Consider the following 50,290-nt stretch of genomic DNA (forward strand, 5'->3'; position numbering starts at 1 on the left):
GGTAATGCTGGGATAGGGCCGCTTTACCTCATCCGACTTGATCTCGACATGCAGCTGCTTGCCTTCGGATTGCGCCAGAATGGCCAGCACTTCGGTCAGTGTCGGCACGCAGTCGGCCGTCCCTTCCAGATGCGCCTGCACCCGCATCTCCGGCGTGAGCGCGCGAACGAGACCGGTTCTGTCGGTGGTGCGCTCAAGCGTCGCGTCATGGATGACGACGAGTTCGCCGGCATCGGTCAGATGCACGTCGAATTCGATCGCATCGACGCCGAGCGCCAGCACGTTGCGAAAGCCGGTCAGCGAGTTTTCCGGCCACAGATTGCGGGCGCCACGATGGCCGGTGATGTTCGTCTTGGTCATGGACTATACCTTTTGGGACAAATCGAATTAGCGAAGCGTCGGGTCGAGCTTGTCGCGCAGCCAGTCGCCGACCAGCGAGATGGAAAGCGTCGTCATCATGATCACGAAGGCCGGGGCCAGCATGATCCACGGTGCGCGCGTCAGATACTCGCGGCCGAAACCGACCATGTTGCCAAGGCTGGTTTCCGGCGGCTGCACGCCGAGACCGAGGAAGGACAACCCGCTTTCCATCAAGATGATTTCCGGAAAGGTCAGCGTCATCGACACGATCAGTGTCGCGGCGACATTGGGCAGGATGTGATGCAGGTAGACGCGGGCCGGCGTTGCACCGAGCTGCACGACGGCCGCGGCATATCCTTGCGCGCTGGCTGAAATCGCCAGACCGCGGGCGATACGGGCATAACGTTCCCAGCCGTAGAACCCCATCAGCCCGATCAGAAGCGGCATCGACGAGCCGAAAAAGGCAAGCACCGCCAGCGACATGATGAGAAACGGAAGTGCCGCCTGGAAATCGGCCAGAACCAGAACGAGATGTTCGATGACCCCGCGAAACTTCGCCGCAGCAAAACCGAGCGCCGTGCCGAACACAGCCGAAATGATCGTCGCCCCGAAAGCGATCGCCAGCGATACCCGGATCGACTGCAGCAGACGCGAAAGCACGTCGCGGCCCAGTTCGTCGGTGCCCAGCAGATGCGCCGGATTGCCCGGCAGAGAAAGGCGGGCGCGCAGGTCCATGGCGGTAATGCCATACGGCCGGATCGTATCGGCAAAAAAGGCGACGAAGACCATGGCCGCAAGCCAGGCGATCCCGAAGGCAACCGAAAACGGCACCTTGCGCACCTGCCTGATCAGGCGAGTGAGGATCGGCGTCTCGGACGATGGCTGGCGGGATGTATCGACGATTGTCATATCCGCACTCCTCAATGGGCACTTTGGGCGCGAAGCCGGGGATCGAGCCAGCCGTAGAGCAGGTCGACGATCAGGTTCGACACGACCATGGTCGCGGCGATCATCAGCAGGATGCATTGGACGACGGCGAGATCCCGGTTGGTGACGGAAACGACCAGAAGGCGGCCGATGCCGGGCCAGGAAAAGATCGATTCCACCACGACGGCACCGGCAATCAGCGAACCGACCATGAAGCCGACAATGGTAACGATCGGCACCGCCGCATTCGGCAGCGCATGGCGCCACACGACGTCCTGCCACGCCATGCCCTTGGCGGATGCCGTGCGGATATAGGGTTGGTTCATCACCTCGATCATCGCGCTGCGCGAAAAGCGGGCAAGAATGCCGATACCGCCAATGCTCATCGTCAAGGTCGGCAGGATGCCGTGCTGCCAAGTATCCTGGCCGCCGGAGGGAAGCAGGCCGAGCGTGATCGAGAAGATCAGCACTAGCAACAGGCCCATAACGAAGGAGGGAATGGTGAAGCCGAAGATCGCCGCCAGAATGACGCCGCGATCGACCGCGCTTTGGCGATGCAGCGCCGCATAGACACCGGCCGGAATGCCGATCACCACTTTGAGAAACAGCGCCGGGATCGTCAGCTGCAGGGTCGCCGGGATACGGTCGATCACCAGCTGCATGGCCGAGGCCTTGTCGCGCATGGAGACGCCGAAATCGCCGCTGAAGATCGATCTGATATAGGCGAGATACTGGATCCACAGCGGCTGATCGAGCCCCCAGGCCTTGCGGAACGCATCGACCGCTTCCTGAGGAACATCCGGACCGAGCATGACCTGCGCCGGATCGCCCGACATGCGCAGCACGACGAAAGCGAAGGTCAAAACTGCGAGAATGGTGATGAGAGCGCGTAAAAAGCGGATGGAAACGAAACGAAGCATGGTCTGGCGCTCCTATGCGGCAACGGGCTGGTCGGCGCCGTCCACGAGATGGCAGGCGGCCGTGCGGCCTTCGGCGACGGGGCGCAGTGAAGGTATGCTGGTGCGGCAGATATCCGTCGCCAGCGGGCAGCGCGGATGAAAGGCGCAGCCGGACGGACGATTGGCCGGGTTCGGCGGCTCGCCCTGCAGGATCATGCGGCCCTTGAGCGGCTTGCCCGGAACCGGCACGCTGGAGACCAGCGCCTTGGTATAGGGATGCAGCGGCGACGCGAAGATGACGTCGGACGACGCCTCCTCGACGATCCGCCCGAGATACATGACGGCCACCCGGTCTGCCATATTGCGCACCACCTTCAGGTCGTGGCTGATGAACACCATGGCGATGCCGTTCTTTTCCTGCAGGTCGCGCAGCATGTTGACGACCTGCGCCTGGATCGACACGTCGAGCGCCGAGACGGGTTCGTCGCAGACAAGAAGCTTGGGCCGCGAGGCAAGCGCGCGGGCAATCACCGCGCGCTGCCTTTGGCCGCCTGAAAGCTCGTGCGGATAGCGGTCCGCCTGATCGGGCCGCAGACCCACCGAGACCATCAGTTCCGCCACGCGCGTCGCCCGATGTTCCTTCGGCACCAGCTTGTGGATGGCGAGCGGTTCGCCGATCTGTTCGGCAATCGTCAAACGCCGGTCGAGCGCCGCCAGCGGATCCTGATAAACGAGCTGCATCCGGGCGCGCAGCGCCCGCCATTCCGGCGTACCGAGCTTCGGCATCGGTACGCCGTCAAAGAAGGTCTCACCCTCCTGCGGCGGATCGATGCCGAGCAGCATACGTCCGAGCGTCGATTTTCCGGACCCGGATTCCCCGACCACGCCAAGCGTCTCGCCCGGCATGACGGTGAGGTCGATACCATCGACGGCGCGAACATGCGTCACCTTGCCGAACATGCCCTGGCGAACCTCATAAGTCCGAACCAAATCTTTCGCCTCAATCAGCGGAGCATTGGCGACAGGCGCGCTCACGATACGACCTCCACAACGCGGCTTGGGGAGCCATGCACTGCCTCGACGGTTTCACCGACCGGGTGGAAACAGGACAGCAGGCGGCCATCGTCCATCTCGGAAAGATTGGGCCGGCGGCTGCGACAGTCCGGCCCCGCATGCGAACAGCGTGGCGAAAATGCGCAGCCTTCCGGCAGGTCGCGCGGATGCGGAACCGTGCCGGGAATGGGGATCAGCCTTTCGCGCGGACCGTCGAGCCGCGGAATGGCATCGAATAGGCCGCGCGTATAGGGATGGCGCGGATTGTCGAACAAAGCCTCGATCGTGCCCTGCTCGACGATGCGGCCGGCATACATGACGCAGGCGCGCTCGCAGACCTGGGAAACGGCACCGAGATCGTGGCTGATGAAGATCGTCGCCATGCCGGTCTCGCGGCGAAGATCGATCAATAGATCGAGGATCTGCGCCTGGATCGTCGCATCGAGCGCCGTGGTCGGTTCGTCGGCGACAAGCAGGTCCGGTTCGCCGGCAAGCGCCATGGCAATCATCAGGCGCTGGCACTGGCCGCCGGAAAACTCATGCGGAAAATGGTCGAAACGCCGACGCGCACCGGGAATGCCGACCAGGTCCATCAGGCGCAGGGCTTCCGCCTTTGCCGTCTGGCCGCTCAATGCGCGGTGGATCACAAGCGCCTCGGTAATCTGCCGACCGATGCTGAGCACCGGATTGAGCGAACTGGACGGATCCTGGAAGATCATCGCGATACGCTTGCCGCGCACGCCTTCGAGAACGGTGCGCGGTCCGCCGAGAATTTCCTGTCCATCAACGAGCACCGAGCCGGCAACCGTCGCCTTGCCTGGCAAAAGCCCAAGGGCCGCAAGCCATGTGACCGACTTGCCGCAACCGGATTCACCGACAAGGCCGATCGCCTCGCCACGGCCAACCTTCAGATCGATGCCATGCAGAACCTGGACACCATCGAAAGCGACCGTCAGGCCGCGCAATTCCACGAGGTTGTTGGAAACCATCGGAGCGCATCTCCATTTCAAAAAATAGAAGACGCCGGCCGCGAGAGGCGGCCGGCGCGGGAGTGTCTAAGGTCAGGCGTTCCAGTTGCCGTTGCGGAAGTCCATGGCAAAGGCCGGAGCAGCCTTCCACTTCAGCGACTTCTTCATGCCGGTAAACACGGCATTCTGATGCAGGACCTGATAGGCCGGGTCTTCGCGCTCGGCGATTTCCAGCATGCGGGTGACGGCCTTCTTGCGCAGGTCACGATCGGTGGAGGTTTCCATGATCACGGAAAGCTTGTTCAGCTCCTCGTTGCTCCAGTCCTTCTTCTGCTGGGCTTCGCCGTTCGGGCCGAACTGCACGACGAGAGGCGTGATCGGGTCGTTGATCGTGTTGGAGGCCGACCAGTCGCGCACGCCCTTGACGCCTGCCGGATCGTGGATCTGCGCCCAGTTTTCCTTCATCTGGATCTCGACATTGAGACCGACCTGCTTCCACATCTCGACCATGATCTGCGCATTGGCAGTCTGGTTGGTGTAATAGTTGTTGAGCAGGCGATACGGGATCGCGTCACCCTTGTAATTGGCTTCCTTGAGCAGCTTCTTGGCGAGATCCGGATTGAATTCCGGAGCGGCCCAGCCCTCGACGAACATGTTCGAGGTCTTGAAGGATTCAAACTGCAGACCGGCCGGAACAGCCGTCTGGCCGGCCCAGAGCGCCTCGACGATCGCCTGGCGATCGATCGAATGGGTCATGGCACGGCGAACCAGCGGATTGGCAAGGATCGGGTTCTGCGTGTTGAAGGTCGAGATGCGGTGGTTCCAGATCGTCGAGCTCTGCACTTCGAGCCCGGGAGCTGCCTTGACGGCAGAAATCTGGTCCGGCGGCAGGTCGCAGGCGAAATCATATTCGCCCGACAGAAGGCCGTTGACGCGAGATGCGACTTCCGGAACCTCGACGAAGCGGATCTGCTGCAGCGGCGGGCGGCCGCCCCAATATTCATCGAAGGCAACCAGCGTCAGCGACACGTCCGGCTTGTATTCGCCGACCATGTAGGGGCCGGTGGTGATCGGCTTGCGGGCCCAATCGGTATAGCTTGCGGCGGCATCCCAGGCGCGGCGGCTGGTGATCTGGCTGCCGAAGGAATAGAGGCGGCCTTCAAGCGTCACGTCCGGCGTCGTGTTGTGGAAACGGACGGTATATTTGTCGACCACTTCGACACCGGCCAGGGCCGGCCACAGGCGGCGGGCAACGCCCGGCACGATCGCCGGCAGTTCCTTGGCGGTGGCCGGCTTGTTGTCGGCCTCGAAAATCGTCTTGCCGCCCTTCGGTTCGGTATTGCCGAACAGACGTTCCTTGGAGAAGGAGAAGGCCACGTCTTCGGCCGTCAGCTCGTCGCCATTGTGGAACTTGACGCCCTGGCGCAGCTTCAGTTCCAGCGTCTTGTCGTCGATCCGCTTCCATTCGGTGGCAAGGCTGGCCACCGGGCCCTGATCGCCCATCCAGTTGCGATCGATCAGGCCTTCCCACAGGTTCGGGAAGAACACCCGCTCGCCAACATTCGACTGCTCGTTCCAGACGTCGAGCGTGTTGTTATTGGTGATCTTCTGAACGGCGATGGTCACCGATGGGCGCGCACCCTGGCTGAATGACATGCGCGGCAGAATGATGCTGCCGGCAGCGGCCGACATCAGCCCCAGTGCGTGGCGGCGGTTCAAAGAAAGCATGAATCTCTCCTGTTGGAACGATGAACGATACGGGCACGCGACAGCCTTCGCCGGGCGCAAGGGGCCTTGGCGTCGGGCGTCGCAGGAAATCGACAAACAAATTTTGGTCGGCAGATCGGGAGTGATGAAAGCCGCTTTACCGCCTCACCGACTTCGCGTAGGTCTAGGTTACAAATGTTACGTCGATGTGACATTTGCGCAGGAGGGGTCTTGTCGAACCAGCAGCTTATGGTGCGAGCCTCATGGCTCTATCACGTGGAAGGCCTGACCCAGGCGCAGATTGCCGAGCGCATGCTTCTGACGCGGCGCAAGGTCAACGAACTTCTGGCGGCGGCCCTCGACCAGGGGGTAGTCAGGATCAGCTTTGCCTCACCGCTGGCGGAAAATGTCGAGCTTGAGGCGCAGCTGCGCCAGCTTTACGGCCTTCGCGATGCCGTGGTCGTTCCGACGCCGACGGACAATGACCACATGCCGGTCGCACTTGGCCGGGCAACGGCAATGCTTCTCGACCGCCTCATCACGACAAGCGAACCGGCATCGATCGGGGTGGGCTGGGGAGCAACCCTTGCCCAGACCGCGCATCACATGAGTTCCGCCAGCGCGCAATCGATCAAGATCCGCTCGATGATGGGTGGTCTGACACGCGGGTCCGAAATCAACACGTTCGAGATCGTCCGGCGGTTCGCACGGGTACTGAACGCCCAGTGTCACTATTTCGCAGCCCCGATCTATGCCGATGACCCGGCCTCGCGCGAGACGATCGTGTCGCAAACGGTCTTCCGAAATCTTCTTCGCGATGCAGCGACGGTCGATATCTCGGTGCTAAGCGTCGGCGACATCTCGCCCCGCTCGCTCCAGGTACGATACGGCCTGCCAACCGGAACCGACATCGGTGATCTGGTTGCAGCCGGCGCGGTTGGCGACCTGCTCGGCCGCTATCTCGATCGACAGGGCAGCGAGATCGACCATCCGCTCAACCGGCAGGTCATTTCTCCGTCGCTTGACGAGTATTGCCGCATTCCGATGCGGATCATCGCTTCGGGCGGACCTCACAAATACCAGATCCTGCGCGCGACACTTGCCGCAGGCCTGGCGTCCGTCCTGATCACCGACGCTGAAAGCGCTCGCTGGCTGATCGACAATCCCGTGGCCGGACGAGCTCGACCCGCACTGGACTCAGCAATGTGAGCTGTACGCGTCAGCCGATCGTCCAGCTCTCGTGCCCATTTGCGAATAAGGAAGCCGACCACGCTTACCTCGAGAGTAACCGCCCTCAAGATCGGAGCGGACGAATTCACGCCCCTGAACCGACACTAGGGCAAGATCAGATCGATCTGTTATCGCCGCTCGACAGAAGCGAACTGCCTTCCGACTCGTCTTCAGACGTTGCAAGGCAATCCAGAAGCTGCTCGCGCAAATCGTAGAGGGCATCGGAGAAGATATCCCCGCCGTTACGATAGGAGGTGGCGAGATCGGCCACCTCGCTATAGGCGGCAGCTTCCGCCACGCATTGCGCCACTGCAAAAACGCCATCCGCACCGATACGGGGAGCACTTTGCCCAGCCGCCATGGCGGCAATTGGAAAAGCACCAAAGCCGAGCGCAATTGCCGGCAGGATGAAGAAAGCGACGGTCATCCGCATCAGGTCATCTCCTTTGATGATTGCCGATCACTCCATGACGAAGTGACCGGCGTCCACATCAGTTGTCGCGCTTGGCCATCAGATCGGCGATGGTCGCCGAGCATTGCGGAGACAGCTTGTCCTTCTGCTGTTTGATACAGGCCATCAGTTTCCCGTCACCCGGTTTTATGCCGGGGCAAAGCTGCTGGATGTCCTGCTTGCAATTGTCCCGCAAGGCGAGCTTGTCCGACATCGACAGCTGCTGGGCAGAGACGACACTTGCGCTCGCGAGAAAGGCAACAGCGAGATATTTGAACATGATCTTTTCCTTCAAGGTCTATCGTAAAACGGTGTCGGGCCGGAGCGGCCTGACGGCAGGGACAGGAACCTCGATTTGGCTATCCGTTCCCGAGACGGGTTTTCGCATCGCCACGTGGCATGTTGATTTCCGGATTATTTCCGTTCGTTGCAGGCCGACGGACTTGCGCGGGAACCGATGTTTTCGGCAAGCGGCAGCGACACGACGACCTTCAGGCCGGACCGATCGCCAAGGTTGGAAAGCTCGATCATGCCACCCTGGGCATCGATAATCTGCTTCACGATCGAAAGACCGAGACCTGTTCCCCCATGCGCGCGGTTGCGGGACGGCTCGCCCCGGAAAAAGGGTTCGAAGACCAGCCCGAGATCCTCGTCGCGAACGCCCGGCCCGTCATCCTCGATGACCAGGACTGCCGTTTCGCCGTCCCGCGTCGTTGTGATACGGGCATGCTCTCCATAGCGATCGGCATTGGAAAGGAGGTTGTCGATAACTCTGCTGAGAGCGGTCGGCGGCACTCTGACGGGCAGCGTGGCCGCGGAGGCCATGAACTCGGTCCATCGACCATCCGGGTCCATGTCGGCGACGCAGCGCATAACGGCTTCGTTGAGGTCCACGACTTCTGCCTCGGAATTCACCGAGGATTCGCTTGCGAACAGCAGCACGTCGCCGAGCAGGCGCTCCATCGCCTCCACATCGCCGATCGCCTTGTCCCTGTGGCCACTGGCCGGCATCAGCTCGAGCCGCAGGCGAAAGCGCGTCAGATAGGTCTTGAGGTCATGGGATATCGCACCGAGAAACAGGGTCCTGTTGTTGAGAAGCCCGAGTATCCTGCCCTGCATGTTGTTGATCGCCCTGATCAGGCTACGCAGTTCGCGCGCCCCCCTCTCCTTCACCTCGACCGGCTCGACACTATTGCCAAGTTCATCGATGCTTTGCGCCAACTGGGCAAGCGGCCGCGTTTCGCGCGCCACAGCCAGGATTGCCAGCAGCGCCACGGCGATGCCGAAGAAACCCGCGATGAAGCCGATCGGCATGCTCCACACCCGCAGCGTCGTGGCATCCGATACGTTGAAGACGATGAATTCGCCGGTTTTCAGTTCGGCGACAAAGGTGATGATCATGAATCCCGGCTTGTCGCCACCGCCCTCGATCGTACCGACCCGAACGGTGCTGCCCGGCCTGTAGTCGTCGAGCATTGCCTGGGCCAGCACGCGCATACGGGTAAAGTTGAGCCCGTCGACAAAGCCACCGGGAACAGCCGGCACAATTTCCGCATTAAAACCGCTGACGTCAGACACCGCGAGCGCACGGGCCCGGAGGTCTTCTGGTGTGTCGTCGAGCAGGCGCACGACATTCACGATGCGATCGGCGATGGCATAGGGAGGAAGAGGCGAGCGATCCGCCTGCCACATATAGGATGCGACGACGGCGATCTGGCCGAGAAACAGCGCCGCGGTGACGATCAGTGCTATCCGGGCGACGATACCGAGCTGGCTCATGATGTCTCAGCCATTGGTGATCCTCGGATTGAAGAGATAACCGGCATTGCGCACGGTGGTGATGATCTGCACGTCTGCCGGCAGGCAGGCGGCAAGCTTGGTCCGCAATCGTGAGATCGTCACGTCGATCGTCCGGTCATAGGCGTCGGTGGTCGAACCACGCGTGTAATCCAGCAGTTGGTCGCGGGAAAGCACGCGCCGGGGCCTTTCGAGGAAACAGGCAAGAAGATCGAATTCCGCCGTGGTCAACGGTACCGAAGAACCATCCTCCATGGTGATGCTGCGCGCCTCGGGATCGACGACAAGGCCCGCGAACCGTTTGATGCCGCTGCCACCCGCCGGCTGGGCCACGGCATTGGTTCGCCGCAGCACTGCGCGGATACGGGCAAGCAGCTCGCGTGGATTGAATGGCTTGCCGATATAGTCGTCGGCGCCGAATTCAAGCCCGACGATCCGGTCGATCTCGGCGGACTTCGCCGTCAGCATGATGATCGGGACCTGCGATCGTGCCCGGATGCGCCGGCAGAAGGACAGGCCGTCCTCGCGCGGCATCATCAGGTCGAGAATGACCAGATCGGCCCACCTGCGTTCGATCAGTCTATCTGCAGATGCAGGACCGTCCGCGGTATGGACCAGATAACCCTCACCGGTCAGGAACTCGTCGAGAAGATCCCGGATTTCGGGATCGTCCTCGACGACCAGAATTTTCAACGTCTCGTCCATCTTCATTGCTCCCTTTTTCCGGGCCGCGACCATGTCGCAACATTCCGTCACACGGACGGCATCATCGCGCAAACTTGAATGCCGACAGTCATTGCGACCTATCCATTTCGGAACGCATCATGACCGTGCAGACTAGCGACCCCGCCCACTCTCGCCCGATCGCCCTGCTGAAACGACGTCAGGGCAATCTCCTTGTTGCAGGCATCCTGTTTGCAGCAGCAGGCTTCATGTTCTTCTGCAACATCGTCGCGGTGTCGGGCATATCCTGGCCGATGATCGGTCTGATGTTATTGGCCACCGGATTGCTGCAACTCTATGCCGCCTGCCAGATCAGGGAACATGTCGCGTTTGTCATGTGGGTTCTCGCCGTCGGTTTCTACATCCTCTTTGGTTTCATCGCATTGACCAGTCCGAGCAGCCGCTTCGCGGCTCTGAGCTTGATATTCTTCATCGGCCTGATCATCATCGGTGTCATGCGCTGCCATTGCGGCTACGTGTTTCGCTTTGCCGGTCGCGGATGGCGGTGGCTGTCGGCGACGGCCATGGTGACGATACTAGGCGGCAGCTTTCTTATCGCCGGCTGGCCGTCCAACGATCTGTCGCTCGCCGCCCAGTTGCTGGCCGTTGACCTTGCCGCCTACGGTCTGGGCTTGATCGGCTTCTCCGTTGAACTTGGTCGTCCTGTCGCTCCCATGGATGGCGGAAGAAAATAAACGAACCAACATCACCATTGCCTCGCTTCACGTTGCCGCCTTCGACGTCATCAGCGATTTCAACGATGCCGCCGTTGTCGATGCCCCGCGGTCGATGCCGGCCTTTGCCGCATCGAGCGGCAGGATGCTCGCCGTAATATTCAGCGCATTCGGATATTGCCGCGTGACAAAGGCATAGACCAGCCTGCCGTCGACGGAATTGAACAGCTCGACCGCATAGATCACCGAGCCGTTGAAATTGCCTTCCTTGTCCGCCGCAACCCGGACACCGCTGAGCGCAAATCCGACAGGCGTGACCTTCGTCGCGGTGCTCAGAACCGGCACGCTCTTGTCGGCACCGGTAATCGTCACCCGCATGCGAAGGACATTGCTGCCGCCGGCATTTGCCAGCAACTGACGCCGTAGCAGTTCTTGCCGAAATTTCAGCTCTGCATGACGCGCCAGTTGCCACTTTTGATCTTCGACGAGATTGCCGAACTGGTGATCACGGCCGCGATAGACCTGTACCGGCTCAAGCAGGATCGCCGAATATGATTTGAGCGCGACGGGATCGAGATCCGTATTGAAAACGACGCGCCGGTCGCCACCAGCGGTGCTGGCATGAAGTTCAGCCGCAGAAGTCAGATCCTGATAATGCGCCGGACGCGTGGCACACGACGTGCAGACAACGGCCGCGCCAATGAGCAGCGCCCCCCGCAATGCCGTGACCGCCGTCAGTTGAACCATGATAGCCGGCCTCCCTTGATCGCCATCGCCAGAATTGCGCCCGAATGGCTTGCTCATGGCGGCCTGCTATAAGCGGACACGCGATTTTCGGGCGAATTTCAGAAATGTTACGATTTGTTGCAGCCAGGCCGGCGGCACGCCCTGCAAACTTCTGTATCAAATCTGAAACAGGCTATCAAAACCGGCCATGGATCATCCGGCATCTTCAACAAGAGGAGCCGAAAAGCCCATGGTCCTTCATCATTCCCAGGCAGACGCCGCGACACGGCGCCTGCTTCACATCTTGCCTTCCGTCGCGCAGATTGGCAGGCCGGTTGCAGCCTTCCTGCTCGCGCTTTCCATGATCCTGTCTTTCGGCGGGCTGAGCCAGGCCTCGGCCGCCGTCGGCGGTGTTGCCATGACCAGCGTCAATCTGCGCGCCGGGCCGAGCACCGGCTATCCGGTCGTACTCACCATGCCGCAAAGTGCTTCGCTGGCGGTTTATGGGTGCATAGCCGACAAATCCTGGTGCGATGTCAGCTGGAGCGGCAGCCGTGGCTGGGTCGCGGCCGGCTATATCCAGGTCTATTACAACGGCCGCCCCACCGTTCTCACGGCGGCAATCGTGCCCGCAGTCGGTATCGCCACCGTCGCCTTCAGCGTTGCCTATTGGGATAGCCATTACCATTCGCAGCCATGGTACGGGCATTGGAACCGCTATTATGTTGGCGGCGGATCGAGAACGGTTGTGGGTGGTTGCGGTGATCACGGCTGCGGTGGTGCGGCGGTAACCCGCGGTCCTTATGGCGGTGGCCGGGCAGCAGCCGGTGGATGCCATGACGGCAATTGCGGCGGCGCGGCGGTGACCCGCGGCCCGAATGGCGGCGGCCGCGCATCGGTCGGCGGCTGCAACGACGAACGTTGCGGTGGCGCCTCCGTCACCCGCAGACCGAACGGCAACACCGTCATCCGTCATGGTGGCTTCGATCGCCCCTGATCCTTGACTGGATCCTTGCCATTTCTTTTAACCGAAAGATGTCCCGCCGCCGGTTCGGCCGCGGGACAAGTGGCAATGTCCTTGCCGGCTCAGTCGGCCTCGAATCCATCCAGCACGACCTTGCCCCTGGTCTTTCCGCTTTCAATCGCCACGTGCGCCTTTATGAGGTTGGCGGCGTTGATCGGCGACAGCGTCTCGGTAACGGTCGTGCGGATCACGCCCTCGTCGATCAGCTGCGATACCTCGTTGAGCAGCTTTCCCTGTTCGGCAATATCTGCGGTCTCGAAGATAGAGCGGGTAAACATCAGCTCCCAATGAATGGACACGGCCTTGCGTTTGAAGCCGACGACATCAAGACTGTCCGGATCGTCGATCAACCCGAACCGACCCTGCGGCGCGATCAGTTCGATAATCTCCTTCAGATGCCCATGGGTTTCCGTGGTGGAAAAGACGAAGGCCGGCGCACCGATGCCAAGAGCCGCCACCTGCGCTGCAATCGGCTTGGAATGATCAATCACGTGATGGGCACCGAGCGTCTTTACCCAGTCCTGCGTTTCCGGCCGCGAGGCAGTGGCGATGACCGTGACATCGGTCAGAGCGCGCGCCAGCTGGATGGCGATCGATCCGACACCGCCTGCACCGCCGATGATGACGATCGCATTGGCGGCACCGGGTACGGGCTTGGCGATGTTGAGCCGATCGAACAGCATTTCCCATGCCGTGATCGTTGTCAGCGGCAAGGCTGCAGCCTCGGCATTCGACAGCGTCTTCGGCTTCTTTCCGACGATACGCTCATCCACCAGATGGAATTGGCTGTTGGCACCGGGACGGATCAGTGAGCCGGCATAAAAGACCTCGTCACCGACCTTGAAATCGTTCACCTCGGGTCCGGTCTCGGCCACTTTGCCCACGGCATCCCAGCCGAGGATTTTCCATTGGCCCGCTTCGGGGCTGGCGCCCTTCCTGATCTTGACATCGACCGGGTTGACCGAGATCGCCCCAACCTCGACGAGAATGTCCCGGCCCGACGGTACCGGCCGCGCAAGCTCGATATCCTGGAGGGCGTCTTGGCGCTCGATCGCGCCGGCTGTCTTGTAACCGATGGCTTTCATGGTTTGCTCCCTGCATGAATGACTGGGCATTGGATATGGAGCTAAATTGGCCTATATTCGCTTGAGTGCAATACGCACAAAAACAGCATGTAGTATCAAAAAGGATACTGTGATGGCCAAGGCTCGCCACACGCGTTTCGACTGCTCGCCCGGCTGCTCGGTCGAGGCCGCAATCGGTCTGATCGACGGCAAGTGGAAATCGGTGGTGCTTTATCACCTGATGTCGGGAACGCTGCGCTTCAACGAAATCCGCAAGCATATAGCCAATGTCACGCCGCGCATGCTGACCAACCAGCTGCGCGAACTGGAGGATGACGGCCTGATCCAACGCAAGGTTTATGCGCAGGTCCCGCCCAAGGTCGAATACAGCCTTTCCGAACTCGGCCGCAGCATGGAGCCGATCCTGCTCGCGCTGAAATATTGGGGCGACGCCAATATCAGCCTTTACGGCAAGCCCCTCGGCATCGATCCGCGGGAGGCCGCAGCCGACGCTGTGACCGGCAAACGGGCACAGATAGACACCTGAGGCACTCCGCTGATTGGCTCGGTCATCGAGTTCCGCCTCCGAAACCGATCCTAGCCGTCATGCTCGCGGATGACATCGAGAAAGGCATCGCCATAACGCTCCAGTTTCGCCTGCCCGACGCCGGAAATATCGAGTAGCGCGTCATGGCTTGTCGGGCGCTGGGTCGCGAAGGCGACGAGCGTCGTATCGGCAAACACGACATAGGGCGGAATGGACAATTCCTTGGCGATCGCCATACGCGTTCTGCGCAGGGCTTCGAACAGGACGGCATCCGCCTCGTCCAGTTGGGACCTGGCGTTTTTCGAACTCGCAGACAGGTTTTTGTCCGCCTTGCGGCCAGCAGGCCGGTCCTTGCGAAAGCGGACCTCCCTTTCGTGCCTGAACACCGCCCGTGCCTCCGGTTCCAGCTTCAGCGCCCCGAAAGCGTCGTGATCGACCTTCACCATGCCGGCAGCGAGAAGCTGGCGGTAAACCGATTGCCATGTTTTGGACGGCAGATCGCTACCGGCACCGAAGACGGGCATCTCCGTATGCCCGAAACGACGTGTCTTTTCATTGTCGGTGCCGAGCAGCACATCGATCAGATGGCCGGTGCCGAAACGTTCGCCGGTCCGATAGATGGCTGCAAGGGCCTTGATCGCCGCCTCCGTGCCATCCCATGTGTCGACGGGCTTGAGGCAGGTATCGCAATTGCCGCAATGCCCCGCATGCGCCTCGCCGAAATGGGCAAGGATCGCCTGGCGGCGGCAACCCGCAGTCTCGCAGATGCCGAGCAGCGCATTCAGCTTCGCACGTTCGACCCGCTTCACGTCATCGGCGGAATTGCCGCTGTCTATCATCCGGCCGCGCTGGATGACATCGGCCATGCCGTAAGCCATCCAGACCTCGGAAGGCAGGCCATCGCGCCCGGCACGGCCCGTCTCCTGATAATAGGCCTCGACCGACCCCGGCAGATCGAGATGGGCGACATAACGGACATTGGGTTTGTCGATCCCCATGCCGAAAGCGACGGTAGCGACGAGGCAGAGCTCGTCCTCCTTGAGAAACGCATCCTGGTTGGCATCGCGAATATGCCGCTCCATGCCGGCATGGTAGGGCAGTGACCGGATACCCTGGGTCTCGAGCCATTCGGCCGTCTCCTCCACCTTTGCCCGTGACAGGCAATAAACGATCCCGCTCGATCCCTTGTGACGCGACAGGAAATGCAGAAGCTGCTGGCGCGGCTGGTTCCGTTCGACGATCTCATAGGCGATATTGGGACGATCGAACGACGAGGTGAACACCCGGGCACCGTCAAGCCCCAGCCTCTCGATAATGTCGTCACGCGTATGGGGATCGGCCGTTGCGGTCAGCGCCATTCTAGGCACGCCCGGATAGAGACTGGCCAATTCGCCGAGCTGGCGGTATTCGGGCCGGAAATCATGCCCCCATTGAGAAACGCAATGGGCCTCGTCGATGGCGAACACGGCAATCCTTGCATCTCCGAGGACGCTCCGGAACCCCGGTGTAGTGATGCGCTCCGGCGTTACATAGAGCAGGTCGAGATTGCCCGCAGCCAGATCCCGCCGCACATCCTCGAACCCTTCGTGCGACAGGGACGAATTCAGTGCCGCCGCCCGCACACCCACCTGTTTCAGCGCTTCCACCTGGTCGCGCATCAGCGCGATAAGAGGCGACACGACGATGCCGACGCCGTCGCGGCAGAGTGCCGGGATCTGGAAACACAGGGATTTTCCGGCCCCGGTCGGAAACAGTACGACCGCATCGCCACCCGAGATGACATGATCGATCACACTGCCCTGTTGCCCGCGAAACGATGAATAGCCGTAGACCTTCTGCAGCACCTTTGCCGGATCTTTCGCCTCATCCCTGCCCGAGGGTGCAACTGAACTGTTTGGTTTTCCGTACATGGACATCCCCGCCGATCAATGCCGGGACTATGGCACAGGAAGCACCTCGACCGCGAGTGCCTGTCGCCTCCGCAGACCGGAGAAGGCACTCGACACGACGGACTATTTCTTGAATAGCCGACTAATCAGGCGCACCGGGTCGCCGGCCATCGTCAGTTTCCTGTTACCGCCTGCCCAGCATGAACATCAGGAAAGGCGCACCGAGAAGAGCCGACACCAGCCCCGCCGGTATCTGATACGGCGATACGATCGTACGGCCGATAAAATCTGCCGCCACCATCATCCCACCACCGATGAGGGCTGCACCGATCATCTGCGGCAGCGCGCGGGTCAGGCCGGCCTCACGCGCGAGATGGGGTCCCATCAGGCCGACAAATGACAGCGGACCGACCGTAAGTGTTGCTACCGCAGTCATAAATCCGGCAAGCCCGAACAGCGCCAGTCTCGATCTTCCAAGCGGTATGCCGACGGCTGCCGAAGCAGCGGGCCCGAGCGGCAGGATGTCCAGCCACCGGCGCGCTGCAAGTGCTGTCGAAATCAGCACGACCGCCATCGCCACTTCCACGATCGCCGTCGTTCCATCCACCAGATAGGTCGAGCCGCTCATCCAGCGCATTAGCAGAAATGCTCTCGGATCCCCTGACGAACTCAACACGCCGACGACCGCATCGACCATGGCGCTGAGCGCGATACCGGCAAGCAGAACCCTCTCCGGCGCAAAGCTTGCGCGGCGCGAACTGAGCAGGATCACCGCCAGAACTGCGATTGCGCCGATAACCGCAAAGGCGAACTGTCCGGAAAATCCCGGAGCAATGGCAAAAAGGGCAATTGCAACGCCGAATGTCGCACCGGCGCTGATCCCGAGAACCTCAGGGCTTGCCATATGGTTTCCGGTCAGCTTCTGGAGGATCGAACCCGCAACGGCGAGCATCGCACCGGATGCCAGAACCGCAAACACCTTCGGTGCACGGATCGCAAGGATATCGCCGGAGAATTCGCCGTTAAGCACAGCCCAGCCGCCGCCGGGCCCACGTCCGACAAGAATGCTGAGAGCCAGCACAAGCAGCAGACTGCCAAGAACGATGACAACGGGACGTTTTGCATCCCACCGGCGCGACTTCTGTCGCGCCACCGCCTGCTCGATCCGGTGACGGATCTTCAGCCGCGGCAGAAGCGCAAGCAGCAGCGGCGAGCCGAAAATCGCGGTCACGGCACCGGTCGGCAGAAAGTCACCGAGACCACCGGCAACGAGCTGCAGCACGGAATCGGCAAGAAACAGCAGTCCGGCGCCGATAAGCGGAGACCAGAAGATCAATTGAGCAGGCCGACGCGCGCCGCAGAGCCGGGCAAGCGTCGGTGCGACCAACCCGATGAAACCGATGACGCCGACGGCACTGGTGACGAAGGCAGAAAGCGCAACGGCGCAGGCAATGATCACGACACGCAGGCGAGCCAGCTTAACTCCAAGCGCCGCCGAGCCGCTATCGCCCAGATCAAGCAGCGCAAGCGGCCTGATCGTCAGGGCGCAGACAATCGCGACGATCGCCATTTTCCACAGCAGCGACAACGGAATGACCCAACTCTGCTGTGCCAGCGAACCCGCGCCCCAGATGAACAGGCTCGCGAGATAACGCTGGTTCAGATAGGTCAGTATGGCCGCAAGCCCGCCGCACCAGAGACTGAGGACAAGGCCGGAAAGAACCAGCGAATAGGGCGAGAAACCGCGTCGGGCACCAAGTCCGACGACGATCGCGGCGGCGACCGCACTCCCTGACATGGCAACGACGTCACGGCCGGCGCCAAGCAGGTCGGGCAGGAACAGCGATACGATCACGATCGCAAGGTTTGCTCCGGCCGAAACGCCGAGCGTCGTCGGATCTGCAAGCGGATTTCGCAGGACCTGTTGGAACAGCGCGCCTGACAAGGCGAGCGCTGCACCGGCAAGCAGTGCCGTTGCCAGCCGAGGCAGGGTCGAATAATAAACGACCATGCGCTGGATATCGTATTGCGCACCCGCCGGTCCGGACAGGACAGGCGCAACCAGAAGCCATGAGGCCGCGCAGCCTGCGCCGATCAGCAAAAGAACGGCGAGCGCCGGCCCGAGATTGTCACGTCGGGCTAGGGTCATACATCTTGTTCCAGGAGATCGGTCACCAGGCCGGCGAACCGCATTGCCTCGTTGACCATGCCGAACATCAGCGCCGGCGCAACGACGGAAAGATGGCCCGGTCGCGCGAACGGCAGCCGCTGCCATAAAGGGCTGTCTGCCAGTTTGGGCAGCACATCCGGCGGGATCGGATCGAATGCGATCAACCGCGCGTCCGGATCGGTGATCCTGGAGAGGTCCTCGATACCGATCGTCTCGAAACCCCAATAGTTCGATTTTTGCGTCCAGGCATTGCGCACGCCGATCCGTTCGAGCGCATTGTGAAACAGACCCGGTGCCGAATAGATGCGGGCATGGCGCGCATCCATGAACGTCACCAGCGCGACCGGCGCAATGGCCTTGCCGGCCAGACGCGCACGGCATGTGTCGAAAAATCCATCGGATTGTGCCAGAAACTGCTCCGCCGCCGTTTCACGTCCGAGTTCGGCGGCGAGCTTGCGCGTCGCGGCGATGGCGGAAGGCAGAACCGGGCCGGAATCGGGCGTAAAAATCTCCATCCGCAGAACTTTGGCGATCGGCTTGAGCCTCGGCATAAGGTCGTCGAGATAAGGTGTCGTCAGGATGATGTCGGGCTTCAGCTGGATAAGGATCTCGAAGTCGACCTCGTAGGAACTGCCAATATCGATGACGGACGGCGGCATGGCCGGCTCGACCACCCATTTGCCCCAGTCGGCGAGATCAGAAATTCCGACGGGCGCAACTCCGAGCGACAGAAGCGTAGAGGCCAGCCCATAGTCGAGGCTGACGATCCTTTGTCCATCGACCTCGGCCAGCAAGGGTTTGGGAATGGAAACGGCTGCCGCTGCAGCGGTTTGGAGAAATGAGCGTCGTGACATCTTCATCGCAGCCGAACCTCAGCAAGCATAGGCAAGCGGATGCGAAAGGCTCGGAACAGAAATCACCTCCATGTCGATCCCGTAGATGGCACGAAGCGTCGCGGGGGCCAGAATTTCGCCCGGCACTCCGCTGGCGACAACCCGCCCGCCCTTCAGAGCATGGATCCGATCGCAAAAACGCGCCGCCATGTTGATGTCGTGGAGAACGATGACGACACTTCTGCCGCCCTCATGGGCCAGTCGCCGCACGAGAGACAGGACTTCGACCTGATGAGAGATATCCAGCGCAGCCGTCGGTTCGTCGAGCAAAAGGCACCGTGCATCCTGCGCGATCAGCATCGCGATCCAGGCACGTTGCCGCTCTCCCCCGGAAAGCGTCCCGACCACGCGATCGGCAAATGGCCTTATATGCGTCGCGTCTATGGCAGACTCGACCCTTTCCCGATCGACATCGGAGAAGCGACCCAATGCCCCGTGCCATGGGTAACGACCGCAGCCGACGAGTTCGCGGATCGTCATGTCCGATCCGGTGCTCAGATCCTGCGGCAGATAGGCGACCGAGCGGGCAAAGTCGCGGCCGTGATAGTGTTTGAGGTCGCGATCACCGTAACGGACAGATCCGGTTGTCGGAAAATGTTGCCGCGCCAGGATTTTAAGGAGGCTGGATTTGCCGGAACCGTTATGTCCGACAAGAGCAACGACCTCTCCTGCCGGAAAGTCGAGACTGACATCCGACAGGATCGCATTTCCATCGATAGAGAGGCCGACCTTGTCTGCCGCGAAGGCTTTCGTTGTATCTGGCGCATCCTGCGCAAGCTGAACCGAGGCCACGCTACCTCCTATGCTGAGACTGAATTCCGGTGTCTGACCCGCAAGTGTTACCACTTGTATTTCAGCGAACCCAGCACCGTGCGGCCCTGGCCGAAATAGCAATAACCGCCATTGCAGACCTGTTCCTCGAGATTGGCGAGATTGGTTGCACTGACCGCCAGCGAAAGCCCCTTCAGGTCAGGCGACTTTGCACCGAAATCATAGGAAATCGAAGCGTCGAAATAGACCACGCCTGCATTCCTGGCCGTATTGTAGTCGTCGGTAAACGACTTGCTCGTCGCACGGACACCGCCGCCAATGCTGAGACCGCCAATCGCCATATCCTCGGGCGCATCGTAATTGACCCACAGTGACGCGACATGCCGGGGCGTCGTTGTCGGTGTATTGCCGATGATGGACGTATCGAGATTGCCGGTGATTTCGCCATGCGCATAGGTATAGGCAGCAATCAGGCTGATGCCGTTGTCGAAAGTTTTGCGACCCTCGATCTCGAAGCCGGTGAACGTGTTCTCGCCGGAATTCTCATAGATATAAACCGGGCCGGCCGCACCTGCGTATTGCGGCTTTCCGGTTTCCACAAGCCGGTAGACGGCCGTGCTCAACGAGAGATTCTCGCCTTCAGGCTGATATTTGATACCGGCCTCGATCTGGCGTCCTTTCGTCGGGTCGAGCACTGCAAGCGAGGCCGAACGTTCGGTCGAAGGCACGAACGAAGTTCCGTAACTCACGTAAGGGGCAAGGCCGTTGTCGAAAAGATAGAGAAGGCCGACCTGCCCCGACAACGCGCCCTCATTCTTCTCGGCGCCGGTACCGGCAACCTTGTCGGCGGTCTCCTGATGCAGCCAGTCGTAACGCAAGCCGCCGACGAAACGCCAGTTGCCGATTTCCGCCTGTTCCTGAGCATAAAGCCCTGTCTGGCGGAGGTCGTTGCTGGTGAAGCCCGTAAGTTCCGGGCTAGGTGCGCTGCGGATATCGCCAGGCAAAGTGGATCCATACCCGTCGGCAAAATCGGAATTGACGCCGGTATAGTCCAGCCCGACAAGGAAGGTATGGGAGACAGCGCCGGTATCGAATTTGGCCTGGAGCTGGTTGTCGATCTGATAGGCACGCATTTTATCCGTAACCGCTGCGGTTCCCCAGGCCGCGGTCGGATCGCTGAACATTGTCGTGCGATCGACATAACGTGCCTTGAGGTGCAGGTCGCTGACGCGGGCGTTTTGCCGGAAGGTCAGGCCGTTGTCGAATTCGTGCTCGAACTGGTAGCCCAACTGGTACTGCCGAATTCTCTGATAGTCGTAATCGGGGTCGCTGACACGATAGATCTGGCCGTCGTTTTTGAACGTCCAGGCGCTCGAATCGGTTTCCGTGTTCTGTGCCAGACCGTAGACCGTGAGCTTGGTGCTATCGTCGGGCTTCCATGTGAACGAGGGTTGCAGCAGGTAGCGGTCGTCTGCGATGTCGTAATTGGTCTCACCCTGCCGCACGAGGCCGACGACACGGTAGAAAAGATCGTCGCTCTCACCCACCGGCCCGCCGAAATCGAATGCAGCCTGCTTGCGCCCGATTGTGCCATATTGAAGTTCGACCTCGTGGTGAGCCTCTTCCTGTGGCAGCTTGGAGATCCGGTTGACGATGCCGGCAGCACTTGCTGCGCCGTACATGACGGATACGGGCCCCTTCAACACTTCCACGCGGTCGAGCGTGTAGACTTCGGTCGTAAACGCACCATAGGTCATAACCGGCTGGCGCAGGCCATCGCGAAAATCGCCGCCCATGGTCGTCTCGATGCCACGGATATATATCTGGTCGAATCGCGGGTCGTATCCGAAGCCACCGGTTCCGATGCCGGAGCTATAGCGGGCTGCCTGGATCATGTCGCTGGCACCACGCTGCTCCATTTCCTTGCGGGTAATGACGGCGACCGAGCGCGGTGTCTCGACGAGTGGCGTGTCGGTCTTCAAGGCAGAAATAGCGCGCTCGGGAACGATCGTATCATTGTCTTCGCTGATCGTTTTGGCTCCGGACCCGCTGATAACGATCGGTGCAAGCTGCGTCGCATCACCAGTTGCATCCTGCGCAAATGCCGTCATGGGCATCAATGCTGCGGCCATCGCACCAACCATTATAGTCGAGCTGAGCAGGTGGCGGTGCGCAGGGAACTGATTGAAAGATAACGTCATTGCCCGATCCTTTTCGGCAAGCGGCAAACTGCGATGAATGATCCGGAGAGATCATGAATGTGAGGAAGCGGCGAGAGAATGCCGGGCGAGGTGGCTCACCGAGCGCAGCTATAAGTGCTAAACTTATGGCGATCAATAAAATATGATTTTTGTTGTCATATTTAGGCGGGAAATTGTCATATTTGCCACGCCACCCCGGCAAAACGTGTCCTGCCAATTGGCCGCCCAATCGCCGCCATCTGCCAGATCGTCAGTGCAAAACAGCGCCGAAGCCGCCGCTTGATGGCAACAGGCCTGTAAGCAGCCATTGATGAAACGGCCGGCAGAAGCGTAACGGGATGCCGTGGCGATTGCGGCGGAAGACTTAAGCTCAGGACCTGACCGCGAAGGCGACGGCAATCGCTCGGTTGACGGCTGGCCCGAGTACCGACATGTGGGTCTCACCGGCGAAAAGCTCGAATTCGGTGCGAATGCCGTCCGCAGAACCGTTCAGTCGCACCGCCATCTCCTCCGCCAGGGCAACTGTGCGTTCCATCTTTCTTTTCTCCAGGCGCGATGCGGCATCCTCGTTGCGATACTGGAAGGGTGCAAGCTCGTCCCCCTCATATTCGCCGGCCGACAGATGTAGAAACGGCGCGTTGCCCGGTGCGCGCGCGCGACGCGCCTCATTGTTCAGGATTTCGCTGCCTTCCCAATAGATTGTCGGGCTGGCCGCGATCCAGTTGCGGAACAGGCCGGGTCGCTCGAACAAAGCATAAAGGGCAAACAGGCCACCGAAGGAATGCCCGAAAAGCGATCGCCGCGCCGGATCAATCCGCACCATGTCGGAAAGTTGCGGAATGAGTTGCGTCTCGATGAAGGCAAGCAGTTCGCCGGTTCCGCCGATCATAACGGGAGGACCGCCCTCGAAATAAGGCGGATAGGATTTGACCGGCGGCGGCCCCAGATCCCAGGCCCTGCGCTGTGCATTATAGGGTTCGTCGGACGGATAACCGATCGCCGCGACCACACCCCAGCCGACATTGGTTGCTGTCGGGTAAGGTGCCTGCGTCACAAGGCTTGCAGCGGCAAAAGGAAAGGTGGCATTGCCGTCGGTCATCACCAGCAGCGGCCAACCCGCAGCAGGCGGCTCCCCGACAGGTATCGAAAGAAAGATGCGATAAGGCTCGCCACCCGCAGCCGGTGCCAGATCGAAAAATACCATTCCCGGCATCGTGTAAGGCTTTTGGCTCGTCATTCCCGCGCATCCCCGACAGAGTGAAACACGGTGCTAGGCGACAATGACGCACCTCGCAATCGGATGAGCTCGTATTTTTCAAAAATCGGATCACCACGACCTTGAGCGGATAAAATCAGGTGACCGGATGTCGCAATAGATCCGATCCCCGCGTCGCTTTTGAACATAACGAGATTGTTCTATCGCTCCCGCTTCGCGATATTTTGCCACCGTATATATCGATCAATTTCAGATCCTTGACGTCAGATCGACACAGGAAGCCGGCTTTCGAGTGCGCTTCCGCTTGACGCGATCCTCTATCTGGTTGACAACTCTCATCAGCAAGACAGACCGGTCTTGCTTCTGTCATATGATCGAAGCCCGTCGATCATGCCATGTTGAAACGACCAGTTCGAAGCGATCCAATGAGAGAATCCATACCAGACCAGATCCTCACCGCAGCCGGAGCACTGTTTTATCGCGAGGGCATAAGGGCCGTCGGCATCGACCGCATCATCGAAGAGGCAGATGTGGCCAAGGCAACCCTCTACCGGCATTTTCCATCGAAGGACCATCTCGTCGCTGCCTATCTGCAGACCCGGCATGAACGGGTGATCCGCGCGTTGCAGGAGGTCGTGGATGCGGCAATGGCGCCGAGGGAGCAGATCGAGCTGATTTTCGAGCGCCTGTATGAAAAGGCCGACAGCCCCGAATTCCGCGGCTGCGCTTTTGCCCTGGCGGTCGCCGAGCATGGCGATTCCGAACGGGTCGTATCCGTCGCGCGCACCCACAAGGCGATGGTTCGCGACATCTTCGCTGCCATTATTGCAAAAGACGGCAGCCATGCAGAACAGGCGGCCGCGCATCTTTCCCTTCTCTATGAGGGTGCGCTGGCAACGGTCGCCGTCGGACGCGATCCGAAAACGGTCCTCGTCGCTCGCGACTGTGCCCTGTCCGTCTTCGACATGACGGCCCGCAACAAGCCCACCTGAAAGCATCAGACAATGACAAAGACCATCGATTATTTCTTCAGCATCGGCTCGCCCTGGGCCTATATCGGCCTGGGGCCTTTCGCGGCGCTGGCGAGCGAGCACAATGCCACGATCCGCCCGCATGTCATTCCGCTGATCGAGGACAATGGCGGCATCTATTCGCGCAACCGGCCGGAGCCGCGCCGGGCCTATTGGACCAGAGACCTGAAGCGCTGGGCCGCGTTGCGGGGCAAGCCGCTCAGTTTCGAAAACCGCGCCGCCCTTTCCGATCCCGCGCCGGCAGGCCTGATGGTCACCGCCGCAATCGAAGCGGGCGAAGACTGGCTGACGCTGACGAGCGCGCTTCAGGATGCTTTCTGGGGTCGTGGCGAAGACATCGGCAAAACCGAGATCCGCCATGCGATCGCGAATGCCGCAGGCTTCGATGGCGCGGCACTGGACGAGCGGGGCGGAAGCGATGCCGTACAGGCGATCCGCAAATCAAGCTACGAGACGGCAAAGGCAGCCGGCGTCTTCGGCCTCCCGACCTTCCGCTACGAAGATGAACTCTATTGGGGGCAGGACAGCCTGCCCTTCCTCGAACGCCATCTCAAGGGCGAAAAGCTGGTCGCCTGATTTCATTGCCAGCGTTCAGACTTGCGCCGCATCCAAACGCCGGGGCGGGACAAGTCAGAGCGTGAAAGATATATTTCCGGAGTTTTCCATGTCCCTTTCCCTTCCCGGTTCCCTCGTTTCCACCGAATGGCTGGCCGCGCATCTTGGCGATGCGGATCTCGTCATCCTCGACGGCTCCTTCAAGCTGCCAGGCGTCAAGCCCATCGCTGCCGAGGACTTTGCCACACGCCACATCACGGGTGCGCGTTTCTTCGATATCGACACGATCGCCGATCACGACACATCCTTGCCGCATATGCTGCCCTCGCCTGAAGCCTTCGAGGGCTATGCGGCCGATCTCGGCGTCTCGAACGACAGCACCGTCGTCGTCTATGACACACCCGGCCTGATGTCGGCCGGCAGGGTCTGGTGGACCTTGCGGATCTTCGGCCACGACAAGGTCGCGGTACTCGATGGCGGTCTTCGTAAATGGCTGGCGGAAGAACGCCCGGTGACGGATGCACTGCCCTCCGTTGCCAAGGGAAATTTTGTCGCAAACTTCGATCCTTCCGCCGTCCGCTCCAAGGCAGAGGTTCTCGGCAATATCGGCACTTGCGCCGAACAGGTCATCGATGCACGTTCCGCCGCACGATTTGCCGCCGACGAGAAGGAAGCGCGCCCGGGCCTGCGCTCCGGCCATATTCCGGGCAGCCTCAACCTTCCCTTCAACGCGCTCACCAATCCCGAGACCGGGGAAATTCTCGATACGGCGAAAATCCGAAAGGCGTTCGAGACGGCAGGCCTCGATTTCTCCAGGCCCGTCATCGCAAGCTGCGGTTCCGGCGTCACGGCCGCAGCGCTCGCCTTCGGCCTGCATCTCGCCGGCAAGGATGACGTCGCCATCTATGACGGCGCCTGGACCGAATGGGGCCAGCCGGGTGACACGCCCGTGGACACAGGGCCGGCCCTCAAGGGAGAGAGCAAATGAGCGAGCTGTCGACCGCGCTAGCCGAAACCCTGAAAACCCGGTTCGAGGAGAGGTTTTCGACATCCCAAGCGCTCCGTGAGCAGCATGGCCGCGGTGAATCCCATCACACGCCGGCAATCCCCGATGCCGTCATCTTCGCCGAGACGACCGAGGACGTCGCCGAGATCGTCCGCCTCTGCGCCGCGGAAAGCGTTCCCGTCATCGCCTTCGGCGCCGGTACCTCTCTCGAGGGCCATCTGACCGCCGTGCGCGGTGGCGTCTCGATCGATCTGTCCCGCATGTCAAAGATCACCCGCATTAGCGCCGAGGATCTCGACTGCACGGTGGAAGCCGGCGTCACGCGCGAGCAGTTGAACACGCATCTGCGCGACCTCGGCCTGTTCTTCCCGATCGATCCGGGTGCCAATGCCTCGCTTGGCGGCATGGCGGCCACCCGTGCATCCGGTACCAACGCGGTTCGCTACGGTACCATGCGCGAAAACGTGCTGGGCCTGACAGTGGTGTTGCCGAACGGAAATATCATCCGCACCGGCGGCCGGGCGCGCAAATCCTCGGCGGGTTATGATCTCACCCGGCTTTTCGTCGGCTCGGAAGGCACACTTGGCATCATCACCGAAGTGACGCTGAGGCTCTACGGCATTCCGGAGACGATCTCGGCGGCGCTCTGCTCGTTTGAAAGTGTCGAACAGGCGGTTGCCGCGGCAATCCAGGTCGTCCAGCTCGGCATTCCGGTCGCCCGCATGGAGCTAATGGACCGCGGCCTGATCAAGGCGGTGAACGCCTATTCCGGACTGTCGCTGAAGATTGAGGACACGCTCGCCTTCGAATTTCACGGCTCGCCCGCCGGCGTGCAGGAGCAGGTGGAGATGGTGGCGGCAATCGTCGAGGAAAACGGCGGCAAGGATTTCGAATGGGCGAATGCAGCGGAGGAACGCAACAGGCTATGGAAGGCGCGCCACAACGCTTTTTACGCCGTCGTCTCGCAGCGTGAAAACGCCAAGGGCTGGTCGTCCGATGTCTGCGTGCCGGTCTCGCAGCTGAGCGGCTGCATTTTGAAGACGCGTGAATTTCTGGCAGGCTGCAGCGTGCCGGCAGCCATTCTCGGGCATGTCGGCGACGGCAATTATCATGTCGTCTTCGCCGTCGATCCGGCCAATCAGGCCGAACTCGATGAAGTCGCGGCAATCAACAAGAAGATGGTGCAATATGCGATCTCGGTCGGCGGTACGTCGACGGGCGAGCACGGCGTCGGCACCGGCAAGATCGCCTATCTGCGGGCCGAACATGGCGACGCCGTGGATCTGATGGCGGTCATCAAGAACGCTATAGATCCCGCCGGCATCATGAACCCGGGCAAGGTCTTGCCAAACTAGACCTTGCCCGCAGAAAACGACATGGATTGCCGAGGATCGATTGCGATGAATTCACTCAAGCCGCACAGCTCCCACTGGGGTGCCTTTTCCGGCCGTTATGAAAACGGCAAGCTTGAAATAGTCCCGCATCCCGATGATCCGCATCCGTCACCCTTGCTCGGCAACATCCCGGCGATCGCCGATAGCACCGCGCGCATCAAGCGGCCGGCGATCCGGCGTGGCTGGCTCGAAGGCGCGCCCGGCAATGCCGGCAGGCGCGGCGCAGACGACTATGTCGAAGTCAGCTGGCAGGAAGCGATAGAAAGGGTCGGTGGTGAACTGCAGCGCCTATATGCCCAACATGGCCCGACAGCCGTGTTCGGCGGGTCGTACGGCTGGTCGAGCGCCGGCCGTTTCCATCATGCGCAGAGCCAGATCCATCGTTTTCTGAACGTGCTGGGCGGTTATGTCCGATCGGTCAACACCTACAGTTCCGGCGCCGCCTCGGTGATCATCCCGCATGTTCTCGGGCCGTATGACACGTTCGACCGCAAGAGCGTCACCTGGGATGCGATCGAGCGAAGCACCGAGCTTGTTGTTGCCTTCGGCGGCATGGCGATCAAGAACGCCGATGTGCATGGCGGCGGCATCGGCGCGCATATCGTGCGGCCGAAGCTTTCGGGTGCCCGCGCCCGTGGTGCCCGGTTCATTTCCGTCAGCCCGCTGAAAGATGATTTTCCCGCTGAGGTGAATTCGGAGTGGCAGCCGGTCATTCCCGGCACCGATGTGGCGCTGATGCTCGGCCTTGCCCATCTTCTGGTAACCGAAGGCATGCATGACCGCGCTTTCCTCGATCGCTACACGGTCGGTTACCAGCGTTTCGAGGATTATCTGCTCGGCCGCACCGACGGAGTGCCGAAAACCGCCGAATGGGCCGCGGATATCTGCGGCATCGATGCCGCGACCATCAAGGATCTGGCACGTGCCATGGCGCGCTCCAGAACCCTGATCACCGTCAGCCATTCGCTGCAGCGGGCCGATTATGGCGAACAGCCTGTATGGATGGGCATCGTGCTTGCTGCCATGCTTGGCCAGATGGGGCTCGATGGCGGCGGTTATTCCTATTCGCTCGGCGCGCTTGGCAATATCGGCAAGCGCCAGCTGGCCGTGCCGCTGCCGACGCTCAACCAGTTCAGGAACCCCGTGACGGACTTCATCCCCGTTGCCCGGATCGCCGACCTGCTGCTTAATCCGGGTGGCGAATGCCATTACAACGGCAAGGCCCTGCGATATCCCGACGTCCGCCTCGTCTATTGGGCGGGCGGAAACCCGTTTCACCATCATCAGGATCTCAATCGCCTGCGAGCCGCCTTCAGGCGTCCCGAAACGATCATCGTCCACGAAACTGCCTGGACCTCGACCGCCCGCCACGCCGATATCGTTCTGCCGGCAACGACGACGCTCGAGCGCGACGATATTGGTGCCGCCGACCGCGACGACCTGATGGTTGCAATGAAAAAGCTGATCGAGCCGGTCGGCGAGGCGCGCGACGATTACGAGATATTTTCCGAAATCGCCCGGCATCTCGGCAAGTTCGACGCCTTCACCGAGAACCGGACATCCGGAGAATGGCTTTCCTTCCTGTTCGAGACCACCCGCAAGGCGCTCGAAGCCGGTGGCCACGATGCCCCGGATTTCGAAACATTCTGGGCGCGGGGCGAATTGCGGCTGCCTTTGCGGTCCGACGAAGGCGGGCCGGCAACTGCCTTCCGCAACGACCCGTCCACCTCGCCGTTGCAGACACCATCCGGCAAGATCGAGATCTTTTCGCAGACGATCGAGGGTTTCGGTTATGACGACTGCCGCGGCCATCCGCACTGGTATCCTGCCAGGTCGGCAGCAGAGCCTGAACACGAAGACTATCCGCTGCATCTGGTCTGCAATCAGCCGCACCAGCGCCTGCATAGCCAGCTCGACTATGGCGATTTCAGCCGTTCGACAAAGATCAGGGACCGGGAGCCGGTCCGCATCAATCCGGCCGATGCGGCGGCACGCGGCATAAAGGATGGCGAGATCGTTCGACTGTTCAATATCCGCGGCAGCTGCCTTGCAGCCGCCGTGTTGAGCGAGGATGTGCGGCAAGGCGTGATGCAGCTTTCGACCGGCGCATGGTTCGAGCCACACGATCGCCAGGCGGAAAATGCCACCTGCATCCATGGCAATCCGAATATCCTTACCCGTGATATCGGAACCTCGAAGCTGGCGCAGGGTTGCACCGGGCAGATTACCAGAGTGGACGTCGAGCGCTTTTCGGGTGACCTGCCGCCGGTGCGGATTTTCGACGAGATGGTGTTTGCCGAATTGCGATAATCGGTTCGGCGGCTCCCGCTGAGCCGCCGAAGACGATCAAAAGCCCGGTGAAACACGAAACCCCGCCAAGCCAACAATTGCGACAAAATAATCCATAAAATCGATAGAAAAAGAATAGTCAGTCTTTCTCATTCGAGCCGCCCTGCTAGGCTGAGTGTCATGACATTCATCAAAAGCAAGAGGGACGCGACATGACCGGAAAGTGTACAAGCCAGCGCGCTCCACGCTCGAAACGGCCGTCTCTGGCTGTTCGATAACGGCCGAGCCGCAAGTGCTTCCCGCCACTGAGGCGCTCTGAGAAAAGCATCTTTCATCATCAGGCAGCTGCTCCGCCCACCCGGCGAAACCGTCGGGCGGAAACGGCGAGTCGTGTCCTTTTTCCCATTCTCCGCGGCAAGCGAAACAGCACCGGCCCGGAACCAACACAACCCCAATCATCAGGATCACCCCATGACCGAACGTTCCTCCCTGCTTTCCCTCTCCCGACGGCGCCTGCTCATCACCACCTCCGTGGCGGCCGCAGCAGCACTTGTCGCTCCATTGGGGTTCACCCCGGCACAGGCCGCGGAAAATCCGCGCGATGGCGGCGACATCACTTTCCTGATCGATTCCCTCGGTGACACCTGGATCCCCAATAACAGCGCCATTTCCAGTTTTCAGGGCCATATCTGGGGTCATGTGACCGACAAGCTTCTTTATGTCGATGCCGACGGCAAGGTCAGCCCCTGGCTTGCCGAACGCTGGGAACAGAACGACAAGGCGACCGAATTTACACTTCATCTTAAAAGCGGCGTGACCTTCTCGGATGGGGTGCCGCTCGATGCGGCCGCGGTCGTTGCCAATCTCGACATCTGGTATGCCGGCCGCAAGAACGAGGGCATCAACCCGATCGGGCTTTTCCCGAAAACCTACGAGCGCGCCGAGGCTATCGATGCCTCGACCGTCAAGGTCTTCTTCAAGAAGCCGACACTCGGTTTCCTGCCGACGCTGGGCTACCACGGCTCCATCCTTGTTTCCCCCAGGAGCATTGCGCAACCGGCCTCGCAGCAAGCCGATCTCAGCAAGACCGCCGGCAGCGGGCCTTACGTGGTCGATAGTTGGAAGGAGGGCGATTTCGTCAAGCTGGTCAAACGCAAGGACTATAACTGGGGGCCTGCGGCCGTCGGCCATACCGGCCCTGCATTCCTGGATTCGATCACCTACAAGCTGGTTTCCGAACCCTCGCTCCGGGTCGCATCGGTGCAGTCCGGCCAGGCCGATATCGCCTACAATGCCTCCCCTCAGGAGTTGAAATCCCTGAAGGAGGAAGGTTTCAGCATCTCGACGCCGCGTTATCTCGGTTTCGTCAATGGCTGGGCGGTCAATACCAAGCTTGCACCCTATGACGATGTGAAGGTCCGTCAGGCACTCCAGGCCGGCATCAATCGCCAGGAAATCATCGACACCGTCTATACGCCGGACTGGCAGCTCGCGACGTCGTTCATCCAGAGCAATGTCCCCGGCGCCACCGATCAGAGCGCGCTTCTTGCCTACAATCCGGAAAGGGCGGAAAAGCTGCTTGACGAAGCAGGCTGGGTAAAGGGTGCGAACGGCCTCCGCACCAAGGACGGCAAGCCGCTTGCGATCACGCTTCATTCCAATCCCTATCTCGCTACCTCCAAGTCGGTTGACGAACTGATTGCCCAGCAACTGGGTAAACTCGGCTGGAAAGTGGATATCCGGGCGTATGACGTCGTCACCTATGGCGAAAAGGTCAAATATGCGGCTCCGAATGTCCCGACCTATGAGGTCACCCGAAGCTTCATCGACGCGGGAACCGTTGCCGGCATCCTGACCAATGCCAACAACGGCGAGAACTGGTTCGGGCTTGGAGAAAGCGATGCGAAGCTCAACGATCTGCGCGACAGGATCGCAGGCGCCGGCTCTTTCGAAGAGCGCAGCCCGCTTCTCAACGATCTTCAGCATTATGTCCTCGACCAGGGGTATTTCATCCCGCGTACGCAGATCGTCCAACGCATCTACGTGCAGTCGCCGACGCTGAAGGGCGAAGTCTATAACGGCGTCGCCTATGCCAGCTATTACACGGCCTTCCTTGCCGACTGATCCCGAAACAAACCGAGCAATGCAAGGAGGGAACGGCATGAGCAATGCCTACCTAAACTACGCAGCAAAGCGGCTCGGCCAGGCGGTTATCGTCATTCTTCTGGCCTATGTCTTCACCTTCGTGGTTGTCAGCATCCTGCCTGGCGACCCGATCACCAGCGTGCTGCGCAACCCGCAGAACGGCTTTTCCGAAGAAGAGATTGCCGAGATCATCGCCGCGCAGGGACTCGACAAGCCGATCGTCGTGCAGCTGTGGAACGCTTTGTCCGGCTTCCTCACCGGCGATCTCGGCATGTCGATGCGATCCACTCGTCCCGTCTCGACCCTGATTGCCGAGGTTCTTCCCTCGACGCTGATCCTCGCATCGGCAGGCCTGGCCGTCGCGCTGATCCTTGCGTTCGCGGTCGCCTATGGCACCCGCTTCGTTCCCAAGCGCTACGGTCAAGGGCTGCTGCGAGGGTTTCCGTCGCTGTTCCTCTCGGTACCCAATTTCGTCATTGGCCTGGTGCTGATCCATCTCTTCGGTTTCCAGCTGGGGCTCTTCCGCGTCATCAACCCGGACAGTTTCTGGGCAACCCTGTTTGCAGCGATCGCGCTCGGCATCCCGGTTTCCGCCCAGATCGCCGAAGTCCTGATCGCCAATCTCGACCGGGAAGCCGAGCAGGAATATGCCGCGGTCGCCCGCAGCCGTGGGATCGGACAGGCCAGGCTTTTCGTCAAACACCTGTTGAAGCCTGCCTCGCTGCCCGTCGTCACGGTCGTGGCACTCACGATCGGCGAACTTCTCGGCGGTTCGCTGATCACCGAGACCGTCTTCGGCAGAACGGGTGTCGGCAGCCTCGTGCAGCGCTCCGTCAGCACCCAGGACCTGCCGGTTCTGCAGGCGGTTGTTTCGCTCGGCGCCGTGGTCTTCGTGCTCGTCAACCTGATCGCCGACCTTCTCTACCCGTTGCTCGACCCGCGCGTAAAAATCCTCGGCGGTGTGAAGCGCCGGCCAACCACTGCGGACGAACCTTCGATCGGTGCGACCAAGGCGGTGACCCCATGACCTTTACCTTCAGCTCGGCCCCATCCGCGACGACCCCGATAAACTGGCTTGCCAGCCTTCGCATGCCGCCGATCGTTGCAGTCTCCTTTGCTGTGGTCGCGATCGTGATTGCCTGGTCGGTTGCCCCCGGCCTCTTCACCAGCCACAACCCGGCCATCGGCGTGCCCACCGACAAGCTGCTCGGCCCGAGCCTGGCGCATTGGTTCGGCACCGATCATCTCGGCCGCGATGTCTATACCCGCGTGGTCTATGGCACCGCTTCGTCGGTATCGAGCGCACTGGTCGCTGTCGTGATCGGGGTGGTTGTCGGGGGGCTGATCGGTCTTTTGGCCGGCTTCCTCGGCGGATGGGTCGATATCGTCTTCGCCCGGCTCGTCGACGTGCTCTTGTCCATCCCGAAATTCCTGCTCGCGGTCATCGTCGTCACCGCGATCGGTTTCGAGACGATCAACGCCGCGATCGCAACCGGCGTCTCAGCGGTGGCGATCTTCGCTCGTGTCACCCGTGCCGAAGTGTTGAAAACGCGGCAGGCGACCTTTGTCGAGGCGGCCTTCCTGTCGGGCGGTTCGCGCTGGTACATCCTCTGGCGCCACATCCTTCCCAATGCGTCACGCTCGGTGCTGCCGCTCGCCGTGCTGCAGTTCGGCGAGTCGATCCTGGTGATCGCCAGCCTTGCCTTCCTCGGCTATGGCGACCCGCCGCCTGCCTCCGACTGGGGCCTGCTGATCTCGATCGGCAAGGACTATCTCAAATGGCCGTGGCTGGTATACGCCCCCGCCTTTGTCACCATCTTAACCGTCCTCTCAGTGAACAGGATCAGCCGATGGCTTCGCAAAACAGACTGACCGCCACCCTCATCGAAGCCATCACGGTGGCGCCCGGACCGCAACCCGTGACCCGACCTCTGCTCAAAGTCGATGACCTTTCGGTTTCCTATGGCAAGCAGGAGGTCGTGCGCAATGTCGGCTTCGAACTTGGGCGAGGCAAAAGCCTCGCACTGATCGGTGAATCCGGATCCGGCAAATCGACCATCGCCCGTGCCATTCTGCGGCTGCTGCCCGCAGGGGCCGAAGCGCGCGGACATGTCGGCTTCGGCGGGCAGGATCTGCTTGCGCTCCCCGAGCGCCGGTTTCGCCCTTTGCGTGGCCGTGCCATCGGCTTTGTCCCGCAGGATCCCGGCAATGCCCTCAATCCGGTGAGAACGATCGGCGTGCAGGCGATGGAGGCGGCGGCCCTGACCGACGAGCCGAACACGGCGATCCGCAAGGCGCTCGTCCTTGAAACCTTCGCGCAGGTCGGGCTCGACAATCCGCAGCGTGTCTACGATTCCTATCCGCATCAGCTTTCCGGCGGCATGCTGCAGCGGGTGTTGATCGGCCTCGCCGTCCTGCCGCGCCCGGCGCTGCTGGTGGCGGACGAACCGACCTCCGCGCTCGACGTGACGATCCAGAAACGGATCCTCGACCTTCTGTCGCGCCTCCAGCACGATCTCGATATCAGCTTGCTTCTCATCACCCATGACCTCGCCATTGCAGCAGAACGAACGGATAGTCTCGTCGTGCTGAAGAACGGCGTGGTACAGGAGGCAGGCCGGACCTCCTCCGTCTTCTCCGCGCCGAGCTCGGCCTATGCCAGAAAACTGCATGCCGATGTACCGGCCCTCAATCCGGATCGTTATGCCCGGCTGCGCGAAACCGGCTTGCGCCTGCGCAATGCCGATGAAGTGCCGAAGATCGAGGTTCAGGCCGTCACCAAGCGGTTTGCCGTCGACGGCAAGATCCTCACCGCCGTTGATGACGTGTCTTTCTCCGTCCCGGCCGGCACCACCCATGCGCTGGTCGGAGAATCCGGCTCCGGCAAGACGACGACGATCCGCCTGCTTCTTGGACTGGACCAACCGGATGACGGAACAATTTCCGTTGCCGGCGAGCAGGTTTCGGGCCGCTCACCGACATCCCTGCGCGCCGTCTGGCGGCATCTCCAGCTGGTCTATCAGAACCCGTTCACCTCGCTCGACCCGACCTGGACAGTCGAAAATCTGGTTCGCGAACCGCTCGACCGGTTCCGGATCGGGCCCCCGCAGGAACGCGCCGAACAGGTCCGCGAGGCGCTGAGCAATGTCGGACTTGGCGACCATCTGCTGGCCCGCAAGCCGAGCGCCCTGTCGGGCGGCCAACGGCAACGCGTGGCAATTGCACGGTCGCTGGTGCTGAAACCCGACGTCATCGTCCTCGATGAACCGACATCCGCACTCGATGTCAGCGTTCAGGCCGATATCGTGGAGGTTCTGCTGTCGCTGCAGGCGAAGCTCGGCCTCACCTACATTTTTGTCTCCCATGACTTGGCGCTGGTGCGCCAGCTTGCCCACACGGTCTCCGTCATGCAGCGGGGAAAAATCGTCGAGCACGGCAACGTCACGGATATCTTCGGCAATCCGCAGCACGCCTACACAGCCTCGCTGCTGGAATCGATCCCATCCGGCATCACTGAACATGCCCGCAAGCCGCAACCAACATCCCGGCAAAATCTGAGACAGGAGCAGCTCGCATGACCATCGCGGCACCGGCAGGCACGCTGCCCGCATCCTTCCGCCCGAAACAGCGGCTCGGCTTCAACACCCGCGTATCGTTCAATGACGATGCCGGGCCGGCACAGGGCCTGCGCGACGGGATCGACCTGTTCAGGGAAGCCGAAAGGCTGGGCTACCAGTCAGGCTGGGCCTATCAGCGGCATTTCGATCACTATCTTTCGTCTCCGCTGCCCTTCTTCGCAGCTGTCGGCCAGCATACGCAACACATCACGCTCGGCTCGGCGGTCATCCCGATGCGGTATCAGGAACCGATCCTGCTCGCCGAGGCCGCCGGCACGACGGACCTCCTGATCGGCGGCCGACTTGAGCTCGCCATAGCAACCGGAGCGAACGGCGCCTTCGACGCAGTGTTCGGCACAGTCGATACCGACGCCCGCGCGGAAGCAAAACGCCGACAGGCCCGTTTCCTCTCTGCGATTTCCGGCGAAGTCCTGCACACCGTCACCGAACCGGTCCCGGGCGCAGCGCTGGGTGCCGAGCTGCGTGTCACACCGCATAGCCCGACATTGCGAAGCCGCATCCGGCAGGGCTCGGCCAGCCTTGCCTCGGCCGTACAGGCAGCCGAACTCGGGATCGGACTTATTACCGGCACCGTCCTGCATGACCATGAAGAAGGCGAAGGTTTCGGCCAGTACCAGGCCCGGCTCATCGAAGCCTATCGCAATACCTGGCGCCGGATCTGGAAAACGGATCCGCCATCGGTCGCCGTCGCCGCCTCCATTCTGGTCGGCACCACGCCCGATCTCCGGGAAAAATACGCGGCCTATGATCTCGACCGCCGGACCAACGGCATCGCCGCATCGCGTCCGAAAGGCGCGCTTGCACCTCCGGGCCAGCCCGCCGGCGCGCAGATCTCACCGGTCTTCCAGGGCACGCCCGATCAGGTGATCGATGCGGTGTTCAATGATCCGGGCCTCGCGGCCGCCGACGAGATCGTGCTTTTCCTGCCCCCGGCCTTCGGGCTCGCCGACAATGTACGGCTGCTGACAGATCTCGCCGGCACGGTCGCACCACTGCTTGGCTGGTCGCCCGCCCCGGCATCCTGAGAAGGCAAAACCGCAGTCGCGGTCTCCCAGTCTATTTCACAACAAGCGGCAGAGAATATTTTCTACATAATCCATAGAAAAAGAAAGACCTGTCTTCCTGACCTCGCTGCCGCCGCTTAACCTTCCCTCATTGTTTGAAAACCTCAAGGAGCGACCATGGCTGCGGAATTCATCAGCGTAAGTTTTCCCAACGCATCGAACGACCTGAACCCCATTCCCGATGCGCCCGTGGATCCGAACTATCTGGAGCGTTATTCCCGCTCGCTGGATGATTATGGTTTCAACTACACGCTGATCCCCTATTCCTCGTCGTCCTTCGATCCGTTTACGCTCGGAGCGACGGTGCTGGCCCACACGAAGAACATCAAGATCATCGTGGCACTGCGGCCGAACACCGTCTATCCGACGGTTGCCGCCAAGTCGCTTGCAACCCTCGACCAGCTGAGCGGCGGCCGCGTCGTCGTCCACTTCATTGCCGGTGGCAGCGACGAGGAACAGGCACGCGAAGGTGACTTCCTCAACAAGGAAGAACGCTACGAGCGGCAGGAAGAATATATCCGAATCCTGCGCCTCGCCTGGACGTCGAAGGAACCCTTCGATTTCGACGGCAAATATTACCAGTTCAAGCAGTTCCGCAGCGCCGTGCGCCCGACCAACGGGCTCATTCCGATCTCGCTCGGCGGCTCGTCGGATGCCGCCTATCGCATCGGCGGTTCCCTCTGCGATATCTTCGGTCTCTGGGGCGAACCTCTGGCTGAAACGAAACAGCAGATCGAACGCGTTTATGCCGAGGCAGCCAAGGCCGGCCGCACCGATCGCCCGCGCATCTGGGTGACCTTCCGCCCGATTGTCGCTGAAACCGATGAACTGGCCTGGGAAAAGGCGCACAAGGTTCTCGATCGCCTGACCGAAAACCGCCAGAAGGGCCTTCACCGGGCTCCGGTCAATGCGCCGGCGCCGGCCAATGTCGGTTCGCAGCGGTTGCTGGAAATCGCCAAGCGCGGCGACGTGCATGACCGGGCGCTCTGGTATCCGACCGTGACGGCCACCAATGCAAGCGGTGCCACCACCGCACTGGTTGGATCACCGCGCACGATCGCCGATTCCATCCTCGACTATATCGATCTCGGTGCCGACCTGATTTCCATCCGCGGTTACGACAATTACAACGATGCCGTCGATTACGGGCGTTATATCCTGCCGCTCGTGCGTGAAGGCATCCGTGAACGGGAAGAGGCAAAAAGAAAGGCTGCGGCCTGATTTAGACTGGTCCGGCCCTTTTTGCCGGACCTTTCCCCTCTCCCCTTTCGAAATGCAGCAGGGTCGTCCGTCTCTTTATGCTTGATGCGCTCGCCCGACAGCCACAAGGCCCAGAACTTCATGTCCTATGATCCGACCGCCCTCGACGCTGCCGTGCGTATTCTCTCCGAAGCCGCCCCCGAAGCGGACCAGACCGGCCAGTTTCCCTGGACCGGCATTCGCGCCGTCCATCAGGCTGGCCTCCTCGAGAGCACCGTAGCCACCCGTTATGGCGGCCCAGGTGGCACATTGAGCAGCGCTGCGCATATCCTTGCCGCACTCGGGCGTGGCGATCCGTCCGTGGCGCTCATCAGCGCGATGACGATCTTCAACCACCTGGGACAAGCGACGAAGAGCCATTGGCCGGAAGGCCTCTACCGGCATCTGCTTGGGCAGGCCCGCCAACAGCCGCTGCTGCTCAACGCCGCGCGTGTCGAACCTGAACTCGGCTCGCCGGCACGCGGCGGCCTGCCGGCAACACGCGCCCGCCGCACGGCGAACGGCTGGTCGATCACGGGTCGCAAGCGGTTCGTCACCGGCGCCCATGGCCTCACCCATTTCCTTGTCTGGGCCCACACGGACGAGGTGCAGGCGCGGGTCGGAACCTTCGTCGTGCCGAACGGCCTGCCCGGCATCAAGGTGATAGAGAACTGGAAGAGCCTCGGCATGCGCGCCACCGGCTCCCATGACGTCGAATATACCGAAGTCGAGATCCCGGCGGAAAACGTGCTGGAATTGGTAGATCCATCCGTCGCCCAGCAGGACAATCGCGGCCATGCGGCGATCACGCTGGCGCTGACCGCAATCTATCTGGGTGCGGCTGAAGCAGCACAAGAGGCCTTCATCCGCTTTGCCCATGAACGGGTCCCTGCCAATCTGGGTCATCCCATTGCACGCACCGAGCGCTTCATCACGCTGTCAGGCGAGATCGACCTTCTGGTGTCCGGCGCCCGCCAGATCATTTTTGGCGCGCTCGACAATAATCTCGGCGATGCGGAAAGACTGATCAGGGCGCGGCTGCTGGCCGGCCGGCAGATCCGCGATGCCGTACAGATCGCGGTGCGCGGCATCGGCAATCCCGGCCTCAATGGCGACCTGGGTCTTGAGCGGCATTTCCGCGATATCCAGTCCGTGCTCGTCCATGCGCCGCAGGAAGATACGTCCGTCGCCATCCTTGGCCGCGCCGCTTTCGACCGCTGGAACAACGCCGAGGCAGGCGATCCGGCAAGAGTGCCCCTCCTCAAGACAGCCTGACGGGCAAGCAAGTCCTCCTCTCACCATGACTGCCGAAAGCATTTTTTCGAAAGGAAACCGAATGAGCAACAACCTGATCGTAGGCTTCTCAGGCAATATCTCCCGTCCGTCGAGCACATTACGCTTTGTCGAGAGTGTGACGGAGGCTTTGGCGCGGCAGGCCGGGCTGCAATATGTGGTCTTCGACGTGGAAGATCTCGGACTATCGCTCAGCGCCGCAAGATCTGTCAGCGACCTCGATCCTGCGGCACGCAGGGTGATCCGCACGATCGTCGAAGCGGAAGCGCTTGTCATCGGCTCGCCGACTTACAAGGGAAGTTATACCGGATTGTTCAAGCATGTCATCGATCTCCTCGATCCGTCCGATCTGCGCGGTAAGCCGATCATTCTGACGGCAACGGGCGGTGGCGATCGGCATTCGCTTGTCGTCGAACATCAGCTGCGTCCGCTTTTTGCCTTCTTCGAGGCCTTTGTTCTGCCGACGGCGATCTATACATCGAGCCGCGACTTTACCGACGGCAGTCCCTCTGCAGCGATCTCCGGCCGCATCAACCAGGTGCTTGCCGAGGCCGCTCTCCTCATCAAGACGCGCGAGACTGTTGCGCAGGTGGCGGCGGAATAGCAGTCGGGCATAGGCCGATTTTACGCCAAACCAGTCTCAAAACAGAAAAAAATCACAAGAGCATACGGTGCAATCGCACCTCTGTTGCTTTCTTTCTGTCCGCCGCGATGGCTGAATGGGACGGATGAACCGGCATGGCTCGGAGGGCGGCATGAGCAGCGTTATCCGCTTGGCGGAAAAGATCAGAACGGTGCCGCCTCATCTCGCGACGGAGGATGAGGCCATTGACGCCGCGAAGGCACTTGCGGCCCATCTTGCCATAGAGGCGGGTTTGCGCGACCGGCAGCGTATCCTTCCCTTCAGGGAGATGGAGCTTCTGTCGCAATCCGGTCTGTTGGCGATCACCGTTCCGTCCGAATACGGCGGCGCGGATATCTCCAATCCCTTTCTGGCGGAGGTGATCGCACATCTGTCAGAGGCCGATGCCTCGATCGGTCAGATACCGCAAAACCACTTTTACATTCTGGAAGTGTTGCGGCTCGCGGGCACCGATGCGCAGCAGCATTATTTCTTCTCGCGCGCACTGGTGGGAGATCATTTCGCCAATGCTCTTGCCGAAAACGGCACGAAGACCGCGGGCGAGGTCACTACGCGCATTGTGCGCGATGGTGTCGGTTTCCGGATCAGCGGGCAAAAATACTATTCCACCGGCGCTCTCTTCTGCGACTGGATGGCGATCTTTGCGCTTGATCCCGATGGCAGTATGGTGATGGCGATTGTGCCGCGGGATGCGAGTGGTGTGACCATCATCGACGATTGGGCAGGGTTCGGCCAGCGAACGACAGCCAGCGGCACTGTGTCGATCGAGAACGTCTATGTGCCGGCAGATGCCGTCATACGTCATAAGGACCTGTTCCAACGTGCAAATACACTGGGTTCGCTCGGGCAACTGCTGCACGCTGCTGTCGATCTCGGCATCGCACGGGCCGCATTTGCGGACATGACCGCTTTCATCCGCACGAAATCGCGCGGCAATCAGGCGCTTGGCGTCAACGTCGCCAGCGACGATCCGTTGGCGATTGCCCGGACCGGCACGATTGCCGTCAAGATCGAAGCTGCAAGTGCCATGCTGGAACGTGCCGGGCGAAAGGTCGATTCGGCACAGATCAGCCCCTCGCCGGAGACGGCAGCCGAGGCATCGCTTGCGGTTGCCGCCGCAAAAATCCTGACGACGGAAGCGGCCCTGGCGGCTTCGAACACGCTGTTCGAGCTCGCGGGAACGTCATCGACAGACGAAGGCCTGAACCTCGACCGCCACTGGCGCAATGCCAGAACCCACACGGTGCATGATCCGGTCCGTTGGAAGCATTACGCAATCGGCGATTATCATCTCAACGGCCGACTACCTGCACCGAGCGGAATTTTCTGATCTGTTCAGCACAGGATCGAAAGCCCCTCGGATCAACCGGCGATGCCGGCCTTTTCGCCAAGTCCGGGAGAGCGGCGCAACACCATGTCCTCGAGCGTCATCGTGTCCAGTACGGCCGAAATCGCATCGCGCACTTCGCTCATGGAATGGCGGATCTGACAGTCCTCGGGAAAATGACAGTCGTCACAGGCTTCGTACGCCGTCTTGCTTGCGCAGCGGATCGGCGCCAGCGGACCATCCAGAATGCGCACCGCATGCCCGATATAGATTTCGGATGCAGGTTTCGACAGAGCGTAACCGCCACCCGGCCCTTTTTTCGATCGAAGGATGCCGCCCTTGCGCAATTCAAGCAGAATGGCGTCGAGAAATTTTTTGGATATGTTGTTCTGTACGGCGATCTCGCTGACGAAAGCCGTGGTCCCGGGTTCTAGCTGTGCCAGGTGAACCAGGGCTTTCAGCCCGTATTTGCCTTTTTTGGTCAGCATGGCGTGTCCAAGCGCTCGCACTCTGCGTGAATTGCGGTTGATGCGACCGTTACAGGACAGTTGGCAGCGCTTCAACGCCTGATGCCTGGCATTTTTTCAGATTATCCCGGACGGCAGCCTCCTCAGATCATGTCTGCCAGCCTGATCCCTGTCTTAAGCTCTCGATCGATTTCGAATGAAACCGATCGAGCAAGTCGTAAAGTCGATGTGACCTGCATTGGTTAGCGGTCGAACGGCCCGCCCTTCATCTTGTGGCGGAAGCAGTATCGATACGGTCAATGCAGGTCAGACCCGGCGTCAGCCACCCAGAACGAAGCGCGAGAAGGCGAGCGCGTTTTTCGCGTCCTCATCCATCTTCGCCTCGTCTGCACCATTGCTCAGGTCGCGCCAGACCCTGATGTCGGACCCGATGGTTCCGCCGGTCTTGACGAAGGGTTCCATAACGACCGCGCCGGTATAGTTGATCTCGCGCAGTGCAAGACCGATCTCATGCCAGGGCATTCTGCCGACGCCCGGCACGCGGCGATTGCTTTCGCCGGTGTGGAAATGACCGAGCAGCGGGCCGGCCGTGCGGATCGCCTCGCCGAAACTGTCTTCCTCGATGTTCATATGGAACGTGTCGAGCATGACCTTGACATTCGGCTTGCCGACTTCGGTGACGAAAGCGACACCTTCGGCGGCGGTATTGAGAACGTGGTTCTCGAAGCGGTTGAGGACTTCGATGCAGAGGTTGATGCCGAGATTACCGGCGAAATCGGCAATGCCGTGGATGCCTTCGACGCCACGGGCGCGATCACCTTCCTTGTCGACCGGCTTGGAATAGTCCACCGGCCAGTAGGAATGAAGCGCACCGCCGATCGTCTTGATGTCGAGCTTGGCGACATTGGTCAGCGTCTGTTCGAAGAAGGCCTTGCCGGCCTTGCGCACGTCGGCGTCGGGGGACGACAGGTTCTTCGTCTTCGACGGGCCGATACCGGCAGTCAGGATGATGCCGTTATCCTTGGCGCTCTGCTTGATCGCGGCGAGATCCGCCTCGCTGTATTCGTTGATGTGATGGGCCGCGACCTCGATGATGTCGAAGCCGAGCTTGGCAACCTTTTCGACATAAGAGCCGAACTTGGCGCTCCACTCATGTTCCCAGTAGGAGTAATAGATGCCGTGTTTCATGGGAGCCTCTCTGATTGTCCAGCTGTCGCTGTCTGGGTTTCGCTAAAGCGGCCAAGGGCTTGCCTTTTTCGGCATCTCCTCCCTCAGACCGGGGTAGAATGTGTTTGGGACGTCAGTCCTGTTTCTGACTGTTCCCCGGATTTTTCACCCGAAGGTCGGGTTCGCTGCTATTGGCGATGATCGAAAGACCGTTGGGAAGGTCGTTTTCCTCGACCTTCCTGGTGATCTCGGCCTCGTCCAGACCGAAGCCGCGCCAGCGATCCTGCAACCTGCTGCGCAGATCGTCCTCATCGACATCGACGAAAACGGTGAAGTCGAAGATCGGCTTCAGGCGATCCCAGGGCGACTGGCTGGCGAGCAGATAATTGCCCTCGCAGACGATGATATCGACGGATTGCGGGATCAGGCGTCCGCCGGCGCGGGCGATTTCGATCGAACGGTCGAAGACCGGCACGGCGATCACATCGTCCTCATTGGCCGTGAGGCGCGTCAGCATATGCCGCAGCCCATGCGCGTCGAACGTGTCGATTGCGCCCTTGAACGGGCGGCGACCCATATCTTCCAGCACGGCGTCATCGTAGTGATAACCGTCCATCGGGAAGAGCGCGGCCGAAATGTCGCCTTTGCCGTTCAACTGATCCACGACCAGCTCGGCGATGGTCGATTTTCCCGATCCCGGCGCCCCGGCAATCGCGATCATCACCCGTCGCGCTTTCTCCTGGCCGAAGCGCTGGAGGGCTCGTGCGGCGATCTCGCGCGCATTGTCTTCTATCTTGCTCAAGGTGGTCCTCACCACGGTCATTGAAGAAAAGCCGGTCCGCCCGTAAGGGCGCACAGGCATTCAGAAAATCCGGTACTGCTCTGCCTTGTTGCGCAGGAATGACAGGCCGTTGTCCAGCACCTCATCGACATCGCGGGCGACGGGACGCCAGGTCGAGATATCGCCGGCCATCAGGGGCTGCATGGTGACGAAGCTTTCAAGCGTCAGCAGGCCTTTGAAGCCGATCGCCGCAAGCGCACCAAAGAGCTCGTCCCAGGCAATGTTGCCGTACCCCGGAGTGCCGCGATCGCTTTCCGACATATGCATGCATTTCAGATGGTCACGCGCGGCGATGATGCCGGAGGCTAAGCCCTTTTCCTCCATGTTCATATGGAATGTGTCGAGATGGACGAAGACATTGTCGAGACCGATCCGCTCGACCATCGCAACCGCCTGCTCGGCGGAATTGATCAGATGGCTCTCGTAGCGGTTGACCGCCTCGATGCCGAATTCCAACCCGATCGTCTTGGCGTGTTTGGCGGCGGCGCCGAGCGCACGGGTGAGGTTGTCGTATTCGCCCTCAGTCGGCGGAAACCCGGTCCGCTCGTTGGTTCCACCGAAAGTCACGCCGGTAAGCGCCTCGGCACCGATCTCTTTTGCCTTGTCGAGCGCCGCCGTCAGATGCTCGATCGCCGCATCGGGACGGACCGAGGCCCAGGCTCTTTCCGGCAGAACGAGCGAGCAGACCGAACGGAGCTTATGCTTTTCGAGCAGCGCACGGGTATGGCCGGCATCGACCGACGGAATGTCGATCATCGGGATCTCGATATAGTCCTGGCCGTATTGGGCAGCGCCCGCGATGGCGCGCTCGGCACCGGCATGGTCCCAGACAGTGGACCAGACCATTGCGTGAATACCAAAACCTTGCATGTCAGATCTTCTTTCTGCGGGATGCGAAATAGGCGGAAACGAGAGTGCGGGCCGCCATCACCACGATCATCAGCACGCCCCAGAGTGCCGTCGCCAGATGCTGGTTTGCACCCATCAGGTTGAGGCCCGAAGACAGAAGCTGCAGCACGACGAGCGCCACAAAGACCGGCAGCACGCGTCCGAAACCGCCGAACGGATTGATACCGCCGAGAAATGCCGCAAGCACGGTGATCAGCAGATAGGATTCGCCGTGACCGATACGGACCGAGTTGAACCGGGCGAGCATGATGATGCCCGCGACCGCACACATGATACCCGACAGCGTGTAGACCAGCATGATGATGCGGCGGGTGTTGAGGCCCGAATATTGCCCGGCCTCGACATTGGAACCGATCATCAGCAGCCCGAAGCCGAGCTTGCTGCGGGTCAGAAGAACCTGCCAGACACCGACGCAGGCGATGAAGATCAGAAGCGGGATCGGCAGGCCGAAAATCGATCCGTGGCCGATCGGTTCCATGTAGCTCGGGAAGCCCGAGACATCACCGCCGCGCGTCAGAAATTCGCCAAGACCGCGCAGGAAGATCATCATCGACAGGGTGACAAGGATCGGATGGGCGCGGGTATAGGCAATCGCCGCCCCGGTCATCAGGCCGGCCGCACCACCGGTGACGACAGCCGCGACCACGGCAAGCGCAAAAGCGCCGCCCGGCGCATCGACGCCGCCATAGGCCTGCAGAACGCTTGCGGCCGCCAGGCCGGCAAGATTGGCCGTGAAGGTCACAGACAGGTTGATGCCACCGGTCAGGAGCGGCAGCAGCATGGCAAGCGTCAGCAGACCAAGTTCGGGCAGCTGGAAGGCAACCGAGCCGAATGTGCCAAGCGACAGAAAGTTGTCGGCACCGATACCGAAGATCACCATGACAGCGACGAAGGCGATGACCGGACCGGTCATGTCGGCACCGAAGGTGTTGTTGAACTTGCGGATAAGCGGCATCATCAGTTTGCGCCCCTCTTCTTGACATTGCCCTTGGCAAAGAACGGCAGAAGCTTGTCGATCCGTGCAGAGGAAAGCGTGATGGCGACGAGAATGATTGCGCCGACGATCATCTTGAAGGCGAAGGGCGACACGCCCATCAGGTTGAGGCCGTTCTGGGTGACCGATACCATCAGCACACCAAGTACGCAGCCGATGACCGAACCCTTGCCGCCGCCAAGTCGGGCACCGCCCAGAACGGTCGCAGCGAGGACATCGAGTTCGCGGCCATAAAGCGCATTGGGCACGACTTCCTGGGCATAATGGGCCTGCATCAGCCCGCCGATACCGGCCATCAGGCCAAGCCATCCGAAGGAAATATAGTGCATGGCTCCGATATTGATGCCGAAGCGCCGCGCGCCTTCCGGATTGTCACCGAACGCATAGAGCTGGCGACCGATCGTCGTGCGGGACATCATGAACCAGGTCGCGACGCAGCAGAGGATCATCACCACCACCGGCAGCGTCAGCTCCAGCCAGGAACCGTCCGACATTTCCCGCTCATAGAACACGACCCGCGTGCCAAGCCATTCTGGCAGGTCGTAGATCGACACGCCCTTGGTGAAGAACATCAAGAGGCCGAAGAAGATGTTGAAGGTCGAGATGGTGGCGACGATCGAGATGATCTGCAGCTTGTAAACGAGTGCCGCATTGATCAGGCCTAGCCCGATCCCCACAGCGCCCGCGATGATGAAGCCCTCGGCCCAGTTACCGCCGCCGAGCGCAGTCAGCGCCAATACCGTCACATATTGCACCACCGAGGCGGCGACCGCGAAGGAGATGTCAATGCCGCCGGAGATCAGCACGACGAGCAGGCCGACCGCGAAGATGATGTTGACGGCCGAGACATTGAGAACGTCGAAGGCGTTGGAAATGGTGAAGAACCGGTCGGTCGCAAACGAAAGCGCGACGCACAGGACGATCATCACCGCAAACAGCGTGAACTCGGTCGTGTGGCCAAGCATCAACCTACGCATAGACTTTTCCTTCCAGGTCGGTCAGCGACATCTGCCGCGGATCATAGGTCGCCTTGATCCGGCCCTCGGCCATATGGATGATGCGATCAGCATTGAAATAGACTTCCGGCGGTTCGTCGGAGATCAGGATGATCGACAGGCCTTCGGCGGCGAGCTTGCGCACAATGTCGAAAATGCCTGCCCGGGCACCGACATCGACGCCGACCGTCGGTGCATCGAGAATGAGGATCTTGGGTCCGATCGCCAGCCATTTGGCGATCGCGACACGCTGCTGGTTACCGCCGGACAGCGTGCGGATCGGATCTTCCGGCTTGCCGATCTTGACGCCGAGCGCGGAGATCCAGTGTGCGACGACGTTTTCCTTCTTGGAAGGCGAGATCAGGCCGCCGGACAAAATGCGGTCAAGCGAGGCCATCACGAGATTGTCGGCGATCGATTGCGGCTGGTTGAGGCCGAGCGACAGACGATCTTCCGAAAGATAGGCGACACCGGCGCGGATCGCTTCCCGGTTGGAGCCGAAGCGGACCGTTTCTCCATCGAGCACGATCTCGCCTTGATGCGGCTGGCGCATGCCGAACAGCGTGAGCGCCAGTTCGGTGCGGCCGGCGCCAAGCAGCCCGGTCACGCCGAGCGTTTCACCACGGCGCAGATCGAAGGAGATGTCTTCGAATTCATTGGTACGGGAAAGGTTCTTCACCGATAGCACGACCGGTTTGTCGTCATGGTCGGCTGCGATGACGGCGCTGTCGAAATTGCGGCCGGTCATCAACTCGGTCACACGCGACTGGGTCATGCCTTCGACCGGAAAGACGCCGACCAGCGCGCCGTCGCGCAGGACCGTCATCCGGTGGGAGATCTCCAGCACTTCGGCCAGGCGATGCGAGACGAAGACGACCGCAACGCCGGATGCCGAAAGGTTGCGGACGATCTCGATCAGGTAATCGGTTTCGGACTGCGTCAGCGAGGCCGTCGGTTCGTCCATGAAGACCAGCCGCGCTTCGCCGACCAATGCACGGGCAATGGCGACGATCTGGCGCTGGGCGATCGGCAGCTCCTTCAGTGGCAGATGCAGGTCGAGTTCGACGCCGAGACGGGCCAGCGCTTTTTCGGCCGCCTTCTCCATCGCACGCTTGTTGACAAGGCCGTATTTGCCGCTGACCGCATATTGAAAGCCGATATTCTCGGCGACGGTCATCTCGCCGAACAGCGCCAGATCCTGCCAGATCACCTGGATGCCGAGCGACTGCGCCAGGCTTGGCGTCATCGCTGTGATCGGCTGTCCGTCGAAGAAGAACTCCGCGCCCTCTTCGGGTTTGTAGACACCGGTAATGATCTTGATCAGGGTGCTCTTGCCGCAGCCATTTTCGCCGGCAAGGCAATGTACTTCCCCAGGATTGACCTCGAACGACACGCCTTTCAGGGCGCGAACGCCGCCGAATGTGATCTTGAGGTTCTTGAGGGACAGGAGCGGTTCGGCGCTCATCATGGCAAATCTCTTCGCTCAGCCGCCTTTTGGGCGGATGCTGTGGACGACGGAATTGTCGAGGATGGGGCGCGCCAGGCATGCCCGGCGCGCCCCCTGGGCTTGTGGAGGATCAGAGGCCCATGGAAACCAGCTTGTCGATGCTGTCCTTGTCGATCGTCAGCAACTGATCGACGATGATCGTGTTGCCGTCAGGATTGATCGTGCCGAGGCCCGGAATATCGTCGCCAGCCTTGGGGTCCTGACCCTTGGAGATGCGATCGGCAAGCGTGATGAAGACTTCGCCGGCCAGTTTGGGGTTCCACATGAACCCACCGGTCAAGGCGCCGGACTTGATCAGCTTTGCGCCCTGCCCCGGCGAGAACGGACCGATGACGAAGACCTTGCCGTCCTTGCGGCGCTCTTCGACTGCGCGGCCTGCACCGATCGGGCCCTGAGAACCGAACGCCAGGAAGCCTTTCAGGTCAGCATTGGCAGACATGAGGTCGAGCGCCGTCGAACGGCTCTTGTCCAGATCCTCGGCCACGCCGTAGCGGTCGCCAATCAGCTTCATGTCCGGATAATTGGCTTTGATATAGGAGATGGCGCCATCGGCCCAGGCATTGTGGAGCGGTACGGTAAGCGAGCCGACGAACACGGCGTAGGAACCCTTGCCGCCCATCTTCTCGGCAAGCATCTTGCCATGCGCCTCGCCAAAGCCCTTGGCGGATGCAAGTTCGAAATCCCAGGTGGCGCCGGCCTGCTTGGGCGATTCATGGGTGATGACCTTGATACCGGCATCCTGCGCCTTTTTCAGCACCGGCTCCAGCACCTTGGCATCGTTCGGCACGACGCCGATGAAATCAACCTTCTGGGCGATCAGGTCCTCGATGGCACGCACCTGCAGGGCAGGATCGGCACTGGTCGGGCCGACCATGAAGCCCTGGACGCCGAGCTTGGCGCTCTGCTCCTTGATACCGGCTTCCATGGCATTGAACCACGGAATGCCACCGATCTTCACGACGACGCCAACCTTCGGCCCATCGGCAAATGCCGCTGATGAAAGCAGGGCGAGCGACAGGCCGACAGCGGCCGCGATTATTTTCTTCATGGATGTTCCTCCTCCAAAGATACTGGGCAAGCAGATCAGCACGCAGCGGCTCTTCCCTGCCGCGCCCTTATCTCCCGTCTCGCCTATTCGAGACGCTCCCTTGCCACTCCCATAGCAACCAACATAGGCACAATCGATATTGCTTTTGTGCACAATCGATGGTGCAATAACAATAGCACGAAGATGCCTTTCGTCAAGAGGACTAATATTCTACCAATCAGAATCGTTGAGGAGACGATGATGACGGACCAGAGCGCTAAGAAAGCAACGATCTATGACCTGTCAGTCCTTTCGGGTGCGTCCGCCTCGACGGTCAGCGCAGTGCTGAACGGATCCTGGCGCAAGCGGCGGATTTCCAAGGAGACGGCCGAGAAGATACTTTCGCTCGCCAAGGCCCAGCGCTACACAACCAACCTTCAGGCACGCGGATTGAGAAGCTCGAAATCCGGCCTCGTCGGGCTGCTGGTGCCGGTCTATGACAACCGCTTCTTTTCTTCGATGGCGCAGACATTCGAGGCCCAGGCCCGCACGCGCGGCCTGTCGCCGATGGTCGTCTCCGGGCGCCGCGATCCCGACGAGGAACGGCGTACCGTGGAAACGCTGATCGCCTATTCGATCGATGCCCTGTTCATTGCCGGCGTCACAGACCCGGACGGCGTTCACCAGGTCTGCGCCCGCGCCGGCCTTCCGCATGTGAATATCGATCTTCCCGGCAAACTGGCATCCTCGGTGATTTCCGACAACAGGAATGGCGCGGAAGTCTTGACCTCGGCGATCCTGGCCCACGCATCACAGGACGGCCCCCTTCGCCCGGATGATGTCGTCCTGTTCGGTGGCCATGACGACCATGCAAGCCGAGAACGTATCGCGGGTTTTCACGCGGCAAAGAATGCCTTTTTCGGCATCGAAAGCAGCGGCGACATCGAAATCACCGGTTATTCGCCGCGCATGACGGAACTCGCCTTCGAGCGATTCTTCGAACGCGAAGCCCGCCTGCCGCGCTGTCTTTTCATCAACTCGTCGATCAATTTCGAAGGTCTGCTCCGTTTCATGGGACGACATGACGGAGAGGCGTTCACCGACATCGTGGCCGGCTGTTTCGACTACGACCCGTTTGCGTCCTTTCTGCCTTTTCCGGTCTATATGGCCAAACCGAATATTTCCGAGATGCTTGAGCGAGGTTTCGACCTGCTGGAGGCCGCCCCCGCTCACCCGGTGGTGACGATTGTCGAGCCGCAACTGATACCCCCACGAACGGCACTTGAGGGTCCGCTCGATGACATCAGGGACCCCATGCCACTGCCGAGCATTCTCTAGCAAAATATCTGGCAGGCATCATTGACGACCTGAACTCTGCCGGCGTTTTCTGGTTGATTTATCGCGGCAGAGTGGTCAGACGGCGCATCTTGGTGTTCTTGACGGAGTGCATGGGATCTATATCGACAAGG

The 50,290-nt window shown here is 60.9% G+C and carries 46 protein-coding genes (1 of these 46 running past the window's edge); 19 read left to right on the forward strand and 27 right to left on the reverse strand.

Annotation, left to right across the window (positions count from 1 at the left end; all coding sequences use genetic code 11):
- The 6 genes from AC2GXZ_RS24985 to AC2GXZ_RS25010 form a co-directional block, all read right to left on the reverse strand.
- Positions 1–360 carry the start of a glycerophosphodiester phosphodiesterase family protein gene (locus AC2GXZ_RS24985; RefSeq protein WP_483761920.1) on the reverse strand. The gene continues 405 nt to the left of window position 1, outside the view, so 360 of the gene's 765 nt are visible here — the first part of the coding sequence; it begins with the start codon at positions 358–360; its stop codon lies beyond the left edge, outside the window.
- 27 nt (positions 361–387) lie between these two features.
- On the reverse strand, positions 388–1,269 hold the full coding sequence (locus AC2GXZ_RS24990; RefSeq protein ID WP_483761921.1) for an ABC transporter permease: 882 nt from the start codon (positions 1,267–1,269) through the stop codon (positions 388–390).
- An 11-nt stretch (positions 1,270–1,280) separates the two neighbouring features.
- The gene (locus tag AC2GXZ_RS24995; RefSeq protein ID WP_483761922.1) at positions 1,281–2,207 is read right to left on the reverse strand and encodes an ABC transporter permease; all 927 of its coding nucleotides are present in this window, start codon (positions 2,205–2,207) and stop codon (positions 1,281–1,283) included.
- Positions 2,208–2,219: 12 nt separating this feature from the next.
- Positions 2,220–3,146 carry an ABC transporter ATP-binding protein gene (locus tag AC2GXZ_RS25000; RefSeq protein ID WP_483761981.1) on the reverse strand — a complete coding sequence of 309 codons (927 nt, stop codon included), beginning with the start codon at positions 3,144–3,146 and terminating at the stop codon, positions 2,220–2,222.
- 71 nt (positions 3,147–3,217) lie between these two features.
- Positions 3,218–4,228 carry an ABC transporter ATP-binding protein gene (locus AC2GXZ_RS25005; protein WP_483761923.1) on the reverse strand — a complete coding sequence of 337 codons (1,011 nt, stop codon included), beginning with the start codon at positions 4,226–4,228 and terminating at the stop codon, positions 3,218–3,220.
- 72 nt (positions 4,229–4,300) lie between these two features.
- Positions 4,301–5,935, reverse strand: coding sequence for an ABC transporter substrate-binding protein (locus AC2GXZ_RS25010; RefSeq protein ID WP_483761924.1), 1,635 nt, complete (start codon positions 5,933–5,935; stop codon positions 4,301–4,303).
- A 210-nt stretch (positions 5,936–6,145) separates the two neighbouring features.
- Between AC2GXZ_RS25010 and AC2GXZ_RS25015 the strand changes: the two genes are divergently transcribed.
- Entirely contained in the window at positions 6,146–7,123 is a 978-nt protein-coding gene (locus AC2GXZ_RS25015; RefSeq protein WP_483761925.1) for a sugar-binding transcriptional regulator, read from the forward strand.
- A 136-nt stretch (positions 7,124–7,259) separates the two neighbouring features.
- On the opposite strand, the gene AC2GXZ_RS25020 is transcribed toward AC2GXZ_RS25015, so the two are convergent.
- From AC2GXZ_RS25020 to AC2GXZ_RS25035, 4 genes are all read right to left on the reverse strand, one after another.
- A complete protein-coding gene (locus AC2GXZ_RS25020) occupies positions 7,260–7,577 on the reverse strand; it encodes a hypothetical protein (protein WP_483761926.1) in 318 nt (105 codons plus the stop codon).
- A gap of 58 nt (positions 7,578–7,635) precedes the next feature.
- Positions 7,636–7,875, reverse strand: a complete 240-nt coding sequence (locus AC2GXZ_RS25025; RefSeq protein ID WP_483761927.1) for a cysteine rich repeat-containing protein — start codon at positions 7,873–7,875, stop codon at positions 7,636–7,638.
- A gap of 134 nt (positions 7,876–8,009) precedes the next feature.
- Complete coding sequence (locus AC2GXZ_RS25030; protein ID WP_483761928.1) at positions 8,010–9,374, reverse strand: ATP-binding protein; 1,365 nt, start codon at positions 9,372–9,374, stop codon at positions 8,010–8,012.
- A gap of 6 nt (positions 9,375–9,380) precedes the next feature.
- A complete protein-coding gene (locus AC2GXZ_RS25035) occupies positions 9,381–10,097 on the reverse strand; it encodes a response regulator (protein WP_483761929.1) in 717 nt (238 codons plus the stop codon).
- Positions 10,098–10,216: 119 nt separating this feature from the next.
- On the opposite strand from AC2GXZ_RS25035, the gene AC2GXZ_RS25040 reads away from it, so the two are divergent.
- Positions 10,217–10,810 carry an HdeD family acid-resistance protein gene (locus tag AC2GXZ_RS25040; RefSeq protein ID WP_483761930.1) on the forward strand — a complete coding sequence of 198 codons (594 nt, stop codon included), beginning with the start codon at positions 10,217–10,219 and terminating at the stop codon, positions 10,808–10,810.
- A gap of 27 nt (positions 10,811–10,837) precedes the next feature.
- Here the strand turns inward: AC2GXZ_RS25040 and AC2GXZ_RS25045 are convergent, their stop codons facing one another.
- Complete coding sequence (locus tag AC2GXZ_RS25045; protein WP_483761931.1) at positions 10,838–11,536, reverse strand: DUF3313 domain-containing protein; 699 nt, start codon at positions 11,534–11,536, stop codon at positions 10,838–10,840.
- Between the two features lie 229 nt (positions 11,537–11,765).
- On the opposite strand from AC2GXZ_RS25045, the gene AC2GXZ_RS25050 reads away from it, so the two are divergent.
- Entirely contained in the window at positions 11,766–12,512 is a 747-nt protein-coding gene (locus tag AC2GXZ_RS25050; RefSeq protein ID WP_483761932.1) for an SH3 domain-containing protein, read from the forward strand.
- A gap of 89 nt (positions 12,513–12,601) precedes the next feature.
- On the opposite strand, the gene AC2GXZ_RS25055 is transcribed toward AC2GXZ_RS25050, so the two are convergent.
- Positions 12,602–13,624: a zinc-binding alcohol dehydrogenase family protein gene (locus AC2GXZ_RS25055; RefSeq protein WP_483761933.1), complete on the reverse strand. Its 1,023-nt coding sequence runs from the start codon at positions 13,622–13,624 to the stop codon at positions 12,602–12,604.
- A 112-nt stretch (positions 13,625–13,736) separates the two neighbouring features.
- Here AC2GXZ_RS25055 and AC2GXZ_RS25060 point away from each other — a divergent pair, with 112 nt between their 5' ends.
- Positions 13,737–14,150 carry a winged helix-turn-helix transcriptional regulator gene (locus tag AC2GXZ_RS25060; protein WP_483761934.1) on the forward strand — a complete coding sequence of 138 codons (414 nt, stop codon included), beginning with the start codon at positions 13,737–13,739 and terminating at the stop codon, positions 14,148–14,150.
- A 50-nt stretch (positions 14,151–14,200) separates the two neighbouring features.
- Here the strand turns inward: AC2GXZ_RS25060 and recQ are convergent, their stop codons facing one another.
- From recQ to AC2GXZ_RS25095, 7 genes are all read right to left on the reverse strand, one after another.
- On the reverse strand, positions 14,201–16,060 hold the full coding sequence (recQ, locus tag AC2GXZ_RS25065) for a DNA helicase RecQ (protein WP_483761935.1): 1,860 nt from the start codon (positions 16,058–16,060) through the stop codon (positions 14,201–14,203).
- A 163-nt stretch (positions 16,061–16,223) separates the two neighbouring features.
- Positions 16,224–18,188, reverse strand: coding sequence for a Fe(3+)-hydroxamate ABC transporter permease FhuB (gene fhuB, locus AC2GXZ_RS25070; RefSeq protein ID WP_483761936.1), 1,965 nt, complete (start codon positions 18,186–18,188; stop codon positions 16,224–16,226).
- Positions 18,185–19,069 carry an iron-siderophore ABC transporter substrate-binding protein gene (locus AC2GXZ_RS25075; RefSeq protein WP_483761937.1) on the reverse strand — a complete coding sequence of 295 codons (885 nt, stop codon included), beginning with the start codon at positions 19,067–19,069 and terminating at the stop codon, positions 18,185–18,187. The genes fhuB and AC2GXZ_RS25075 overlap by 4 nt, the downstream gene beginning before the upstream one ends.
- Before the next feature lie 12 nt (positions 19,070–19,081).
- Complete coding sequence (locus tag AC2GXZ_RS25080) at positions 19,082–19,894, reverse strand: ABC transporter ATP-binding protein (RefSeq protein ID WP_483761938.1); 813 nt, start codon at positions 19,892–19,894, stop codon at positions 19,082–19,084.
- A 47-nt stretch (positions 19,895–19,941) separates the two neighbouring features.
- The gene (locus tag AC2GXZ_RS25085) at positions 19,942–22,017 is read right to left on the reverse strand and encodes a TonB-dependent siderophore receptor (RefSeq protein ID WP_483761982.1); all 2,076 of its coding nucleotides are present in this window, start codon (positions 22,015–22,017) and stop codon (positions 19,942–19,944) included.
- Positions 21,953–22,291: a hypothetical protein gene (locus AC2GXZ_RS25090; RefSeq protein WP_483761984.1), complete on the reverse strand. Its 339-nt coding sequence runs from the start codon at positions 22,289–22,291 to the stop codon at positions 21,953–21,955. Before AC2GXZ_RS25090 ends, AC2GXZ_RS25085 begins: the two co-directional genes overlap by 65 nt.
- 153 nt (positions 22,292–22,444) lie before the next feature.
- Positions 22,445–23,311: an alpha/beta hydrolase gene (locus AC2GXZ_RS25095; RefSeq protein WP_483761939.1), complete on the reverse strand. Its 867-nt coding sequence runs from the start codon at positions 23,309–23,311 to the stop codon at positions 22,445–22,447.
- A 404-nt stretch (positions 23,312–23,715) separates the two neighbouring features.
- Here AC2GXZ_RS25095 and AC2GXZ_RS25100 point away from each other — a divergent pair, with 404 nt between their 5' ends.
- The 14 genes from AC2GXZ_RS25100 to AC2GXZ_RS25165 all read left to right on the forward strand — a co-directional run bounded on the left by AC2GXZ_RS25100 (position 23,716) and on the right by AC2GXZ_RS25165 (position 40,917).
- Complete coding sequence (locus AC2GXZ_RS25100) at positions 23,716–24,282, forward strand: TetR/AcrR family transcriptional regulator (protein WP_483761940.1); 567 nt, start codon at positions 23,716–23,718, stop codon at positions 24,280–24,282.
- Positions 24,283–24,294: 12 nt separating this feature from the next.
- Entirely contained in the window at positions 24,295–24,897 is a 603-nt protein-coding gene (locus tag AC2GXZ_RS25105) for a DsbA family protein (RefSeq protein ID WP_483761941.1), read from the forward strand.
- Positions 24,898–24,985: 88 nt separating this feature from the next.
- Entirely contained in the window at positions 24,986–25,864 is an 879-nt protein-coding gene (sseA, locus tag AC2GXZ_RS25110; RefSeq protein WP_483761942.1) for a 3-mercaptopyruvate sulfurtransferase, read from the forward strand.
- Entirely contained in the window at positions 25,861–27,237 is a 1,377-nt protein-coding gene (locus tag AC2GXZ_RS25115; protein ID WP_483761943.1) for an FAD-binding oxidoreductase, read from the forward strand. The genes sseA and AC2GXZ_RS25115 overlap by 4 nt, the downstream gene beginning before the upstream one ends.
- Positions 27,238–27,282: 45 nt before the next feature.
- Complete coding sequence (locus tag AC2GXZ_RS25120; RefSeq protein ID WP_483761944.1) at positions 27,283–29,586, forward strand: molybdopterin-dependent oxidoreductase; 2,304 nt, start codon at positions 27,283–27,285, stop codon at positions 29,584–29,586.
- A 450-nt stretch (positions 29,587–30,036) separates the two neighbouring features.
- Positions 30,037–31,689 carry an ABC transporter substrate-binding protein gene (locus AC2GXZ_RS25125; RefSeq protein ID WP_483761945.1) on the forward strand — a complete coding sequence of 551 codons (1,653 nt, stop codon included), beginning with the start codon at positions 30,037–30,039 and terminating at the stop codon, positions 31,687–31,689.
- A gap of 37 nt (positions 31,690–31,726) precedes the next feature.
- Positions 31,727–32,737 carry an ABC transporter permease gene (locus tag AC2GXZ_RS25130; RefSeq protein ID WP_483761946.1) on the forward strand — a complete coding sequence of 337 codons (1,011 nt, stop codon included), beginning with the start codon at positions 31,727–31,729 and terminating at the stop codon, positions 32,735–32,737.
- Positions 32,734–33,582, forward strand: coding sequence for an ABC transporter permease (locus AC2GXZ_RS25135; RefSeq protein WP_483761947.1), 849 nt, complete (start codon positions 32,734–32,736; stop codon positions 33,580–33,582). Before AC2GXZ_RS25130 ends, AC2GXZ_RS25135 begins: the two co-directional genes overlap by 4 nt.
- The gene (locus tag AC2GXZ_RS25140; protein WP_483761948.1) at positions 33,561–35,288 is read left to right on the forward strand and encodes a dipeptide ABC transporter ATP-binding protein; all 1,728 of its coding nucleotides are present in this window, start codon (positions 33,561–33,563) and stop codon (positions 35,286–35,288) included. The genes AC2GXZ_RS25135 and AC2GXZ_RS25140 overlap by 22 nt, the downstream gene beginning before the upstream one ends.
- Positions 35,285–36,373, forward strand: coding sequence for an LLM class flavin-dependent oxidoreductase (locus tag AC2GXZ_RS25145; protein WP_483761949.1), 1,089 nt, complete (start codon positions 35,285–35,287; stop codon positions 36,371–36,373). The genes AC2GXZ_RS25140 and AC2GXZ_RS25145 overlap by 4 nt, the downstream gene beginning before the upstream one ends.
- Positions 36,374–36,529: 156 nt before the next feature.
- Positions 36,530–37,633, forward strand: coding sequence for an LLM class flavin-dependent oxidoreductase (locus tag AC2GXZ_RS25150; RefSeq protein ID WP_483761950.1), 1,104 nt, complete (start codon positions 36,530–36,532; stop codon positions 37,631–37,633).
- Positions 37,634–37,753: 120 nt separating this feature from the next.
- Positions 37,754–38,926, forward strand: coding sequence for an acyl-CoA dehydrogenase family protein (locus AC2GXZ_RS25155; protein ID WP_483761951.1), 1,173 nt, complete (start codon positions 37,754–37,756; stop codon positions 38,924–38,926).
- 61 nt (positions 38,927–38,987) lie between these two features.
- Complete coding sequence (locus AC2GXZ_RS25160) at positions 38,988–39,548, forward strand: NAD(P)H-dependent oxidoreductase (RefSeq protein ID WP_483761952.1); 561 nt, start codon at positions 38,988–38,990, stop codon at positions 39,546–39,548.
- Positions 39,549–39,699: 151 nt separating this feature from the next.
- Positions 39,700–40,917 (forward strand): SfnB family sulfur acquisition oxidoreductase, encoded by a 1,218-nt coding sequence (locus tag AC2GXZ_RS25165; protein WP_483761953.1) that lies wholly within the window; start codon positions 39,700–39,702, stop codon positions 40,915–40,917.
- Positions 40,918–40,949: 32 nt separating this feature from the next.
- Here AC2GXZ_RS25165 and AC2GXZ_RS25170 read toward each other — a convergent pair whose 3' ends face one another.
- The 8 genes from AC2GXZ_RS25170 to AC2GXZ_RS25205 all read right to left on the reverse strand — a co-directional run bounded on the left by AC2GXZ_RS25170 (position 40,950) and on the right by AC2GXZ_RS25205 (position 48,842).
- Positions 40,950–41,402: an RrF2 family transcriptional regulator gene (locus AC2GXZ_RS25170; protein ID WP_483761954.1), complete on the reverse strand. Its 453-nt coding sequence runs from the start codon at positions 41,400–41,402 to the stop codon at positions 40,950–40,952.
- A gap of 297 nt (positions 41,403–41,699) precedes the next feature.
- Positions 41,700–42,569, reverse strand: coding sequence for a D-psicose 3-epimerase (locus tag AC2GXZ_RS25175; protein ID WP_483761955.1), 870 nt, complete (start codon positions 42,567–42,569; stop codon positions 41,700–41,702).
- A 112-nt stretch (positions 42,570–42,681) separates the two neighbouring features.
- Positions 42,682–43,350, reverse strand: coding sequence for a nucleoside triphosphate hydrolase (locus AC2GXZ_RS25180; protein ID WP_483761956.1), 669 nt, complete (start codon positions 43,348–43,350; stop codon positions 42,682–42,684).
- A gap of 60 nt (positions 43,351–43,410) precedes the next feature.
- A complete protein-coding gene (locus AC2GXZ_RS25185) occupies positions 43,411–44,259 on the reverse strand; it encodes a sugar phosphate isomerase/epimerase family protein (protein ID WP_483761957.1) in 849 nt (282 codons plus the stop codon).
- A gap of 1 nt (position 44,260) precedes the next feature.
- Complete coding sequence (locus tag AC2GXZ_RS25190; RefSeq protein ID WP_483761958.1) at positions 44,261–45,256, reverse strand: ABC transporter permease; 996 nt, start codon at positions 45,254–45,256, stop codon at positions 44,261–44,263.
- Positions 45,256–46,269, reverse strand: a complete 1,014-nt coding sequence (locus tag AC2GXZ_RS25195; protein WP_483761959.1) for an ABC transporter permease — start codon at positions 46,267–46,269, stop codon at positions 45,256–45,258. Before AC2GXZ_RS25195 ends, AC2GXZ_RS25190 begins: the two co-directional genes overlap by 1 nt.
- The gene (locus AC2GXZ_RS25200) at positions 46,262–47,752 is read right to left on the reverse strand and encodes a sugar ABC transporter ATP-binding protein (RefSeq protein ID WP_483761983.1); all 1,491 of its coding nucleotides are present in this window, start codon (positions 47,750–47,752) and stop codon (positions 46,262–46,264) included. Before AC2GXZ_RS25200 ends, AC2GXZ_RS25195 begins: the two co-directional genes overlap by 8 nt.
- A 112-nt stretch (positions 47,753–47,864) precedes the next feature.
- Positions 47,865–48,842: a substrate-binding domain-containing protein gene (locus tag AC2GXZ_RS25205; RefSeq protein ID WP_483761960.1), complete on the reverse strand. Its 978-nt coding sequence runs from the start codon at positions 48,840–48,842 to the stop codon at positions 47,865–47,867.
- A gap of 240 nt (positions 48,843–49,082) precedes the next feature.
- Between AC2GXZ_RS25205 and AC2GXZ_RS25210 the strand changes: the two genes are divergently transcribed.
- Positions 49,083–50,159 (forward strand): LacI family DNA-binding transcriptional regulator, encoded by a 1,077-nt coding sequence (locus AC2GXZ_RS25210; protein WP_483761961.1) that lies wholly within the window; start codon positions 49,083–49,085, stop codon positions 50,157–50,159.
- Positions 50,160–50,290: the final 131 nt, after the last annotated feature.

Source organism: Aliirhizobium sp. YIM B11859, assembly GCF_057163345.1.

Coding starts and splice junctions, on each gene's coding strand:
- AC2GXZ_RS25165 (WP_483761953.1), top strand. CDS start 39,700: ATGAGCAGCGTTATCCGCTTGGCGGAAAAGATCAGAACGGTGCCGCCT.
- AC2GXZ_RS25020 (WP_483761926.1), bottom strand. CDS start 7,577: ATGCGGATGACCGTCGCTTTCTTCATCCTGCCGGCAATTGCGCTCGGC.
- recQ (WP_483761935.1), bottom strand. CDS start 16,060: ATGTACGGAAAACCAAACAGTTCAGTTGCACCCTCGGGCAGGGATGAG.
- AC2GXZ_RS25185 (WP_483761957.1), bottom strand. CDS start 44,259: ATGCAAGGTTTTGGTATTCACGCAATGGTCTGGTCCACTGTCTGGGAC.
- AC2GXZ_RS25200 (WP_483761983.1), bottom strand. CDS start 47,752: ATGAGCGCCGAACCGCTCCTGTCCCTCAAGAACCTCAAGATCACATTC.
- AC2GXZ_RS25075 (WP_483761937.1), bottom strand. CDS start 19,069: ATGAAGATGTCACGACGCTCATTTCTCCAAACCGCTGCAGCGGCAGCC.
- AC2GXZ_RS25095 (WP_483761939.1), bottom strand. CDS start 23,311: ATGACGAGCCAAAAGCCTTACACGATGCCGGGAATGGTATTTTTCGAT.
- AC2GXZ_RS25105 (WP_483761941.1), top strand. CDS start 24,295: ATGACAAAGACCATCGATTATTTCTTCAGCATCGGCTCGCCCTGGGCC.
- AC2GXZ_RS25040 (WP_483761930.1), top strand. CDS start 10,217: ATGACCGTGCAGACTAGCGACCCCGCCCACTCTCGCCCGATCGCCCTG.
- AC2GXZ_RS25100 (WP_483761940.1), top strand. CDS start 23,716: ATGAGAGAATCCATACCAGACCAGATCCTCACCGCAGCCGGAGCACTG.
- AC2GXZ_RS25115 (WP_483761943.1), top strand. CDS start 25,861: ATGAGCGAGCTGTCGACCGCGCTAGCCGAAACCCTGAAAACCCGGTTC.
- AC2GXZ_RS25135 (WP_483761947.1), top strand. CDS start 32,734: ATGACCTTTACCTTCAGCTCGGCCCCATCCGCGACGACCCCGATAAAC.
- AC2GXZ_RS25145 (WP_483761949.1), top strand. CDS start 35,285: ATGACCATCGCGGCACCGGCAGGCACGCTGCCCGCATCCTTCCGCCCG.
- AC2GXZ_RS25195 (WP_483761959.1), bottom strand. CDS start 46,269: ATGCGTAGGTTGATGCTTGGCCACACGACCGAGTTCACGCTGTTTGCG.
- AC2GXZ_RS25055 (WP_483761933.1), bottom strand. CDS start 13,624: ATGAAAGCCATCGGTTACAAGACAGCCGGCGCGATCGAGCGCCAAGAC.
- AC2GXZ_RS25150 (WP_483761950.1), top strand. CDS start 36,530: ATGGCTGCGGAATTCATCAGCGTAAGTTTTCCCAACGCATCGAACGAC.
- AC2GXZ_RS25210 (WP_483761961.1), top strand. CDS start 49,083: ATGACGGACCAGAGCGCTAAGAAAGCAACGATCTATGACCTGTCAGTC.
- sseA (WP_483761942.1), top strand. CDS start 24,986: ATGTCCCTTTCCCTTCCCGGTTCCCTCGTTTCCACCGAATGGCTGGCC.
- AC2GXZ_RS25160 (WP_483761952.1), top strand. CDS start 38,988: ATGAGCAACAACCTGATCGTAGGCTTCTCAGGCAATATCTCCCGTCCG.
- AC2GXZ_RS24990 (WP_483761921.1), bottom strand. CDS start 1,269: ATGACAATCGTCGATACATCCCGCCAGCCATCGTCCGAGACGCCGATC.
- AC2GXZ_RS25035 (WP_483761929.1), bottom strand. CDS start 10,097: ATGGACGAGACGTTGAAAATTCTGGTCGTCGAGGACGATCCCGAAATC.
- AC2GXZ_RS25120 (WP_483761944.1), top strand. CDS start 27,283: ATGAATTCACTCAAGCCGCACAGCTCCCACTGGGGTGCCTTTTCCGGC.
- AC2GXZ_RS24995 (WP_483761922.1), bottom strand. CDS start 2,207: ATGCTTCGTTTCGTTTCCATCCGCTTTTTACGCGCTCTCATCACCATT.
- AC2GXZ_RS25025 (WP_483761927.1), bottom strand. CDS start 7,875: ATGTTCAAATATCTCGCTGTTGCCTTTCTCGCGAGCGCAAGTGTCGTC.
- AC2GXZ_RS25000 (WP_483761981.1), bottom strand. CDS start 3,146: ATGTTCGGCAAGGTGACGCATGTTCGCGCCGTCGATGGTATCGACCTC.
- AC2GXZ_RS25005 (WP_483761923.1), bottom strand. CDS start 4,228: ATGGTTTCCAACAACCTCGTGGAATTGCGCGGCCTGACGGTCGCTTTC.
- AC2GXZ_RS25030 (WP_483761928.1), bottom strand. CDS start 9,374: ATGAGCCAGCTCGGTATCGTCGCCCGGATAGCACTGATCGTCACCGCG.
- AC2GXZ_RS25085 (WP_483761982.1), bottom strand. CDS start 22,017: ATGGTTGGTGCGATGGCCGCAGCATTGATGCCCATGACGGCATTTGCG.
- AC2GXZ_RS25125 (WP_483761945.1), top strand. CDS start 30,037: ATGACCGAACGTTCCTCCCTGCTTTCCCTCTCCCGACGGCGCCTGCTC.
- AC2GXZ_RS25170 (WP_483761954.1), bottom strand. CDS start 41,402: ATGCTGACCAAAAAAGGCAAATACGGGCTGAAAGCCCTGGTTCACCTG.
- AC2GXZ_RS25130 (WP_483761946.1), top strand. CDS start 31,727: ATGAGCAATGCCTACCTAAACTACGCAGCAAAGCGGCTCGGCCAGGCG.
- AC2GXZ_RS25010 (WP_483761924.1), bottom strand. CDS start 5,935: ATGCTTTCTTTGAACCGCCGCCACGCACTGGGGCTGATGTCGGCCGCT.
- AC2GXZ_RS25050 (WP_483761932.1), top strand. CDS start 11,766: ATGGTCCTTCATCATTCCCAGGCAGACGCCGCGACACGGCGCCTGCTT.
- AC2GXZ_RS25045 (WP_483761931.1), bottom strand. CDS start 11,536: ATGGTTCAACTGACGGCGGTCACGGCATTGCGGGGGGCGCTGCTCATT.
- AC2GXZ_RS25060 (WP_483761934.1), top strand. CDS start 13,737: ATGGCCAAGGCTCGCCACACGCGTTTCGACTGCTCGCCCGGCTGCTCG.
- AC2GXZ_RS25140 (WP_483761948.1), top strand. CDS start 33,561: ATGGCTTCGCAAAACAGACTGACCGCCACCCTCATCGAAGCCATCACG.
- AC2GXZ_RS25190 (WP_483761958.1), bottom strand. CDS start 45,256: ATGATGCCGCTTATCCGCAAGTTCAACAACACCTTCGGTGCCGACATG.
- fhuB (WP_483761936.1), bottom strand. CDS start 18,188: ATGACCCTAGCCCGACGTGACAATCTCGGGCCGGCGCTCGCCGTTCTT.
- AC2GXZ_RS25175 (WP_483761955.1), bottom strand. CDS start 42,569: ATGAAACACGGCATCTATTACTCCTACTGGGAACATGAGTGGAGCGCC.
- AC2GXZ_RS25205 (WP_483761960.1), bottom strand. CDS start 48,842: ATGAAGAAAATAATCGCGGCCGCTGTCGGCCTGTCGCTCGCCCTGCTT.
- AC2GXZ_RS25155 (WP_483761951.1), top strand. CDS start 37,754: ATGTCCTATGATCCGACCGCCCTCGACGCTGCCGTGCGTATTCTCTCC.